The sequence below is a fragment of the Pseudomonas sp. Eqa60 genome, assembly GCF_018326405.1.
Classification (GTDB): Bacteria; Pseudomonadota; Gammaproteobacteria; order Pseudomonadales; family Pseudomonadaceae; genus Aquipseudomonas; species Aquipseudomonas protegens.
In genome coordinates this window covers 5,907,501-5,963,246 of the sequence record NZ_AP024342.1, presented here as the reverse complement: position 1 = coordinate 5,963,246, position 55,746 = coordinate 5,907,501, and the positions used below count along the sequence as shown (strand labels likewise).

General features: G+C 61.8%; 50 protein-coding genes, 4 tRNA genes and 2 pseudogenes (2 of these 56 running past the window's edge). 27 read left to right on the top strand and 29 right to left on the bottom strand.

Annotated features, from left to right (window positions below; translation table 11 throughout):
- The 6 genes from pgeF to KI242_RS26975 form a co-directional block, all read left to right on the top strand.
- On the top strand, positions 1–342 hold the final stretch of the coding sequence (gene pgeF / locus KI242_RS27000; RefSeq protein WP_015637079.1) for a peptidoglycan editing factor PgeF. 384 nt of this gene lie to the left of the window's left edge; only the last 342 of its 726 coding nucleotides appear in the window; its start codon lies off the left edge, out of view; the stop codon is at positions 340–342.
- 130 nt (positions 343–472) lie between these two features.
- Positions 473–3,037, top strand: a complete 2,565-nt coding sequence (clpB, locus tag KI242_RS26995) for an ATP-dependent chaperone ClpB (RefSeq protein WP_011063533.1) — start codon at positions 473–475, stop codon at positions 3,035–3,037.
- 296 nt (positions 3,038–3,333) lie between these two features.
- A tRNA-Asn gene (locus tag KI242_RS26990) sits at positions 3,334–3,409 on the top strand.
- A 9-nt stretch (positions 3,410–3,418) separates the two neighbouring features.
- A tRNA-Pro gene (locus KI242_RS26985) sits at positions 3,419–3,495 on the top strand.
- A 5-nt stretch (positions 3,496–3,500) separates the two neighbouring features.
- A tRNA-Lys gene (locus KI242_RS26980) sits at positions 3,501–3,576 on the top strand.
- A 95-nt stretch (positions 3,577–3,671) separates the two neighbouring features.
- Positions 3,672–3,748: transfer RNA gene (locus KI242_RS26975), tRNA-Pro, on the top strand.
- A gap of 223 nt (positions 3,749–3,971) precedes the next feature.
- Here the strand turns inward: KI242_RS26975 and KI242_RS26970 are convergent.
- Positions 3,972–5,183 carry an aminopeptidase P family protein gene (locus KI242_RS26970; protein ID WP_019093217.1) on the bottom strand — a complete coding sequence of 404 codons (1,212 nt, stop codon included), beginning with the start codon at positions 5,181–5,183 and terminating at the stop codon, positions 3,972–3,974.
- Positions 5,184–5,467: 284 nt separating this feature from the next.
- Between KI242_RS26970 and KI242_RS26965 the strand changes: the two genes are divergently transcribed.
- A complete protein-coding gene (locus KI242_RS26965; protein WP_011063531.1) occupies positions 5,468–6,226 on the top strand; it encodes a LuxR family transcriptional regulator in 759 nt (252 codons plus the stop codon).
- Between the two features lie 95 nt (positions 6,227–6,321).
- Positions 6,322–7,212 carry a proline iminopeptidase-family hydrolase gene (locus tag KI242_RS26960; protein WP_212805696.1) on the top strand — a complete coding sequence of 297 codons (891 nt, stop codon included), beginning with the start codon at positions 6,322–6,324 and terminating at the stop codon, positions 7,210–7,212.
- A gap of 57 nt (positions 7,213–7,269) precedes the next feature.
- Here the strand turns inward: KI242_RS26960 and KI242_RS26955 are convergent, their stop codons facing one another.
- The 3 genes from KI242_RS26955 to KI242_RS26945 all read right to left on the bottom strand — a co-directional run bounded on the left by KI242_RS26955 (position 7,270) and on the right by KI242_RS26945 (position 9,621).
- On the bottom strand, positions 7,270–8,568 hold the full coding sequence (locus KI242_RS26955; RefSeq protein ID WP_011063529.1) for an NAD(P)/FAD-dependent oxidoreductase: 1,299 nt from the start codon (positions 8,566–8,568) through the stop codon (positions 7,270–7,272).
- Between the two features lie 60 nt (positions 8,569–8,628).
- Complete coding sequence (locus tag KI242_RS26950) at positions 8,629–8,802, bottom strand: DUF3094 family protein (protein ID WP_015637073.1); 174 nt, start codon at positions 8,800–8,802, stop codon at positions 8,629–8,631.
- A gap of 189 nt (positions 8,803–8,991) precedes the next feature.
- The gene (locus tag KI242_RS26945; RefSeq protein ID WP_011063528.1) at positions 8,992–9,621 is read right to left on the bottom strand and encodes a DUF1780 domain-containing protein; all 630 of its coding nucleotides are present in this window, start codon (positions 9,619–9,621) and stop codon (positions 8,992–8,994) included.
- Between the two features lie 142 nt (positions 9,622–9,763).
- Here KI242_RS26945 and KI242_RS26940 point away from each other — a divergent pair, with 142 nt between their 5' ends.
- From KI242_RS26940 to KI242_RS26930, 3 genes are all read left to right on the top strand, one after another.
- On the top strand, positions 9,764–10,231 hold the full coding sequence (locus KI242_RS26940; RefSeq protein WP_026019989.1) for a hypothetical protein: 468 nt from the start codon (positions 9,764–9,766) through the stop codon (positions 10,229–10,231).
- Positions 10,228–10,917: an energy-coupling factor ABC transporter permease gene (locus KI242_RS26935; protein ID WP_015637070.1), complete on the top strand. Its 690-nt coding sequence runs from the start codon at positions 10,228–10,230 to the stop codon at positions 10,915–10,917. The genes KI242_RS26940 and KI242_RS26935 overlap by 4 nt, the downstream gene beginning before the upstream one ends.
- Before the next feature lie 63 nt (positions 10,918–10,980).
- Positions 10,981–11,196 carry a hypothetical protein gene (locus tag KI242_RS26930; protein WP_011063525.1) on the top strand — a complete coding sequence of 72 codons (216 nt, stop codon included), beginning with the start codon at positions 10,981–10,983 and terminating at the stop codon, positions 11,194–11,196.
- A gap of 19 nt (positions 11,197–11,215) precedes the next feature.
- Here KI242_RS26930 and yacG read toward each other — a convergent pair whose 3' ends face one another.
- The 4 genes from yacG to KI242_RS26910 are packed head-to-tail and all read right to left on the bottom strand — an operon-like array spanning position 11,216 to position 14,128.
- Positions 11,216–11,419: a DNA gyrase inhibitor YacG gene (yacG, locus tag KI242_RS26925; protein ID WP_015637069.1), complete on the bottom strand. Its 204-nt coding sequence runs from the start codon at positions 11,417–11,419 to the stop codon at positions 11,216–11,218.
- A complete protein-coding gene (gene coaE, locus KI242_RS26920) occupies positions 11,416–12,039 on the bottom strand; it encodes a dephospho-CoA kinase (protein ID WP_011063523.1) in 624 nt (207 codons plus the stop codon). Before coaE ends, yacG begins: the two co-directional genes overlap by 4 nt.
- Complete coding sequence (locus KI242_RS26915; protein WP_015637068.1) at positions 12,036–12,908, bottom strand: A24 family peptidase; 873 nt, start codon at positions 12,906–12,908, stop codon at positions 12,036–12,038. The genes coaE and KI242_RS26915 overlap by 4 nt, the downstream gene beginning before the upstream one ends.
- A 2-nt stretch (positions 12,909–12,910) precedes the next feature.
- The gene (locus KI242_RS26910; protein WP_015637067.1) at positions 12,911–14,128 is read right to left on the bottom strand and encodes a type II secretion system F family protein; all 1,218 of its coding nucleotides are present in this window, start codon (positions 14,126–14,128) and stop codon (positions 12,911–12,913) included.
- A 329-nt stretch (positions 14,129–14,457) separates the two neighbouring features.
- Between KI242_RS26910 and KI242_RS26905 the strand changes: the two genes are divergently transcribed.
- Together KI242_RS26905 and KI242_RS26900 are read left to right on the top strand one after the other, a co-directional pair.
- A complete protein-coding gene (locus KI242_RS26905) occupies positions 14,458–14,874 on the top strand; it encodes a pilin (RefSeq protein WP_011063520.1) in 417 nt (138 codons plus the stop codon).
- Between the two features lie 228 nt (positions 14,875–15,102).
- Positions 15,103–15,459: a BON domain-containing protein gene (locus KI242_RS26900; protein WP_011063519.1), complete on the top strand. Its 357-nt coding sequence runs from the start codon at positions 15,103–15,105 to the stop codon at positions 15,457–15,459.
- 210 nt (positions 15,460–15,669) lie between these two features.
- Here the strand turns inward: KI242_RS26900 and KI242_RS26895 are convergent, their stop codons facing one another.
- From KI242_RS26895 to dksA, 16 genes and pseudogenes are all read right to left on the bottom strand, one after another.
- Entirely contained in the window at positions 15,670–18,588 is a 2,919-nt protein-coding gene (locus tag KI242_RS26895) for a DUF748 domain-containing protein (RefSeq protein ID WP_041752592.1), read from the bottom strand.
- 105 nt (positions 18,589–18,693) lie between these two features.
- On the bottom strand, positions 18,694–19,710 hold the full coding sequence (locus KI242_RS26890) for a class I SAM-dependent methyltransferase (RefSeq protein ID WP_041752589.1): 1,017 nt from the start codon (positions 19,708–19,710) through the stop codon (positions 18,694–18,696).
- A 240-nt stretch (positions 19,711–19,950) separates the two neighbouring features.
- Entirely contained in the window at positions 19,951–21,129 is a 1,179-nt protein-coding gene (locus KI242_RS26885; RefSeq protein ID WP_015637063.1) for an acetyl-CoA C-acetyltransferase, read from the bottom strand.
- Between the two features lie 159 nt (positions 21,130–21,288).
- Positions 21,289–22,155: an oxygenase MpaB family protein gene (locus KI242_RS26880; RefSeq protein ID WP_011063515.1), complete on the bottom strand. Its 867-nt coding sequence runs from the start codon at positions 22,153–22,155 to the stop codon at positions 21,289–21,291.
- Positions 22,156–22,208: 53 nt separating this feature from the next.
- Positions 22,209–24,146 carry an acetate--CoA ligase gene (acs, locus tag KI242_RS26875; RefSeq protein WP_212805695.1) on the bottom strand — a complete coding sequence of 646 codons (1,938 nt, stop codon included), beginning with the start codon at positions 24,144–24,146 and terminating at the stop codon, positions 22,209–22,211.
- Between the two features lie 128 nt (positions 24,147–24,274).
- A complete protein-coding gene (gene pgi, locus KI242_RS26870; protein ID WP_011063513.1) occupies positions 24,275–25,939 on the bottom strand; it encodes a glucose-6-phosphate isomerase in 1,665 nt (554 codons plus the stop codon).
- 246 nt (positions 25,940–26,185) lie between these two features.
- Positions 26,186–26,335: pseudogene (locus tag KI242_RS26865) on the bottom strand (aspartate 1-decarboxylase); the annotation flags it as partial.
- A gap of 123 nt (positions 26,336–26,458) precedes the next feature.
- Complete coding sequence (panC, locus tag KI242_RS26860; protein WP_041119923.1) at positions 26,459–27,319, bottom strand: pantoate--beta-alanine ligase; 861 nt, start codon at positions 27,317–27,319, stop codon at positions 26,459–26,461.
- A complete protein-coding gene (panB, locus tag KI242_RS26855; RefSeq protein WP_011063511.1) occupies positions 27,316–28,116 on the bottom strand; it encodes a 3-methyl-2-oxobutanoate hydroxymethyltransferase in 801 nt (266 codons plus the stop codon). The genes panC and panB overlap by 4 nt, the downstream gene beginning before the upstream one ends.
- Positions 28,117–28,510: 394 nt before the next feature.
- Complete coding sequence (folK, locus tag KI242_RS26850; RefSeq protein ID WP_015637060.1) at positions 28,511–28,990, bottom strand: 2-amino-4-hydroxy-6-hydroxymethyldihydropteridine diphosphokinase; 480 nt, start codon at positions 28,988–28,990, stop codon at positions 28,511–28,513.
- 3 nt (positions 28,991–28,993) lie between these two features.
- Positions 28,994–30,385: a polynucleotide adenylyltransferase PcnB gene (locus KI242_RS26845; RefSeq protein ID WP_011063509.1), complete on the bottom strand. Its 1,392-nt coding sequence runs from the start codon at positions 30,383–30,385 to the stop codon at positions 28,994–28,996.
- Positions 30,386–31,130: 745 nt separating this feature from the next.
- Positions 31,131–32,558, bottom strand: coding sequence for a sigma-54 dependent transcriptional regulator (locus tag KI242_RS26840; RefSeq protein ID WP_011063508.1), 1,428 nt, complete (start codon positions 32,556–32,558; stop codon positions 31,131–31,133).
- Positions 32,559–32,580: 22 nt separating this feature from the next.
- Complete coding sequence (locus tag KI242_RS26835; protein WP_011063507.1) at positions 32,581–35,535, bottom strand: sensor histidine kinase; 2,955 nt, start codon at positions 35,533–35,535, stop codon at positions 32,581–32,583.
- Entirely contained in the window at positions 35,519–35,695 is a 177-nt protein-coding gene (locus KI242_RS26830; protein ID WP_003176118.1) for a hypothetical protein, read from the bottom strand. The genes KI242_RS26835 and KI242_RS26830 overlap by 17 nt, the downstream gene beginning before the upstream one ends.
- A 77-nt stretch (positions 35,696–35,772) precedes the next feature.
- Positions 35,773–36,669: a tRNA glutamyl-Q(34) synthetase GluQRS gene (gluQRS, locus tag KI242_RS26825; RefSeq protein WP_011063505.1), complete on the bottom strand. Its 897-nt coding sequence runs from the start codon at positions 36,667–36,669 to the stop codon at positions 35,773–35,775.
- A gap of 138 nt (positions 36,670–36,807) precedes the next feature.
- Positions 36,808–37,248: an RNA polymerase-binding protein DksA gene (gene dksA, locus KI242_RS26820; RefSeq protein ID WP_011063504.1), complete on the bottom strand. Its 441-nt coding sequence runs from the start codon at positions 37,246–37,248 to the stop codon at positions 36,808–36,810.
- A 341-nt stretch (positions 37,249–37,589) separates the two neighbouring features.
- Between dksA and KI242_RS26815 the strand changes: the two genes are divergently transcribed.
- Positions 37,590–38,762, top strand: coding sequence for a pyridoxal phosphate-dependent aminotransferase (locus KI242_RS26815; RefSeq protein ID WP_011063503.1), 1,173 nt, complete (start codon positions 37,590–37,592; stop codon positions 38,760–38,762).
- Entirely contained in the window at positions 38,762–39,475 is a 714-nt protein-coding gene (sfsA, locus tag KI242_RS26810) for a DNA/RNA nuclease SfsA (RefSeq protein ID WP_015637057.1), read from the top strand. The genes KI242_RS26815 and sfsA overlap by 1 nt, the downstream gene beginning before the upstream one ends.
- Here the strand turns inward: sfsA and KI242_RS26805 are convergent.
- Entirely contained in the window at positions 39,472–39,789 is a 318-nt protein-coding gene (locus tag KI242_RS26805; RefSeq protein WP_041119915.1) for a Rieske 2Fe-2S domain-containing protein, read from the bottom strand. The genes sfsA and KI242_RS26805 overlap by 4 nt on opposite strands.
- Before the next feature lie 219 nt (positions 39,790–40,008).
- Between KI242_RS26805 and KI242_RS26800 the strand changes: the two genes are divergently transcribed.
- From KI242_RS26800 to KI242_RS26785, 4 genes and pseudogenes are all read left to right on the top strand, one after another.
- Positions 40,009–40,884, top strand: coding sequence for an ABC transporter substrate-binding protein (locus tag KI242_RS26800; protein ID WP_041119913.1), 876 nt, complete (start codon positions 40,009–40,011; stop codon positions 40,882–40,884).
- Positions 40,881–41,918, top strand: coding sequence for an iron ABC transporter permease (locus tag KI242_RS26795; protein WP_019092860.1), 1,038 nt, complete (start codon positions 40,881–40,883; stop codon positions 41,916–41,918). Before KI242_RS26800 ends, KI242_RS26795 begins: the two co-directional genes overlap by 4 nt.
- A complete protein-coding gene (locus KI242_RS26790) occupies positions 41,918–42,685 on the top strand; it encodes a heme ABC transporter ATP-binding protein (protein WP_011063498.1) in 768 nt (255 codons plus the stop codon). Before KI242_RS26795 ends, KI242_RS26790 begins: the two co-directional genes overlap by 1 nt.
- Positions 42,686–42,706: 21 nt before the next feature.
- Positions 42,707–43,569 (top strand): annotated as a pseudogene (locus KI242_RS26785) (ChaN family lipoprotein).
- Positions 43,570–43,802: 233 nt separating this feature from the next.
- On the opposite strand, the gene KI242_RS26780 reads toward KI242_RS26785, so the two are convergent.
- From KI242_RS26780 to KI242_RS26765, 4 genes are all read right to left on the bottom strand, one after another.
- A complete protein-coding gene (locus tag KI242_RS26780) occupies positions 43,803–44,603 on the bottom strand; it encodes a cyclic nucleotide-binding domain-containing protein (protein ID WP_011063496.1) in 801 nt (266 codons plus the stop codon).
- A 13-nt stretch (positions 44,604–44,616) separates the two neighbouring features.
- Entirely contained in the window at positions 44,617–44,889 is a 273-nt protein-coding gene (locus KI242_RS26775) for a TfoX/Sxy family protein (protein WP_011063495.1), read from the bottom strand.
- A 226-nt stretch (positions 44,890–45,115) separates the two neighbouring features.
- Positions 45,116–45,460: a pentapeptide repeat-containing protein gene (locus KI242_RS26770; RefSeq protein WP_011063494.1), complete on the bottom strand. Its 345-nt coding sequence runs from the start codon at positions 45,458–45,460 to the stop codon at positions 45,116–45,118.
- Positions 45,461–45,553: 93 nt separating this feature from the next.
- A complete protein-coding gene (locus tag KI242_RS26765) occupies positions 45,554–47,110 on the bottom strand; it encodes an AAA family ATPase (protein ID WP_183000602.1) in 1,557 nt (518 codons plus the stop codon).
- Between the two features lie 115 nt (positions 47,111–47,225).
- Here KI242_RS26765 and mrcB point away from each other — a divergent pair, with 115 nt between their 5' ends.
- From mrcB to msrP, 8 genes are all read left to right on the top strand, one after another.
- Positions 47,226–49,550, top strand: a complete 2,325-nt coding sequence (mrcB, locus tag KI242_RS26760) for a penicillin-binding protein 1B (RefSeq protein ID WP_212805694.1) — start codon at positions 47,226–47,228, stop codon at positions 49,548–49,550.
- Between the two features lie 16 nt (positions 49,551–49,566).
- The gene (locus tag KI242_RS26755) at positions 49,567–50,313 is read left to right on the top strand and encodes a tetratricopeptide repeat protein (RefSeq protein ID WP_011063491.1); all 747 of its coding nucleotides are present in this window, start codon (positions 49,567–49,569) and stop codon (positions 50,311–50,313) included.
- Positions 50,313–50,648: a YqcC family protein gene (locus KI242_RS26750; RefSeq protein WP_011063490.1), complete on the top strand. Its 336-nt coding sequence runs from the start codon at positions 50,313–50,315 to the stop codon at positions 50,646–50,648. The genes KI242_RS26755 and KI242_RS26750 overlap by 1 nt, the downstream gene beginning before the upstream one ends.
- A gap of 582 nt (positions 50,649–51,230) precedes the next feature.
- Positions 51,231–52,955, top strand: a complete 1,725-nt coding sequence (locus KI242_RS26745; RefSeq protein WP_026019946.1) for an acetolactate synthase 3 large subunit — start codon at positions 51,231–51,233, stop codon at positions 52,953–52,955.
- Between the two features lie 2 nt (positions 52,956–52,957).
- A complete protein-coding gene (ilvN, locus tag KI242_RS26740; RefSeq protein ID WP_011063488.1) occupies positions 52,958–53,449 on the top strand; it encodes an acetolactate synthase small subunit in 492 nt (163 codons plus the stop codon).
- Between the two features lie 45 nt (positions 53,450–53,494).
- The gene (ilvC, locus tag KI242_RS26735) at positions 53,495–54,511 is read left to right on the top strand and encodes a ketol-acid reductoisomerase (protein ID WP_007959661.1); all 1,017 of its coding nucleotides are present in this window, start codon (positions 53,495–53,497) and stop codon (positions 54,509–54,511) included.
- Positions 54,512–54,657: 146 nt separating this feature from the next.
- Positions 54,658–55,515 (top strand): CDP-diacylglycerol--serine O-phosphatidyltransferase, encoded by an 858-nt coding sequence (pssA, locus tag KI242_RS26730; protein WP_053153883.1) that lies wholly within the window; start codon positions 54,658–54,660, stop codon positions 55,513–55,515.
- Between the two features lie 63 nt (positions 55,516–55,578).
- A protein-coding gene (gene msrP, locus KI242_RS26725) for a protein-methionine-sulfoxide reductase catalytic subunit MsrP (protein ID WP_015637047.1) crosses the window boundary here: on the top strand, positions 55,579–55,746 show its 5' portion. Its footprint extends 846 nt past the window's final position; only the first 168 of its 1,014 coding nucleotides appear in the window; the start codon lies at positions 55,579–55,581; the stop codon falls past the right edge of the window.

Genomic DNA, 55,746 nt, shown 5'->3' with positions numbered 1-55,746 from the left:
GGAGTGCTGGAAGCCACCCTCGACAGCCTGCATACGCCCTGCGCCGAGGTGCTGGTGTGGCTGGGGCCGGCCATTGGCCCGCAGCGCTTTGAAGTGGGGCCCGAGGTGCGTGAAGCCTTCGTCGCCCAGTTGCCGGCAGCCGAGCAGGCCTTTGTGCCGAGCGCCAATGCCGGGCGCTTCATGGCCGATATCTATCAGCTGGCGCGCCTGCGACTGGCTGCCTGTGGTGTGACTGCCGTGTACGGTGGCGGCTATTGCACCGTCAGCGATCCCCGCTTCTTTTCCTACCGGCGCAGCCCGCGCACCGGGCGTTTTGCCTCCCTTATCTGGCTTGAGCGCTAGACTAATCTGACTTGTGTCAAGCTGCTGACGCTTGAATCTCCCAGAATCGACCGCATCTAGTGAAACATCTGGCAGGTTTCTCTATTTAGGTGTGTCCATCGCTCCGGCCTGCTCAAAAGGAAGGTGACTAATGCGTATAGACCGATTAACCAGCAAATTGCAGCTGGCCTTATCCGATTCTCAATCTCTGGCGGTTGGCCTCGATCATCCGGCCATTGAACCGGCGCACCTGATGCAGGCGCTGCTGGAACAGCAGGGCGGCTCGATCAAGCCTCTGCTGATGCAGGTGGGCTTCGACGTCAACAGCCTGCGCAAGGAACTGAGCAAAGAGCTCGACCAGCTGCCGAAAATCCAGAACCCCACTGGCGACGTCAACATGTCCCAGGATCTGGCGCGCCTGCTCAACCAGGCCGACCGCCTGGCGCAGCAGAAAGGCGACCAGTTCATCTCCAGCGAGCTGGTGCTGCTGGCCGCCATGGATGAGAACAGCAAACTCGGCAAATTGTTGCTGGGCCAGGGCGTGAGCAAGAAAGCCCTGGAGAACGCCATCAACAACCTGCGTGGCGGTGAGGCGGTGAATGACGCCAACGTCGAAGAGTCGCGCCAGGCCCTGGACAAGTACACCGTCGACCTGACCAAGCGCGCCGAAGACGGCAAGCTTGATCCGGTAATCGGCCGTGACGACGAAATTCGCCGGACCATCCAGGTGCTGCAACGCCGGACCAAGAACAACCCGGTGTTGATTGGTGAACCAGGCGTGGGTAAGACCGCCATCGCCGAAGGCCTGGCCCAGCGGATCATCAACGGCGAAGTGCCCGATGGCCTCAAAGGCAAGCGCTTGCTGTCCCTGGACATGGGCGCCTTGATCGCCGGTGCCAAATACCGTGGCGAGTTCGAAGAACGCCTGAAGTCTTTGCTTAATGAACTGTCGAAGCAGGAAGGGCAGATCATCCTGTTCATCGATGAGCTGCACACCATGGTCGGCGCTGGTAAAGGCGAAGGCTCGATGGATGCGGGCAATATGCTCAAGCCGGCCCTGGCCCGTGGCGAGCTGCACTGCGTGGGCGCCACCACGCTCAACGAATACCGCCAATATATAGAGAAGGACGCAGCCCTCGAGCGGCGCTTCCAGAAAGTGTTGGTGGATGAGCCGAGCGAGGAAGACACCATTGCTATCCTGCGCGGCCTGAAAGAGCGCTATGAGGTGCACCACAAGGTGGCGATCACCGACGGCGCGATCATTGCCGCGGCCAAGCTCAGCCATCGTTACATCACTGACCGGCAACTGCCGGACAAGGCCATCGACCTGATCGACGAGGCCGCCAGCCGCATCCGCATGGAGATCGACTCCAAGCCGGAAGTGCTGGACCGTCTGGAGCGGCGCCTGATTCAGCTCAAGGTTGAATCCCAGGCCCTGAAGAAAGAAGACGACGAGGCCGCGATCAAGCGCCTGGAAAAACTCCAGGAAGAGATTGTCCGCCTGGAGCGTGAATACGCTGACCTGGAAGAAGTCTGGACCTCGGAGAAAGCCGAAGTACAGGGTTCTGCGCAGATCCAGCAGAAGATCGAGCAGTCGCGCCAGGAACTGGAAGCGGCGCGTCGTAAAGGCGATCTCAATCGCATGGCCGAGCTGCAGTACGGGGTGATTCCGGACCTGGAGCGCAGCCTGCAGATGGTCGATCAGCACGGCCACAGCGAGAACCAGTTGCTGCGCAGCAAGGTTACCGAGGAAGAGATTGCCGAAGTGGTGTCCAAGTGGACCGGCATTCCAGTGTCGAAAATGCTTGAAGGCGAGCGCGACAAGCTGCTGAAGATGGAAAGCCTGCTGCACGAGCGGGTGATTGGCCAGAACGAAGCCGTGGTGGCGGTGGCCAACGCTGTGCGCCGTTCCCGAGCCGGGTTGTCCGACCCGAACCGGCCCAGCGGTTCGTTCATGTTCCTCGGCCCGACCGGCGTGGGTAAGACCGAACTGTGCAAGGCCCTGGCGGAATTCCTCTTCGATACCGAAGAGGCCATGGTGCGGATCGACATGTCCGAGTTCATGGAGAAACATTCCGTGGCTCGCCTGATCGGTGCGCCACCAGGCTATGTCGGTTATGAAGAGGGCGGTTACCTGACCGAAGCCGTGCGTCGCAAGCCGTACTCGGTGATTCTTCTGGACGAAGTCGAGAAGGCGCACCCGGATGTGTTCAACATCCTGCTGCAGGTCCTGGAAGATGGCCGTCTGACGGACAGCCACGGGCGTACCGTGGATTTTCGCAATACGGTGATCGTCATGACCTCCAACCTGGGGTCGGCGCAGATCCAGGAGCTGGTAGGGGATCGCGAGGCACAACGTGCGGCGGTGATGGACGCGGTGTCCACCCACTTCCGGCCGGAGTTCATCAACCGGGTCGACGAAGTGGTGATCTTCGAGCCTCTGGCACGGGATCAGATCGCCGGCATCACGCAGATCCAGTTGGGTCGCCTGCGCAGTCGCCTGGCGGAGCGCGAGCTGAGCCTGGAACTGAGCGACGAGGCCTTGGACAAGCTGATCGCTGTGGGTTACGACCCGGTGTATGGCGCACGGCCGCTGAAACGGGCCATCCAGCGCTGGATCGAGAACCCGTTGGCGCAGTTGATCCTCTCCGGCGGTTTCCTGCCGGGAGCTACGGTTACCGCCTCGGTGCAGGACGACGAAATCGTCTTCGCCTGATCGCTGATCGGTGGGTTTATAGAGGAGGCCTCGCATTGCGAGGCCTTTTTTTTCACTAGGGCGTTGAACTGTAAGGAAAAGGCTTGTAAAGTGCGCCCCGCAGTCAGTCACCCCCGAGGTTTTTTCTGTTCAAGAAGAAACCGGCAATGAAGTCGCAAATCATTGTCTTAAAAGCAATTTAAGGGGTTGACAGGGGTTTTTAAGATTGTAAAATAGCGCGCCTCAGAGACATGAACGTAGCGATACGAACAAGTCGAAGAGGATGAAGTAAAAAGTTGTAACTTGAAATATGTAGTTCCGTGATAGCTCAGTCGGTAGAGCAAATGACTGTTAATCATTGGGTCCCAGGTTCGAGTCCTGGTCACGGAGCCAATTTCAAACCGGGGTATAGCGCAGTCCGGTAGCGCGCCTGCTTTGGGAGCAGGATGTCAGGAGTTCGAATCCCCTTACCCCGACCATTTTTGGGTCGTTAGCTCAGTTGGTAGAGCAGTTGGCTTTTAACCAATTGGTCGTAGGTTCGAATCCCACACGACCCACCATTTTTGAAACCAGTTAGCGCTGGAATCGAATCTTAAGAACAGAGGCCAAAAGCGCTGTTCGAAGAAGGCGCCTCTAGAAGGTGCCTTTTTTTTACCGGGGTATAGCGCAGTCCGGTAGCGCGCCTGCTTTGGGAGCAGGATGTCAGGAGTTCGAATCCCCTTACCCCGACCATATTCACGAAAAAGGGCACCTCATTGAGGTGCCCTTTTTCGTATGTCCGTGGAAAAGTTCGCAGCCCCGCTGGCGTCGAGCCTGGGTAGGGTACCTACGGCCCTTGATGCCTCGATTGTGCTTGTGCTGAATGTTCTCCGTCACTGTATTTGGCTGATGACTCGAGTCATGGCTGAAGCGGCGAGCCTTTTCTGTGGGGGAGGGCGTTTTCCAGGCAGTTGAGTCAACTGCCAATGATGTTGTACCGCGGCCCGTACGGCAGCCCGGTGATATTGCACGCGCCGTGCTCGTCGACGATCAGGATGTCGTGTTCCCGATAACCGCCGGCACCGGGCAGGCCTTCGGGCAGCCTGATCATCGGTTCGATGGACACCACCATGCCGGGCTCAAGAATGGTCTCCACATCCTCACGAAACTCCAGCCCGGTCTCGCGCCCATAGTAGTGGTTGAGGATGCCGAACGAATGGCCATAGCCGAAGGTACGGTATTGCAGCAGGTCGTGTTCCAGGTAGAGGGCGTTCAGTTGTCGAGCGATATCGCTGCAGCGTGCGCCGGGCTTGACCAGTTGCAGCCCGGCTTCATGCACCTGGACGTTGATCTCCCACAATCGTAGGCAGGCGTCGGGGCAATGGCCGAGGAACAGCGTGCGCTCCAGGGCGGTGTAGTAGCCGGCGATCATCGGGAAGCAGTTGAGGCTCAGCACTTCTCCTGGGCTGACCCGTCTCGAGGTCAGTGGATTGTGGGCGCCATCGGTATTGAGCCCGGACTGAAACCAGGTCCAGGTATCCATCAGTTCGGCCCCCGGAAACGCCTCGGCAATCGCCCGCACCATGGCCTGGGTGGCGTGTCCGGCCACTTCGTATTCCGGTACCTGGTCGTGCAGGGCTTCGATGGCGGCGGCCCCGCCGATGTCTGCAATCCGCGCACCCTGGCGGATCAGCGCTTGCTCTTCGGCGGACTTGAGCATGCGCAGGTTCATGCAGGGCGCGGCGATGTCCAGTAACTGTGCCTGGGGATAGAGCTCGGCAAAGGCCCGGTGATTGGGCAGGGTCAGATGATCGAACTCCAGCCCCAGGCGCGAAGCGCGGGGCAGGGCCTGCTTGACCGCGACGAAGAAATTGCCCCGCTGCCAGTCGGTGTAGATCACCTGGGCATCGCAGGTCGCCCGCCGCCCCGGTTGGCCGCCGTCGATATTGGCGCTGATCAGCACGCTGTGGTCCTGGGTCACCACGAGGGCGTACTGGCGGCCGAAGGAGCAATACAGGAAGCCGGCGTAGTAGTTGATGTTGTGGTACGAGGTGAACAGCGCGGCGTCAATGTCCTGTTGCGCCATGTAGGCCCGCAGGGCGCCCAGGCGTCGAGCGTATTCTTTGGGGGAGAAGGTGGCAGGGGCTTTGTCACCGTTGTGCAACTCAAGCGTCTGGGGCATCTGCATGGCCTGGGTCCTTGTCTGCTATGAGCGATGCATGGCGCCACACGGGGTGGGCCGTGACACTGCATTGCAGCAGATAGGGCGGGGGCAGGCATGTGCGGTACCGACCTTGAGCTGGTTGTCAGCGCTGTTTTGCGGGTCATGGCCATGGGCGCCGATGACGCTGGGGCAAGCGCTGGTTGTGCCGCAAACCTGGTATTTCTTATAGGTTTTGCCTGGCCCGTTGCTGCCGGGCGTGGCATTCTGGCCCTTCGCTGTTAAGGATCAACAGTAAGGAAGCGGCAAGGATGCAGAGCAGGCTCGCGGAATTTGATACCCATCTTTTGTCCGGAAACTCGCTGCATGAGCGAATGACGGGAACCATGACACTGGCCTCGGAACTGGGTTTCGATGCCCTGGTTTATGACTACAGCCCGGTGCCTTTCGATCAGGCAGGCGAGCTGATCATCCCCAGTGCCATGGTCTGCAATACCCCCAGAGACTGGCTGGAGCTCTGGTGCGATCAGGGTTACTACCATATCGACCCGGTCCAGCAGGTTGCTCTGGACAGCTCCTCGCCCTTTATCTGGTCCTACAAGCCCGAGGCGGAAACCGTCCTGCGTCAGGCCCTCGGGCAGCAGCACGCTCCGGTATCCAGTTACCTGCACCATCATCAAATGGCCCACGGCATGACCGTGCCCATCCATTTACCCAGGGGCGGTTTCGCCAGCCTCACCGGTTTGCGCTCCGGCAATGCCACGGTGGCATTACAGGACTTGCAACAGGTTCAGGGCCACTTCACCCTGCTTGCTCATGCGTTGCAGGAGCATCTCTATCCACAGCTCAGCAAATGCGTTCGCAGTTATCCGGTTGATCTGACCCGGCGTGAACGCGAGTGCCTGAAATGGGCTGCAGAGGGCATGACTTCCGGCGAGATTGCCGAGCGCCTGCAGCGTTCGCAGGCCACGATCAACCTGCACCTGACCTCGGCGATGCACAAGCTGGGCGCCAGGAATCGGGTTCAGGCGGTGGTTCGCGCGGTTCACTATCGCCTGCTGGGTAACTGAGGCGAGTAGCACAGGCTCTGCCGCACTGGAGGCGTCGGAGCGCGGAACGGAAGATTGAACGACACAGGCTGATTGTCATCAGGGAGCGATGCGCAATGAATGCAAGCAAACCACCACTGGAAGGCTATGCCTCCTTTGGCGTCCATCAGACGTGGTATCGGGTCACCGGGGATCTGCACAGCGGACTTACGCCCCTGGTGATTCTGCACGGCGGTCCGGGCTGCACCCATGACACCCTGGACGCCTTCAGGGATGTGGCCGCCAGTGGTCGGGCGATCGTTCAATTCGATCACCTGGGAAGTGGCCTCTCCACTCGTCTGGATGGCAAGCCGCCGTCGTTCTGGAGCCTTGAATTCTACCTGGAGCAGCTGGACAACCTCCTGGACCACCTGCGCATCAGCCAGGACTACGCCCTGCTGGGTCACTCCTGGGGAGCTGCGCTGGCCAGCGAGCACGGGGTGCGCGCGCCGGCCGGCTTGCGTGCGCTGATCCTGGCCAATGCGCCAGCCGACATGCGCACCTGGGAAGCCGAGACCCTGAAACTGCGCGCAGCCCTGCCTGAGGAAGCGTTGCAGGTGCTGGCCTGGCATGAGCAGCCGGGCTCCCCTCGTGGCGCCGAATATGTGCAGGCCTGGCAGTTGTACTTTGAACGGCATGTATGTCGGCTGCGCCCGTGGCCTGAAGAGGTGGCGCGGATGTTTGCCCAGGGCCGTGGTACCGATGGCGCGGAGCGGGGGGGAGGTTTTCCGCTGATGGACAACCTGCGGGACTGGAGCATCGTCGAGCGCCTGGAACGCATCGAGGTGCCGACGCTTTTGATCTGTGGCCGCTACGATGAAGCCACGCCAGTTGTGGTCAGACCCTACCTGGAGAAGATTCCCGGCATTCGCCTGGCGTTGTTCGAACACTCCAGCCACATGCCCCACGTCGAGGAGCGGGTCGCCTGCATGGGCACCGTCGTGAATTTTCTCGATGAATGCCTGTAACCGCACGCCAGCAGCCCCCGCTACGTTACGTAGCGGGGGGCGTGGTTTTTCAGGGGCCTAGTGCAGCTTCAGGCGTGGATCGGTACCGCGGCCGATTCGGCTGCCAAGCATCAGCATCGCGGTGCGGAAGACTCCGTACAGCGCCATCTGGTGCATGCGATACAGCGAGATGTAGAACATCCGCGCCAGCCAGCCTTCGAGCATCACGCTGCCAGTGAGGTTGCCCATCAAGTTGCCCACCGCCGAGAAGCGCGACAGCGAGATCAGTGAGCCGTAGTCGGTGTACTTGTAGGTCGGCAGGTCCTTGCCTTCGATGCGCAGCTTCAGCGACTTGGCCAGCAACGAGGCTTGCTGGTGCGCGGCCTGGGCCCGTGGCGGCACATTGCGGTCGCTGCCTGGTTGCGGGCAGGCGGCGCAGTCGCCGAAGGCAAAGATGTTCTCGTCGCGAGTGGTCTGCAGGGTCGGTAGTACCTGCAGTTGGTTGATGCGGTTGGTCTCCAGGCCGTCGATGTCCTTGAGGAAGCCTGGCGCGCGAATGCCCGCGGCCCAGACCTTGAGGCTGGCGGGAATGGTCTGGCCGTCGGCGGTGATCAGGCTGTCGGCGGTCACTTCGCTGACCGAGGCGTTGGTCAGCACCTTGACCCCGAGTTTCTCCAGGGTTTTGTGCACCGGGCCGCTGATGCGTTCGGGCAGGGCAGGCAGCACCCGTGGCCCGGCCTCGATCAGGGTGATGTGCATGTTTTCCGGGAGAATCCGGTCCAGCCCGTAGGCCGCCAGTTCATGGGCCGCGTTGTGCAGTTCTGCCGCCAGTTCCACGCCAGTGGCGCCGGCGCCGACGATGGCCACGCTGATCTGCTCCACGGCATCGGTCTGCCCGGCATGGGCTCGCAAGTAGTGGTTGAGCAGTTGCTGGTGGAAACGCTCGGCCTGCTTGCGGGTGTCGAGGAACAGGCAATGCTGGGCCGCGCCCTGGGTGCCAAAGTCGTTGGTGGTACTGCCCACGGCGATCACCAGGGTGTCGTAGCCCAGCTCCCGGGCCGGCAACAGCTCCACGCCTTCTTCGTCGTAGGTGGCGGCCAGTTGGATCTTCTTGCGCTGCCGATCGAGCCCGCTCATGCGGCCCAGCTGGAACTCGAAGTGGTTCCATTTTGCTTGGGCGACGTAGTTGAGTTCGTCTTCGGAAGAGTTCAGCGAACCGGCAGCCACTTCGTGGAGCAGCGGTTTCCAGATGTGGGTCAGGTTGGCGTCCACCAGCATCACACTGGCGGTGCCGCGCTTGCCCAGAGTCTTACCCAGGCGGGTCGCCAACTCCAGGCCGCCGGCGCCGCCGCCAACGATGACAATACGATGAGTCATGGGGATATCTCGCAAGGCTAAAAGAAATCGGTGCAGTCAACCGAGCGAGCGCGAAGCAGCTCATAGCGTCAGGTAACTGATGAAACGGCTCAACAGGCCCAGGGCGACAGTCACCGCAATCACCACCACGAGGAGCATCCACGGCCGGAAGGGCCGGCGCTCGACTCGATGCTGGGGCAGTTGCAGGTATTCTTCGACATGGCGTTGGTCGTCGGGGTTCAGGCGGCTGCTCATAAAAGACCTCGTCAGATAGACGTCGCAACGTTGAGGAATGTTACAGCGCGGTGTTATCCGGCATGAACGGAGCATAGCCGCTGCCGCGTGAGGGCTCGCTGGCACGGGCCCGGCGTTGGCAGGCAAGTGTGCTTTTTTACCATTGCCGGGCGGATTGCGCCATGGCTACACAGGCCGCATTGACCGGCGTTACAAACTGATGCCGACGTCGAAGAGGATGCTGCGGCCCAGGTTGCTGCGCAGGAACTCCGGCGCATCCGGGTGGGCGAACAGCACGCGGGCGAACGTCGGCCCCACCAGGGACAGCGAGCGCCAGCCCTGGCGCAGGTATTCGGTGGGGGGCGGGAAGTGGCTGTTGAGGTCCAGGACTTCGCGTTTCAGGGCGGCGAAGGCAATGATGTCCAGCTCGCCGAGGTTCATTCCGCGCTCCTGATAGTTGTGGGCCTTCTTGCGCAAGGTCGGTGCCAGGCGCAGCAACAGTTCGCTAGCCGGGATGCGCTTGGGCTTGGCTTCGCGGCGCACCAGCTGGCTCAGGGAGAACGCGCTGCGCCGGCGCTGCAATTCGTCGCGCCATTCATCGTTGAGCCTGCGGCCTTCGTCGAGGACGAAGAACACTTCGAAGCTGGCCTCGCGAAACAGCACATCGGGGGGCTCTTGCCCGGCGGCGGTGAACTCGTCGTTGCGGTAGGGAATGTTCAGGCCTTGCAGCAGGCGCTGGCAGACCCAACGCTCACGCTCCCATTTGCGGGCATTGGACAGGAACGCGTTGGCTTGTTCGGCCTGGATGGTAAGCAGGCGCAAAAAATCTGAGTCATCCATACCCCAAGCTTAGCGCTCAAATATGACCTTAAAAACCACGGCCGTGCAAAAACCTCCGCAGGCGTTGCCGGCAACCTCGCTGGAGCCTGCCCAAGGGCGGTGTAGACTGTTTGCCGTCCAACCATTCGATAAGGAGTGCGCAGTGAAGCGCTGGTCAATGCTGTTGCTGGCCCTGTTGCCGTTGTGGGCCCAGGCCCTGGAAATAGGAGAGCGCCTGGCGCCCTGGACCCTGCTGGATCAATTCGACCAGCCCTACAGCCTCGATTCCCAGGCGCGGATCCTGTTGGTGGCACGCAGCATGGACGCCGCCAAAGTGGTGAACGCGGCGCTCAAGGACAAACCCAAGGGCTACCTGCAGGAGCGCCACGGGGTGTTTGTCGCCGATATCCAGCGCATGCCGACAGTGATCGCCAAACTGTTTGCGGTGCCGGCCATGAAGGATTACCCCTACCGAGTGATGCTCGATCGCGATGGGCGCGTGGCACCACGCTATCCCGCCGCCGAGGATCAGGTGCTGTGGCTGCAGCTGCAGGATGGGCAACTGGTCGCCCGGCAGGCGTTCGCCACGGCCGCGCAATTGGCTGCGGCGCTGGAGCGGGCCCAGCCATGATCAGCGCGGCGCTGCTGTCGCCGCAAAGCCTGATTGGCGGCTGGCTGCTGTATGTGCCAGTACTGATCTGGGCGGTACTGCGGGCGCCCTGGGTCGAGCTGTTTACCGACAGCCGGCGCCAGCACTTGCTGTTTGGCACGGTGTTCGCCTTGTTTCTGCTGTGGCTGGTGCGCCGGGATTTCGACACCGGGGTCTCCTACCACTTCATCGGCATGACCGCAGTAACCCTGCTGCTGGACTGGCCGCTGGCGATAGTTGGCGGCTTGATCGCACAGTTGGGCCTGCTGGCCCTGGGCCGGCAGGACCTGGCGGCGCTGGGGGTCAATGGAGCCTTGCTGATCCTGCTGCCGGTGGCGGTCACCGAGGCCTGCGCCTGGCTGGTGGAACGGGCCCAACCGCGCAGTCCCTTCGTCTATATCTTCTGCTCGGGGTTCTTTGCCGCGGCACTCTCGGCATTGTTATGCCTGCTCTGCGGCCTGGGCCTGCTGTGGTTCGACGAACGCTTTGCCATGCCCGAATGGCTGGAAGATTTTGTCGGCTACCTGTGGCTGATCATCTTCCCGGAAGCCTTTATCAACGGCATGGTGATCAGCGCCCTGGTGGTGTTCTGCCCGGAATGGCTGGAAACCTTCAACCGCACCCGCTACCTGTCGGCGCCCTGGAAAGACGAGGATCCGCGCCCTTGATCCATATCAATCCACGGTGTTTTGCCGGGCTGCATGCTCGGTAAAAATCTCAGGAGTGCGGTCATGAGTGTCTACCAGTGGGCCCGGCAGGAAGTGCGCGACAGTCTGCACAATGCTCAGCAGGAAGGTTTTGAACCGGGGTTGAGCCTGCGCGCCCTGCTCAGTGCGGTGGTGCAGCAAAGCAAGAGTGTGCGCAGCATCGAGGACCTGGCAGACGAGCTGCAGTTTCTAGCGGAGAACCTCGACGACGATCAGGACTACAGCTTCATGCGGCCCTGACCGGCGCCGGGGTGAGCACTCAGTGAGCGCGAGGGGGCAGCTCTTCGGAGAACAGCTCGTCCTCGGCATCCGGGCTCACCGGAATCTTGTGCTCCTCGGCAGCCCAGGCGCCCAGGTCGATCAGCTTGCAGCGATCGGAACAGAAGGGCCGGTTGATGTTGGTCGCGGTCCATTCCACAGGGGCGCCACAGGTTGGGCATTCGACGGTCAGGGGTTGGCTCATGACTGGCCTCCACGCAAAGTTAGGTAAAAGTGATGCAGGCGCTCGACCTCGCTGCGCAACCAGGCGTGGTCGCGGTCGTTGACCAGCACGTCATCGGCATGGCGCAGGCGTTCCTCACGGCTGGCCTGGGCCTGGAGAATCGCCTGGACCTGCTGTTCGCTGATCTGGTCGCGCTGCAGGGTACGCTCGATCTGCAGTTGCTGGGGCACGTCGATCACCAGAATCCGCTGGGTCATCCGCGACTGGCCGGATTCGATCAGCAGCGGCGACACCAGGATTGCGTAGGGCGATTCGGCGCGGGCCAGGTGGCTGACAATTTCCTCGGCGATCAGCGGGTGCAGCAGGGCCTCCAGCCAGCGACGCTGTTCGGGTACCTCGAAGATCAGCTTGCGCAGAGCCGCGCGATCCAGTTGGCCGTCGGCCTGCAGCACGCCTTGGCCAAAGTGCCGGGCAATCTGTTCCAGGGCCGGGCGGCCGGGCTCCACTACCCAGCGGGCGGCATGATCGGCATCGATCACATGTACCCCCAGGTCGATGAAGTGCTGGGCGGCGGCACTTTTGCCGCTGCCGATGCCGCCGGTCAGGCCGAGGGTCCAGGGTGTGTTAACGGAGCGAGTCATTGGAAACCGACAAACTGCAGATAGAAGTCGGTTATTTGACCACCCCAGAGCAAGGCAATCCAGCCGGCAATGGCCAGAAAGGGTCCAAAGGGGATTGGCGTCGAGGTCTTTTCCCGGCGCAGGCGCAGCAGGATCGTGCCGAGAATCGCCCCCAACAGGGATGACAGCAGCAGGGTCAGCGGCAGGATCTGCCAGCCGCCCCAGGCCCCGAACAGGGCCAGCAGCTTGAAATCACCGTGGCCCATGCCCTCCTTGCCGGTCAGCAGCTTGAACAGCCAGAACACCGACCACAGGAACAGGTAGCCGATCACCGTCCCCCACAGCGCATCCTCCAGGCTGATCAGCAGGCCGAAACTGTTGGCGATCAGCCCCAGCCACAACAGTGGCAGCACCAGCACATCCGGCAGCAACTGGTGATCGGCGTCGATCAGGCTCATTGCCAGCAGCCCCCAACTGAGGATCAGCATCAGCCCGGCCGCCCAGCCGAAGCCGAAGTGCCAGGCGATAAAACCCGAGATCAGCCCGCAAGCCAGTTCGGTCAACGGGTAGCGCGGGCTGATGGAGCTATTGCAGTGGGCGCAGCGGCCACGCAGCCACAGGTAACTGAGCAGCGGAATGTTTTCCCAGGGGCGGATTGCCTGCGCACAGTGCGGGCACTGGGAGCGCGGCAGCATCAGGTTATAGGGCGCAGTCACTGGTTCCGGCTCCAGCCCCAGCACGTCGCGGGCCTGGGCTCGCCAGTCGCGTTCGAGCATTTTCGGCAGGCGCCACACCAGCACGTTGAGAAAGCTGCCGACGATCAGGCCCAATACCAGGGCCGCAGCCACGAATGCCATGGGGTAGAGAGTGAGGGCGTCAGTCAGGGGCATGTTCAGATCGCTGTACCGAGTTGGAAGATAGGCAGGTACATGGCAACCACCAGGGCGCCGACGATACCCCCCAGGACCACCATGATCAACGGCTCCATGAGGCTGGTCAGGCTGTCCACCAGGTTGTCCACCTCGACCTCGTAATGGATCGCGACTTTTTCCAGCAGATGATCCAGGGTTCCGGACTCTTCGCCGATGGCGGTCATCTGGATCGCCATGGTCGGGAAGACGCCGCTGGCGCGCATGGCAAAGTTCAATTGCATGCCGGCGGCGACCTGCTGGCGGATCCGTTGCACCGCTTGCCTGAAGACAGGGTTGCCGCTGGCTCCGGCCACTGAATCCAGGGCCTGTACCAGGGGAACGCCGGCGGCGAAGGTGGTGGCCAGGGTCCGTGCGTAGCGGGCCACCGCGGATTTATGCAGCAGTGGCCCGGCCAGGGGCATGTGCAAAAGGCCGACATCCAGGCGGTCACGCAAGCTCGGGGAGCGCTGATAGGCCAGGCGCGCTGCGAGCCCGCCCAGCACACCGGCAGCCAGCAGCAGCGCCCCCTGCTGCTGGATGAAATGTGACAGAGCGATGACCCACTGGGTGAGCAGTGGCAGCTCGGCATTGAAACCGGCGAACAAGCTCTGGAACTGGGGGACCACCTTGAGCAGCAGGATGCTGCTGACCACGACCGCCACGCCGATCACCGCCAAGGGATAGACCATGGCTTTCTTCAGCCGCGCCTTCAGGTTCTCGCTCTTTTCCTTATAGGTGGCGACTCTTTCCAGCAGGGTATCCAGGGCGCCGGCCTGCTCGCCGGCGTCCACCAGGTTGCAGTACAGCGGGTCGAAGTGGCGCGGCTGTCTGCGCAATGCCGTGGCCAGGCTGGAGCCGGCCTCGATGTCGCGCTTGAGGCTGGCCAGCAGTTGACGCATCTGCGGATGCTCGAAACTTTCGGCAATGATGTCGAAGGATTGCAGCAGCGGCACCCCGGCCTGCATCAGCGTGGCCAACTGCCGGGTGAGCAGGGCAATGTCCCGTGCCCCTACTCGCTGATGCAGGCGCAGCCAGCCCTTGGGTTTGCGTCGGACTCGGGTTGGGGTGATGCCCTGTCTGCGCAATTGCGCCCTGATCAGGGCCGGGGTCGCGGCGCTGAGTTCTCCGGTGAGGGGGCGGCCCTGGCTGTCGGTGCCGTGCCAGAGATAGACACTGGTCGCGGGTGCTTTTACCGCCATGGTTCGATCCTTGGTGCAAGGGTGGATAGGGAGGCGCAAGCGCCCTGCTGTGTTCGAACGGGTGATAGATCACCCTGACCCCCGGACGTTCCTTGGTGGGGGCGCGAGCCGACTGTCGGGTCGCCATGCACCTGTCCAAGCCTAGCTGGCGAGGCGCTGCCCGAGAGGGGCAGGGGCTGACGAAATTTGTCAGTTTGTGCGACTCCTTGCGCTCAAGGCCATGGGCTATCGCGCCTGCAGGCCACGTAATCCGTGGGTTATCCCCTGGCACAGGCTGTGCTTCACGCCTTTGTGCTCATGCAACATTCGTCCATGCCAGGAGGCAACCCATGAAACATCAATCCGGTTTTACCCTGATCGAATTGCTGGTGGTGGTAGCCATCATCGGCATCCTCGCCACCGTGGCGATGCCGATGTATGCCAAGTACCAGGCGCGGGCCAAGGTGATTGCCGCCCTGGCCGAGGCGTCGGCCCTGAAGGTCAACGTCGAGGATCTGCTGAACCAGGGGACCGATCCGACCCTGGCCCTGGCCGGGGGCACGGCCCAGACCGCCAACTGCCGGATGAGTGCCGGCGGGACGGCGGCCACCGGTGAAGGAAGCATTGGCTGCACCCTGCTCAATGCGCCGGGGCCGGTGCTGAACAAGACCCTGACCCTGACCCGTTCGGCGACTTCAGGATGGACATGCACCACCACTGTGGAGGCCGACTATGCGCCCAAAGGCTGTGGTGCGGAGGGGGCTTGAGGAGGCTTTTCACGATTGGCCAGGCCGCGCTGAAAAAGCCGCAACTTGCATGCAGATTGGCGGGCAGTCATGCATTTTGCATGATGCCGAATTATTTTGGATTTTATAACTTATTGATTTTTATGAATATTTATAGGCTCCCAGACTTGGCACAGCACCTGCAATATCCCTCATAACCCTGTTGCCAGGACACGGCGCAGGCTTTCTTAAAGAACAGGAGTTACTCGTATGAAGAAGTTCGCTATCGCTGCCGCAACTGCTACCGCTCTGACCCTGACCATGGCTAACGCAGCATTTGCGCAGACCACTCAAAACACCCAGTCGCCCATGGTGGTGGCTGCCGGTGAAGTGACCAAGGCCAAAGAGGCCACCTCCGATACCTGGATCACCACCAAAGTGAAAAGCGATCTGGTAACCGAGAAAGGCATTCCTGGCACCGACATCAAGGTTGAAACCAACAAGGGCGTTGTTTCGCTGTCGTCCACTGTTGCGGTAACCGAGGCTCAGAAAGCTACCGCCGTGGCCATCACCAAGAAAATCAAAGGCGTCAAGGCAGTTTCTGCTGACGGCCTGAAAGCCGAGTAACACTCACGCTTCTCGCCTGGACAGGGAGAGGGTGCGGTAGACGAGCCGAGTGATACGTCTGCCGCTTCTCAAAAGGGTTCATGCGGAAGATCACAGGGAAGTGATCATTACAGGCCCCGGCACTGAGTGTCGGGGCCTGTTCTATTGTGGGCGCCAGGCAGGCGCTGCAGGAGATACCGGCCGGGCTGGGTGGAGCCCGGCGCGAGAGGTTTATTCGCTGTCCAGGTGCAGCGGGGTGACGACCCGGCCATCGCTTTCGGCCTGGCCCAGGTTGGCATCGATGAAGTAGACCCGGTCGTCGGCCAGTTGGCCCTTGTCCACCAGGAAGTCCTTGATGCTGCTGGCGCGCTCCTGACCCAGTTGTCGCAACAGCACGTCGCTGCTGCTCCAGAACTTGATCAAACCTTCACGCAGCTTGGCGCTGCGTTCGTCGCGGCTGAGCTGGGTCCATTCCGCCGGCGGCTGCTGTTTCAGGCGGGTGCGGTAGATGCCTTCCAGCAGAGGGGCTTTTTCGCCCTCGGGAACCTGCAGCAGGGACGCCTGGGCGGGGACCTTGTCACCGCGGCGCTGGAGGATCTTGTAGTAGTTGTACTGGTATTCGCGCTCCAGCCGCTGCTCGGCGATCAGCGGGCCGTCACTGCTCTGGGCGCTGGTACCTTCGATTTCCAGGCGCAGGGTCGGACGCTCCTTGAGCGCCTTGGCCAGGGTGGTCAGGGCCGACTCGGATTCCTTGCTCAGGTCGCTGGAGCCTGGAGCGAAGGACACGTTGCTCAGGTCTTCCGAGCCACCACCGCTGACCAGCCCGCCAATGAACTTGAAGGGTGCCTGGGCGGCGCGCAGCACCAGATTGCGCAGGGTCTGCCAGACAATCGGCATCACGCTGAACTGCGGGTTGTTCAAATCACCGGAGATAGGCAGCTCGATGGAGATCTTGCCGTCCGTATCTTTCAGCAAGGCCACTGCCAGGCGGATCGGCAGATCCACGGCGTCCGGGCTGTCGACCTTTTCCCCCAGTTGCAACTGCTCGACCACCAGTTTGTTCTCGGCCTTGAGCTGGCCCTTGGTGATCATGTAGTGCAGGTCGAGGTTGAGCCGGCCCTTGCGGATGCGGAAACCGGCGAATTTCCCGGAGTAGGGGGTCAGGGTGGTCAGTTCAACTCGTTTGAAGCTGGTGGCGATATCCAGGGCGGCCATCGGATCGAACGGGTTGACGCTGCCCTTGATGGTCACCGGCGCATAGCGGTCGACCTTGCCCTTGACGTCCACGTCTGCCGGCTTGGCCTGGCGGCTGTCGATGGTGCCGACATGGCCGTTGAGCTGCTGGATGGCGGTAGCGAAGTTAGGCGTCAGGCTCAGGTCGGCGAAGTTCGCCGAACCGTCGTTGATGGCGATTTCACCGATGTGGATGCCCAGGGGCTTGCTTGAGCTGGGCTCGGACTTCGTCGAGGATTTGCCACCACTGCTGGGTGGTTGTGGAATCAGCAGGTCGTCGATATTGGTGGTGCGGTCATCGTTGATGATGAAGCGTGCATAGGGCTGCATCAGGTTGACCCGGCTGATGGTCAGGCTGTCACCGTGCTGATAGTTCAGGCCTTCGACCACCACTTGTTTCCATTTCACGAAGTCGCGGGTCTTGAGGGTGTCCAGGGTGTGCAACTGGTCCACATTGGCCCGGCCGGTGACGCTGAAAGTCAGGGGTTCGACTTTCTTCAGGTCCACTGCCAGGTCACTGCCGAGCATGCCGCTGCGCAGTTCCAGGCGGATGAACGGGCTGATATAGGACTGGGCGACGCGCAGGTCGATGTCCCGGGTCTGCACCTTGAGTTTGGCGCTGACGGGGTTGAGGTTGACCTCGCCAGTGGCGTTGACCTTGCCTTGTTTGCCCAGGCCAGTATCGAGCTTGAGGGTGAAGGGCGACTGGTTGAGGCTGTCGAAGTTCTGCAGGTCCAGGTTCAGCGGCCCCAGCTCCAGGGCTACGGCGGGCTTGGCCTTGCGATCGGCCAGGTGCACCTGGTAGTTGCGCAGTTGCACGTCCTTGAGCAGCACCTGCCAGGGTTTGCTCGGTACTGCCGGTTCCTTGGGGGCGTCGGCGGCGGCCGGCTCGGGTTTTGGCGCCGGTTTGGCCGGCTGACTGGCGAAGAGCTTTTGCCAGTCCAACTGGCCGTCGGCTTCAAGGGCGGCCCAGGTTTCGAGCTTTTGGCTGCGGACCTTGCCGACAATCACGTGCTGCTTGGCCAGGTCGACTGTGGTTTCGCTGACGTCCAGGCGCTCCAGACGCGCCAGTGGGCGACCGTCCGGGGCCTTGATGGCAAAGGGCGCGACGCTGATGGAGGTGTTGTCCAGCAGCAGCTCGGTTTCCTTGGTCAGGCTGAATTTGTAGTGGGTACTGAGGTTGACCACGCCGTCTTCCAGCACCAGCGGCACCGCATCGCGCACATAGGGCCACCAGGCTTTCATCTTGCCGTCGGTGACTTTCAAGGTGCCTTCGGAGGTCAGCGGCGTCACGCTGAAGTTGCCGCTCCAGTCGATCTGCCCGCCCTCGGGGCCGGTGGCCACCAGCGTCATGTCGGCGCTGTCGTCCGGCAGGGTACTGAGGTTCTTCAGCTCAAAATCGAGCTTGTTGTAGAGGAATTCGATGGGTTCGCTGGGGCGCAGGTCCTGGAAATGCAGGTAGCCGCCGGCCAGATTGATGCGTTCGATGCGTACCGGGAAGGGTTTGGCGTTGGGGTCGCTTGGGGTCGGTTCGCTGGCCGGCAGCTTGAACAGGGCCAGGAGGTTGAGCTTGCCTTCCTTGTCGAAGAGGATTTCGGTCTTGGGCTGGTCCAGCTCGACATCCGCCAGGTGCAGCGCACGTTTCCACAGGCTGTCCAATTGCAGATTGGCGTAGAGGCGATCGAAGGCGATCTGCTCCTTGCCAGGTTCACCGATGCTCAGGCCCCAGAGGGTCAGCTCCAGGCTGAAGGGATTGAGCTCGATGCGCTGGATATGGGCTGGGGTGGTGGCGTAGTTGGCCAATTGCTGGTTGGCCACCCGCAAGGCAATGCCCGGCAGAATCAGAAAGCCCAGCAGACTGTAAAGGGCGAGAGCGGTCAACAAGGCGCAAAGAGCGCGAATCAATCCTTTGGTCATGCGAGGCTTCATCTATCTGAATCGGAAGTGCCTTGGAGTATGGCACGCGTTTACGGTTCCGAAACCACTCCAGTCTTCAGGATTGTTCAGATTTCCTGCTCTTGGTCAAAGTTGCAGGATCAAGGTTTTCAGTGGGGGTTGCCCGTCTTGGGAAGGGAAGTCCACGGCGGGTACCAAGACCTGGCAGTCGCGCACCGGACGCCCGGCCTTCTCGGCGCAGCGCAATACTTGTTCACGCCAGTCCGGCATCGAGACCTTGGCCAGGTTGTTGCAGCAGATCAGCACGCCGTCTTCGGCGGTGGCCAGCAGTGCCGGCTTGAGTAGGCTCTGGTAATCACGCAGCAGGTCGACCGTACCGAAGGCGCTCTTGGCCCAGGCTGGCGGGTCCAGCAGTACCAGGTCGTACTGGCGCTGTTCAAGGCGCGGATAGCTGGGCAGTTTCTGCCCGCGGCGCTGGCTGATGGGCAGGCCCGCCAGTTGGCGGATGGCCGGGAAATAGTCCGACTGCACGAACTGCATCTGTGGCAATTGCGGGTTGAGCTGGCCGTTCTCCCGTCCGACGGCCAGGTTGCCCTCGGCGAAGTCCAGGTTGCACACCTCGCGCGCGCCGCCAGCTGCGGCGCTGAGGCCTACGCCACAGGTGTAGGCGAAGAGGTTGAGCACGCTTTTACCCGCGCTGTGTTGCTTGACCCAGCCACGGGCGTTGCGCAGGTCGAGAAACAATAGTGGGTCCTGCCCGGCGTGGCGTCCACGCACGCGGTAATTCAGGCCCCATTCGTGGCCAACCAGGTCCTCGAGGGCAGCCTCTTCGGCGCGGTACACCGAGTCTTCGCGGTCGATCCGCGAGTTGCCCCGGGAGCGGTCGTTGTAGACCAGCAGGGTCGACAGGTTCAGATGCTGATTGATGCTGTCGTGCAGTTGCAGCAGGGCGTCGCGTTCCAGCGTCTGGTGAAAGCTCTGTACCAGCAATTGCGGGCCATAGCGGTCGATGGTCAGGCCGCCGGCACCCTCCTGGCTGCCGTGGAACAGGCGATAGCAGTCGGTGCCTTGCTGATGCAGCTCGGCGAGCAGGTCCTGGCGGTGATCGAGAGCGGCGCGCAGCGCCTGATTCAAGGAGGACATGCGGAGCGCCTTGGAGCTGAGGAGTGAGGCGCGGCAGTTTACCAGCGTCCCGTCCGTTGTAGGAGCCAGCTTGCCGGCAAAGACGATCATGCGCACGCCTTGCCCGTAGGAGCCAGCTTGCTGGCGAAGGCGATCGTGCACGCGCCTTGCCTGTAGGAGCCAGCTTGCTGGCGAAAGCGCTCTCACGGGCACCTTCGCTGGCAAGCCAGCTCCTACAAGGAGGGCGGTTTTGCGCGGAGGTTAGCGCTCGATCGCCAGGGCCACGCCCTGGCCGCCGCCGATGCACAGGGTCGCCAGGCCCTTTTTGGCATCACGCTTGATCATTTCATGCAGCAGGGTCACCAGCACCCGGCAGCCCGATGCACCAATCGGGTGGCCGATGGCGATCGCACCGCCGTTGACGTTGACCTTGCTGGCGTCCCATTCCAGTTCCTGGGCCACCGACAGCGACTGCGCGGCGAAGGCTTCGTTGGCTTCGATCAGGTCCAGCTGGTCCAGGGTCCAGCCGGCCTTGTCCAGGCAGCGGCGGGTGGCCGAGACCGGGCCGATGCCCATGATCGCCGGGTCGACGCCGGCGTTGGCGTAGGCGGCAATTTTTGCCAGCACCGGCAGGCCCAGGGCCCGGGCCTTGCTGGCGCTCATCAGCATCACCGCGGCAGCGCCGTCGTTCAGCGCCGAGGCGTTGCCGGCGGTGACGCTGCCGTCTTTCTTGAACGCCGGCTTGAGCTTGGCCAGGGCCTCGGCGGTGGTGCCGGGGCGCGGCTGTTCGTCGGTGGCGAAGGTCAGCGGCTCGCCCTTGCGCTGGGGAATCTGGATCGGGGTGATCTCGTCGACAAAGCGCCCGGCCTCGATGGCCGCCGCGGCTTTCTGTTGGGAAGCGGCGGCGAAGGCGTCCTGGGCTTCACGGCTGATGCCGTATTTCTCCACCAGGTTCTCGGCGGTGATGCCCATGTGGTAGTCGTTGAAGGCATCCCACAGGCCGTCGCTGATCATGGAGTCGACCATCTGGCTGTGGCCCATGCGCAGGCCGGTGCGGGCGCCGGGCAGCACGTAGTTGGACAGGCTCATGTTTTCCTGGCCGCCGGCGATGATCACCTCGGCATCGCCGCAGCGGATGGCCTGGGCGCCCAGGTGCAGGGCCTTGAGGCCGGAGCCGCAGACCTTGTTCAGGGTCATGGCGGGTACCGCGTGGGGCAGGCCGGCCTTGATCGCGGCCTGGCGGGCGGGGTTCTGCCCGGCGCCGGCGGTGAGCACCTGGCCCATGAGCACTTCGTCGACCTGGGCCGGGTCGATGCCGGTCTGGGCCAGCAATTGGCGGATGACCGCGGCGCCCAGGTCAACGGCGGGAATGTTCGCCAGGGAGCCCTGGAAACTGCCCACGGCGGTGCGGGTGGCGGCAACGATTACGACGTCTTGCATGATCGGGTCCTTGTGTTCGGTGGCGGGGACCTGTGGCGTGGTGCGGGTGTTGGCCGGGCGGCACAGGCACTGGAAATTGGCGAAATCATGGTTGCACACAACCCCGGGAGCCGGCCAATCGCGAACCGGCCGGTCGGGTTGTGCTTGAACGGTCGGTTTTTACAGGCCCATGCGTCGTTTCGCCCGGTGCACGGAACTGTCCCGTACCGCCCAGCGCAGCATCGGCGTGCTGCGCTTGACGCTGGCACGAATCAGTTGGCGTTGCAGCGGGTTCTGATTGACCTCGAGCATGGCGCTGGCCCAGTCCGGCAGCAGGTCGATGCCGGCCTGCATCATCAACGAACCGAAGGGTTTGGCCAGGCGGCTGGGGGCTGGGGCAGCCAGCAGCAGGCGCAGGACCTCCCGGCTGCGCTGGTCGCAGAGCAGTTGGGGGCGCATGGCCTGCAGGTAGTCGGCCACGGCGCGTCGCGAGCGCGGCACGTCCCGGGCTCCCAGGCGTTCGGCGATCAGGGCGATCTCGTCGTAGTAGCGATCCTGGTCAGCCCCGGAGAGATGAGGGTTGAGGTAACGCAAGTGCGCGGCAAGAAAGCTGCTGACCTCAGCCACGTGAACCCAGGTCAGCAGATCGGGGTCGCTGGCGGCATAGGGGCGGCCATCGGGGGCGGTGCCGACTATGTGCAAGTGAATGCTGCGTACCTTGTCGATCAGCCATTCGGCGTCCTGGCGGGAGCCGAAGGTGGTGCCGGAGATGAACTGCCCGGTGCGGCGCAGCCGGCCGATCATGTCCTGGCGAAAGTTCGAGTGATCCCAGACGCCGGCCAAGGCCAGAGGATGCAGGGCCTGCATCAACAGGGCGCTGATGCCGCCGATCAGCATGCTGCTGAAGTCGGCGTGCACCTGCCAACTGACGGACCCCGGCCCGAACAGGCCGGGGTCACCTTTGGGATGTTCCAGGTCGAGTTGGCCCAGAGACAGGCCGGACAGGCTCATGACCTGGCTTTCGATGCGGCTGCGAATGAATTCCATGACAGCTCGGTGTGGCTATTTAAAAAAGAAGCGCGGCGGATGCCGCGCCGGTTTCAAACGTTCAGGCGTTTGTCGATCAGGCCGTCCACCACGCTGGGGTCCGCCAGGGTCGAAGTGTCACCCAGGGTATCCAGTTCGTTGCAGGCGATCTTGCGCAGGATACGCCGCATGATCTTGCCCGAGCGAGTTTTCGGCAGGGCCGGAGCCCACTGGATCAGCTCCGGCTTGGCGAAACTGCCGATCTCGCGGCTGACCAGGGCCAGCAGTTCCTTCTTCAGTGCCTCGTCGGGCTCGACGCCCTGCATCGGTGTGACGAAGGCATAGATTCCCTGGCCCTTGAGATCATGGGGGTAACCGACCACCGCCGCTTCGGCGATGCTGTCGTGCAGCACCAGGGCGCTTTCCACTTCGGCGGTGCCGATGCGGTGCCCGGAAACGTTGATCACGTCGTCGATGCGCCCGGTGATCCAGTAGCTGCCATCCTCGTCGCGCCGGGCACCATCACCGGTGAAGTAATAGCCGGGGTAGGGAGCGAAATAGGTTTCGACCATGCGCTTGGGATCGCCATAGACGCTACGGATCTGCGCCGGCCAACTGGCCTTGATTGCCAGGATGCCGCTGCCTGCCCCATGGATTTCCTTGCCCTGGTCGTCCAGCAGCACCGGTTGTACGCCGAACATCGGGGTCGAGGCGCATCCGGGCTTGATCTGCCGGGCGCTGACCAGGGGGCTGAGCATGATGCCGCCGGTTTCGGTCTGCCACCAGGTATCGACAATCGGGCAGCGTTGTTCGCCGACCACGTTGAAATACCACTCCCAGGCTTCCGGGTTGATCGGCTCGCCGACGCTGCCGAGCAAGCGCAGGCTGGCGCGGGAGGTGTTCTGTAGCGGGGCGCTGCCTTCGCGCATCAGGGCACGCAGAGCGGTGGGCGCGGTGTAGAAGATGTTCACCTGATGCTTGTCCACCACCTCCCAGAAACGCGAGGTGCTGGGGTAGTTGGGCACGCCTTCGAAGATCAGCGTGGTCGCGCCGTTGGCCAGGGGGCCGTAGAGGATGTAGCTGTGGCCGGTGACCCAGCCGACGTCGGCGGTGCACCAGAAGACCTCACCGTCGCGGTAGTCCAGCACGTACTTGAAGGTCATGGCGGCCTGTAGCAGGTAGCCGCCGGTGGTGTGCAGCACGCCCTTGGGTTTGCCGGTGCTGCCGGAGGTGTAGAGGATGAACAGCGGGTCTTCGGCGTCCATCGGCTCGGGGGCGCATTGGTTGCTGGCGCCAGCCACGGCCTGTTCATAGGAAATGTCGCGATCTGGCACCCAGTTCACCGGGTTGCGGGTGCGCTCGACCACCAGCACGCTGCTGACATCCGGGCAACTGAGCAGGGCCTTGTCGACGTTGCTCTTCAGCGGAATCAGTTTGCCGCCGCGCACGCCTTCATCGGCGGTGATCACGGTGCGGCAGTCGGCATTGAGAATGCGGTCGCGCAGGGCCTCCGGCGAAAAACCGCCGAACACCACCGAATGCACCGCGCCGATCCGGGTGCAGGCGAGCATGGCGTAGGCCACTTCGGGAATCATCGGCATGTAGATGCACACCCGGTCGCCCTTCTTCACGCCACGGCTTTTCAGCACGTTGGCCAGGCGGCAGACCCGGTCGTGGAGTTCCTGGTAGGTGATGCGCTGGGAGTCTGCCGGGTTGTCACCTTCCCAGATGATCGCCGCCTGATGGCCGCGTTTTTCCAGATGACGGTCGATGCAGTTGTAGCTGACGTTGAGTTGGCCACCGCGAAACCAGTTGGCCTCGCCAGTGCGCATGTCGTGGCTGTGGACGCTGTCCCAGGGGCTGCTCCAGTGCAGGAAGCGCCTGGCCTGCTCGGCCCAGAACTGGTCCGGCTGCTCAATGGACTGGCGGTAGAGGTGGTGGTAGTCGTCCTGACTCATTTGTGCCGCCCGGCGGACGGCATCGGCTTTCGGAAAAGTGCTGATATCGAACATGACGGTTCCTTATTCTTGTTTTGCGACAAGTCATAAGGGTGCGCACAAGTGCCGGGAAGGTTCAAGTGGGGAAGGGCCGGGGCCCGGACAGGAGCCGGTGTGGCCGGCTCCTGGGGTGACAGGGTCGATCAGCCGCGGTGACGGCCGCGGAAGTAGTTGATCAGGCCTTGGGTCGATGCGTCGTCGGCCAGGGTTTCGTCGCTGCCGACCAGACGGTTGTAGACGCCTTTGCCCAGCTCCTTGCCCAGCTCCACGCCCCACTGGTCGAAGGCGTTGATGCCCCAGACCACGCTTTGCACGAACACCTTGTGTTCATACAGCGCCACCAGTGCGCCAAGGCGCCGCGGGCTGATGCGCTCCACCACCAGAGTGTTGCTCGGACGGTTGCCGGGAATCACCTTGTGCGGTGCCAGTTTCGCGATTTCGGCTTCGCTCAGGCCTTTCTCGCGCAGTTCGCTCTCGGCTTCGGCGCGGGTCTTGCCCAGCATCAGTGCCTGGCTCTGGGATAGGCAGTTGGCGTACAGCCACTGATGGTGGTCGGCCACCGGGTTGAAGCTGACGATCGGCACGATGAAGTCGGCCGGAATCAATTGGGTGCCCTGGTGCAGCAACTGGTGGTAGGCATGCTGGCCGTTGCAGCCCACGCCGCCCCAGATCACCGGGCCGGTATCGGTGGCCACCGGAGTGCCGTCCTGGCGCACGCTCTTGCCGTTGGATTCCATGTCCAATTGTTGCAAGTGCTTGGTGATGTTGCGCAGGTAGTGGTCGTACGGCAGGATCGCGTGGCTCTGCGCGCCCCAGAAATTGCCGTACCACACGCCCAGCAGCGCCAGCAGCACCGGCATGTTCTGTTCGAATGGGGCGCTCTGGAAATGCTGGTCCATGGTGTAGGCACCGGACAGCAGCTCCTTGAAGTTGGACATGCCGATGGCCAGGGCGATCGGCAGGCCGATGGCGGACCACAGCGAGTAGCGCCCGCCGACCCAGTCCCACATCGGGAAGATGTTCTCTTCGCGAATGCCGAAGGCCACTGCCGCCGCATTGTTGCTCGACACGGCGATGAAGTGGCGGTGCAGTTCGGCCTCCGAGCCGCCCTGGGCCAGGTACCAGGCCCGTGCTGCCTGGGCGTTCTTCAGGGTTTCGAGGGTATTGAAAGACTTGGAGGAAACGATGAATAGCGTAGTTTCTGCACGGATTTTCGCAGAAAGCTCATGGAATTCGCTGCCATCGATGTTCGCCAGGTAATGGCAGCGCACGCCTTTCTGGGCGTAGGACAACAGCGCTTCGGAGACCAGTTCCGGGCCGAGAAAGGAGCCGCCGATGCCGATGTTCACCACGTCGGTGATGGGCTTCTCGGTGTAGCCGCGCCACAGGCCGTCGTGGATGCGGCCCACCAGCTCGGTGATCTGGTTCAGTACCTTGTGCACTTCTGGCATCACGTTGACACCGTTCACCGACAGCTTGTCGCCCACCGGGCGGCGCAGTGCGGTGTGCAAGGCCGGGCGGCCTTCGGAAGCGTTGACCAGTTCGCCGGTGATCATGGACTTGATGGCGTCTGAGAGGCCGACTTCCTTGGCCAGGTTCACCAGCAGGTCGCGGGTTTCGCTGGTGATCAGGTTTTTCGAATAGTCGAGAAACAGCCCGCAGCTGCTCAGGGTGAATTGGCTGAAGCGCTGCGGATCGGCATTGAACGCCTCGCGCATGCTGAAATCCTGCATGGCTTGGCGGTGGTCTTTCAACGCTTGCCAGGCGGGCAGAGCGGTAACGTCATGAGGAGTGCGGTAGTACGCCATCGCTGCGGTTTTCCTTTTGCTTGAACTGCCTTTTGGACACTGAAAAGCCCGGAACGTCCTGCGCGGTCTCAAGGACCCGTTGGGCCGGCCTTGTGCTGATACGTTTAATCACTCGGGGGGATAACAGTAACCCCGGCGTGCTGTTCTGTCTTGGCTTTGTCCGACTGGTGGCCAGTACTATTTTGTACTCAGCGGGCCTGCCTGGTCTGGATTCGGGTTTTCAATGGGTAGAAATAGGGGGAAGCGTCAGGCGACCTGATCCGCAATCGCAGGGCTGGTAAGGCTCTGCTCATTGCCAGGGGCCATGTGCAGCATGCGCGGCCTGGAACCGAGCGGTTCGGCTTCACTGCAGGGAGCATAGGTACAGAGGGTCGCTCGATCACCGACCTTGGCCTTGAACATGATGGTGTACATGGGGTGTTCCCTGGGGCGGATCCTTGAACGGGGCCCGCAGTCATGGGCTGCAGGCCCCAGCCGGCGGCAGTTTGCCCGAAGGTTGGAGTTCGGGCAATCGGGCGTTCATGCCGGTGTGTCGAGGTCCAGGTGCAGGTTGTCGATCAACCGTGTCGCGCCCAGATAGGCTGCTACAAGAATCACCAGTTCACGGTCTTGCGCGGTGGCTGGACGCAGGTTCTGTGCCTGGCGGATTTCCAGGTAGTCACGGCGCAGACCGGCGGCTTCAAGCTGCTGCTGTTGTTCGGCCACAAGCTTGGGATAGTCGCGTTCGCCGTTCCTGATGGCCTGGGCAATCTGGCTCAGGCTGCGGTACAGCACCGGGGCGATAGCGCGCTGCTCTTCGCTCAGGTAGCCGTTGCGCGACGACAGGGCGAGGCCGTCGGCGGCACGTACCGTTGGCTCACCGATGATCTGGATCGGCATGTTCAGGTCGTGCACCAGGGCCCGAATCACTGCCAACTGCTGGTAGTCCTTCTGGCCAAACACCGCGAGATCGGGCTGGACCATGTTGAACAGCTTGCTGACCACTGTAGCCACGCCTTCGAAATGCCCGGGACGGCTGGCGCCGCACAGGCCTTCGGACAGCTGGGGAACGCTGACCCGGGTCTGCCCGGCCATGCCGTCGGGGTACATTTCTTCGACGCTGGGGGCAAACAGGAGGTGGCAACCGGCTTCCAGCAATTTTTCCTGGTCGGCGGCGAGGGTGCGTGGGTACTTGTCCAGGTCTTCGCCGGCACCGAACTGCAGTGGGTTGACGAAGATGCTGGCGACCACGAAGTCCACCCGCTGGGCGGCTTTGGCCACCAGGGCGGCGTGGCCACTGTGCAGGTTGCCCATGGTGGGCACGAAGCCGATCCGCTTGCCCTCACTGCGCGCGCGCGCGACCGCGGCGCGCAATTCGCGCACGGTTTTGACTGTATTCATGCAGAGAACCCGTGTTCGGCGCCAGGGAAGGTGACGGCTTTGACTTCTTCGACATAGGCGCTCAAGGCGGCCTGGATACTGTCCTTGCCTGCCATGAAGTTCTTCACGAACTTCGGCGAGCGACCACTGAGGGACAGCCCCAGCATGTCGTGGAGCACCAGGACCTGGCCGTCGGTAGCATTGCCGGCACCGATACCTATTACCGGGATCTTCACCGCCTGGGTGATTTCCGCCGCCAGTTCACTGGGCACGCACTCCAGCAGCAGCATTGCCGCGCCGGCCTGCTCCAGGGCGATGGCATCGGCACGCATCTGCCGTGCCTGGCTTTCATTGCGGCCCTGGACCTTGTAGCCGCCCAGAACGTTCACGGTCTGTGGCGTCAGCCCCATGTGCACGCAGACCGGCACTCCACGCTCGTTCAGCAGGCGCACCGGCTCGGCCAGCCAGGCTGCGCCTTCGATCTTGAGCATATGGGCGCCGGCCTGCATCAGCTGGGCCGAACTGCTCAGGGCCTGTTCAGTGGTGGCGTAGGACATGAATGGCAGGTCGGCCAGGATCAGTGCCCCGTTGTTGCCGCGCTTGACCGCCGCGACGTGATAGGCCATGTCAGCGGTGCTGACGGGCAGGGTGCTGTCGTGTCCTTGCAGCACCATGCCCAGGGAGTCGCCTACCAGCAGGACTTCGACGCCTGCCTCGCAGCAGGTGTGGGCGAAGGTGGCGTCGTAGCAGGTCAGCATGGTGATTTTCTCACCTTTCTGCTTGAGGCTTTGCAGGGTGGTCAGAGTGATATCTGGCATGAAAGGGGTCCTCATTTCAGGCGCTTTGGAAACTACTGCGAGTAACGCGCGTGATTCTTCGTTATTCAGGCGCACGGTCTTTTGTCGTGCTTATACAGCCTGGTTCCAAGCGATTTGAACGGGCTTGCGGGAGTCGCGCCTGTGGCGTCGGGCCCATCATTCTGTGCCCAGAAGAGGTGCCATGCCAGCGGGTGCCACCGCCGTTGCACAACTGCCCCTGCCTGGCGTTTCCCGGGCTCGCCGCGAACCGGCCTCACTTGAATTGCGCCCTTTAGCGCCGTGATGGCGGCAACGGGACGCCTATAGTCGTGAGGAGAACTCGGGAAGTCAATTAGATGTGTTACCGCATTGTTACGCTGCCAGTGTTACCGCCGTTACTGATGCGTTTCAGCGGTCAGGCCAGGCGTTCCAGGCCGACAAATGGGCAGGCAGCGAGCAGTTCGTGCAGGGTGCGGCCGTCAGCCAGTTGCAGGTCGGCAGGGGCCAGTTCCGCCAACGGGTAGAGCACGAAGGGGCGCGCCTGCATGTGGTAATGGGGGACTTTGAGGCGGGGTTCGTCGATCAGTCGATCGCCGAACAACAGGATGTCCAGATCCAGGGTACGTGGGCCCCAGCGCTCATTTCGCTCGCGGCCTTGCTGGTTTTCGATGGCCTGCAAGGCGTCCAGCAGGGCTAGCGGCGCCAGCGCGCTGTCCAGCGCCGCGACGGCGTTGGTATAGCGTGGCTGGCCTGGGAGCAATGAGTCGCTCTGGTAGAAGGCCGATACGCCGTGCAGGCGGCTTTCGGGCAACTGCGCGAGGGCCTCGGTGGCACTGCGCAGTTGTGCTTCAGGGGCTGCCAGATTGCTGCCCATGCCGATGTAGATGCGTTCCATCTATTACTCGCCCGATGCGCCGCTGCTGCGCTTGCGCTTGGCACCGCTGCTGCGCCGGCGCTTGCGTGGCGCGCCACTGGCGTCTTCCTTGCCGCTGAGGTCGCGGATCATGTCGCGGCGTTCGGCGTCATTGGCGTCCTGATAGTCGGTCCACCATTCTCCCAGGCCATCGGTCTGCTCGCCGGCGCTTTCGCGCAGCAGCAGGAAGTCGTAGCCGGCGCGGAAGCGCGGATTGTCCAGCAACTGGTCGGCGCGCTTGCCGCTGCGCCGTGGCAGGCGTTCCTGCATATCCCAGATTTCGCGGATCGGCATGGTGAAACGCTTGGGAATAGCGATGCGCTGGCACTGTTCGGCGATCAGCTCGTGGGCGGCTTCCTGCATGGCCGGAATCGGCGGCATGCCACGCTCCTGCAGGCGCAGCACCCGGGCCGGCAGGGCTGGCCAGAGCAGGGCGGCGAACAGGAAGGCTGGGGTCACCGGCTTGTTCTGCTTGATCCGCAGGTCGGTGTTGACCAAGGCTTCGCTGATCAGCGTATGGGTGTAGGTCGGGTTGTACTCCAGGGCTTCGGCGCTGGCCGGGAACAACGGGTCGAACAGTTGCAGGTCCACCAGCATTTCGAAGGTGTCCGCCGCGTAGCCGGAGAGGAACAGCTTGAGCACTTCTTCGAACAGGCGCGCCGAGGGGATTTCCCGCAGCATCGGTGCCAGTTCGCGAATGGGCGCGGCGGTGTGTTTCTCGATGCCGAAGTTCAGTTTCGCTGCAAAGCGTACTGCTCGAAGCATACGTACCGGGTCTTCCTGATAACGCTGGCGAGGATCGCCGATCAGGCGGATCAGGTTGTTGCGAATGTCGTGTACGCCATTGGCGTAATCGAGAATGCGTTCGCTGACCGGATCGTAGTACAGGGCATTGATGGTGAAGTCGCGACGTTGCGCGTCCTCTTCCAGGGTGCCATAGACGTTGTCCCGCAGGATCCGCCCGCTTTCGTTGCGCGATGACTGGTTACTGTCCTCGTCGTCTTCGTTTTGCGGGTGATTGGCGCGGAAAGTCGCAACTTCGATGATTTCGCGACCGAAGTGGATGTGCACCAGCTTGAAACGCCGACCAATGATGCGCGCGTTACGGAACTCGGCCTTGACCTGTTCCGGCGTGGCGCTGGTGGCGACGTCGAAGTCCTTGGGGGTGATATTGAGCAGCATGTCGCGCACGCAGCCACCCACCAGGTAGGCCTGGTAGCCGGCGTTCTGCAGGCGTTCGACGATATTCACCGCATACCGGCTGAACTGGGCACGTTGCAGCGAATGCTGGCTGCTATTGAGCACTTCAGGCGTGCTGCGTTTATGTTGCGTACGACGCAAGGGAGAACGGAATGACTGGAACAGCTTCTTCAGCATGGGATGCACTGTTTGAAGGAATATTCGGCCAAAACGAAGAGTGGCCGCATGATGGGCGGGGATTCTAGCATTTAGTCGAAGGATGGTGTAGGAAGCTGCCGCGACTTGTACAGGCTGGCGCTGAGCTGCGGTTTGGCGAGGTTGGATGGGGGGCGGGGGAGTGAAAACACGAATTCCGGAAACCACAAGGGGAGCCGAAGCTCCCCCAGAATAGTTGCGTGCTCTATTTTTATTATTGGTTTCGGGCTTCTTATTTTTGTTAAACGCCCTTGTCATCTGGTTTACCCAGGATGACCCTCCCAATCGGGAGCCAAGAGCAAACGGATTGCTTTGATCGCTGAGTTGCAATGACCTTTCGATCCAACCAGTTCAGGCTCTGCCTTAGGGCAGTTTTTGTTGTTCTCGGCCTGGTTGTGGGGCAAGCCCCAAATACAACGCCTCTCCAAAAGAATCAGTTAGCTGCGCCTCCGCCGTGTTGTTTTTATTATGCGTGAGTCGATTCGTCTTATTTTTATTGTCTTGTGCATTGCTTGTTATTGTTCTTGTACCAAACATATAGCAGGTGCCGTGCCAACTTTTGCGATCCCCAGTAAAACAAGGGGTTAGGCGTGCCGTTGGGTGTTTTTCAGGGCAAAAAAAACCGGGGCTTCGTTACCTTTAGCCCCGGTTCCTGTTACGTGCGATGGAGCAGGTAACAGTTTTTTTCACAAAAGCGAGTGTTACCCGCGATTTCGTCAGCCGTAGTTCAGCTTTCGCTGGCGACTCCACTCTTGCGCCGTGGGATGCCCAGGCGCTGACGACGTTCCCACAGGCACTTGCGGCTGACGCCCAGTTTGCGTGCCAGCTCGGTCTCGGTCATGTGGTCCTGGTGTTCGAGGACGAAGTGCTGGAAGTAGTCCTCCAGAGACAGGTCTTCGGTCGGTTCGTGGCTGGTGTTACCCGCTTGTGGGGGCAGGCCGACGAAGTCGTCGTCTTCCAGGTCGCTCAGTTCGATGTCGATGCCCAGCAGGTCGGCCGAGATTTCCGGGCTTTCGCACAGAATGACCGCACGCTCGACAGCGTTCTCCAGTTCGCGCACGTTCCCCGGCCAGGAGTAATGGCGGATGGCCTGTTCTGCATCGGCGGCGAACTTAAGGTCCGTGCGGCCGACGCGTGCGCTCTGGCGGGCCAGAAAGGCATTGGCAATTTCATTGACGTCTGCACCGCGCTCACGCAGGGCCGGCAGTTTCAGGGCAATCACGTGCAGGCGGTAGTACAGGTCTTCACGGAACTGGCCTATTTTCGACAGGCTTTTCAGGTCGCGGTGAGTGGCTGCAATCAGGCGCACATCGACTTTCTGTGACTGTACCGAGCCGACACGGCGGATCTCGCCTTCCTGCAGTACTCGCAGCAATCGCGCCTGCGCCTCCAGCGGTAGCTCGCCAATCTCGTCGAGGAACAGGGTGCCGCCGTCCGCAGCTTCTACCAGGCCGGCACGGCCGGCGCTGGCCCCGGTGAACGCGCCTTTCTCGTGGCCGAACAGTTCGGACTCGATCAGGGTTTCCGGAATGGCTGCGCAGTTCACCGAAATCATCGGTGCCTTGGCACGCTTGGACAGGTTGTGCAGGGCCCGGGCTACCAGTTCCTTGCCGGTACCGGATTCACCCTGAATCAGTACATTGGAGTCAGTGGGCGCCACTTTGCGGATCTTGCTGTACAGATCCTGCATGGGAGCGCAGGAACCGATGATGCCGATTTCGCCATTGTTGTTGCCCGCACCGGCCCGCTCCGCAGTGGCGCCAGCCTTGGCGGCCGGACGGTCTGGCGGGGCATTTTCGGCGCTTTGCCGATCCCGCAGGATCCGCGCCACGGCCTGGAGCATTTCATCGTGATCGAACGGCTTGGCGATGTAGTCCACCGCGCCCATTTTCATCGAGTCCACGGCTGAGCGCAGGCTGGCGTAGCTGGTCATGATCAGCACCGGAGTGCCCTGGCCGAGCTTGATCAATTCGGTGCCCGGGGCGCCTGGCAGGCGCAAGTCACTGACGATCAGATCGAAAGTGGGAATGCTGAAGCGTTCCTGTGCCTCCTGCACTGAGCCGGCTTCGCTGACCTGGTACTGGTTGCGTTCCAGCAGGCGGCGCAGGGCGGAGCGGATAATGGTTTCGTCTTCGACGATCAGAATATGCGGCATTGATTCAATTCTCTCGACGGTCTCAGTTCACAGCGGACGTCGCTTCGACATGACGCGGTAAAGTCACCCGGATACGGGTGCCGCGTTGGCTTTGAGGATCGGCCGGGCTGTCGATGGTGATTTGTCCATAATGCTCTTCAACGATGGAATAGACCAGTGCAAGGCCCAGACCGGTGCCTTCCCCAGGGTCCTTGGTGGTGAAAAACGGTTCGAACAATCGGTCCATGATGTTCTTCGGAATGCCGCTGCCTTCGTCCTCCACGATCAGGTCGACCGTGTGCTCGAAAGCCTCGCTCTTGACGCGTACCGCGCTGCCAGGAGGGGAGGCGTCGCGGGCGTTGGAAAGGAGGTTGATCAGTACCTGGGCAAGGCGCTGGGGATCACCGTCGACCCAGTGGTCGGGATCGCACAGGTTGAAGAACTGCACCTCGAAATTGCGCCGGTTCAACGCCAGCAGGCCGATGGCGTCCTGGGCCACTTCGGCCAGGCACACCGCCTCGTCGTTGTGCTGATGGCTGCCGGCGTGGGCGAAGCTCATCAGCGACTGGACGATGCGCGAGATGCGTTTGGTCTGTTCGAGGATCTGCTCGCTGATTTCCGTCAGTTCGCCGTCCTCTTCCCGTTCTTCGCGCAGGTTCTGCGCCAGGCAGGCGATGCCGGTAATCGGGTTGCCGATCTCATGGGCCACCCCGGCCGCCAGGCGCCCGATGCTGGCCAGGCGTTCGGAGTGCACCAGCTTGTCTTCCAGGGTCTGGGTTTCGGTCAGGTCTTCCACCAGCAGTACCAGGCCGCTGTTGCCCGGGGCCAGAGGCTCATCGATGGCGGCCTTGTGCAGGTTCAGCCAGCGGGTCTGACCATCGAGGGCCAGGTGCTGTTTGTGCAAGTGTTCGTCCGGCAGGTTGATAAAGCCCTGCAGCAGGTCCTTCCACGGGTTGGTAATGGTGCTCAGGCGTGAGCCCACCACGTGCTGGGCTGGTATGCCTGTGAGCTCCTCCATGGCCTTGTTCCACATGAGGATCTCCTGGTCCTTGGCCAGGGAGCAGACTCCCATCGGCAGCTCTTGCAGGGTTTGCCGGTGATAGCGGCGCAGGGCATCGAGCTCGGCGGCCAGGCCGGTGAGGCGTGAGTGGTAGTCCTCCAGCCGGCTTTCGATGAAGTGGATGTCCTCGGTGACGTAGTTTTCTCCACCGGCCTTGTAGGGCAGGAAGGTTTCCACCATGTCCTGGGCGACGCTGGGGCCCATCAACCCGGACAGGTTGGCTTCGATGCGGTCGCGCAGGCGCCGCAGGGCGTAAGGTCGGCGTTCGTCAAAGGGCAGATACAGATCACGCAGGGCCTGCTCCACTTCCTTCTGGGCTGCCTTGGCCCCCAGCGGCTTGGCCAGCTGGGTGGCGAACTCCTGGGGCGAGGCGGCGTGCAGTTCCCGGCGCTGCGGACGGCGCACGTTGTCCACGGCACAGGCTTCGGCGGCGCTGGCCTCCTCGGTGCTGGCATTGGTGAACAGCGAGATCAGGGTGAACATCAGGACGTTGGCCGCCAGCGAGGCGATGGCCGCCATATGCCAACTGGTGTCGTCCAGGACGTAGATCATGTTCAGCAGCGGGATGTAGAAACCCTGCAGGTTGCCGATCAACGGCAGCAGCATGGTCACCAGCCACACCAGGATCCCCGCCAGCAGGCCGGCGATGAAGCCCCGGCGGTTGGCGGTCGGCCAGTACAGTACCGACAGCACGCCCGGAAGAAATTGCAGGGTGGCGACGAAGGCCACTATCCCCAGGTTGGCCAGGTCCTGCTCGGCGCCCAGCAGCAGGTAGAAGGCGTAGCCGGCCATGATAATGGCGACGATTAGGGCGCGGCGGGTCCACTTCAGCCAGCGGTAGATGTTGCCCTCCGCCGGCGGCTGGTAGAGCGGCAGCACCAGGTGGTTCAGGGCCATCCCCGAGAGCGCCAGGGTGGTGACGATGATCAGGCCGCTGGCGGCCGACAGCCCGCCGACATAGGCCAGCAGAGCCAGGGCCGGGCTGTTGGCGGCGATGCCGATGCCCAGGGTGAAGTATTCCGGGTTGGTGGTAGCGCCGAGCTTGAGGCCGGCCCAGAGAATCAGCGGCACTGCCAGGCTCATCAGCAGCAGGAACAGCGGCAGCCCCCAACTGGCGCTGACCAGGGCGCGAGGGTTGAGGTTCTCGGTAAAGGTCATGTGGTACATGTGCGGCATGACGATCGCCGAGGCGAAGAACACCAGTAGCAGGGTGCGCCACGGGCCTTCCTGAAGGGGTGTATGCAGTGCGGCAAGGGCGGTCTGGTTCTGCAGCAGCCAGAGTTCCAGTTGTTGCGGGCCGTCGAATACCCCGTACAGCGCGTACAAGCCGACACCGCCAATGGCGATCAGCTTGATCACCGATTCGAAGGCAATGGCGAACACCAGGCCTTCATGTTTTTCCCGGGTGGCGATATGCCGCGAGCCGAAGAAGATCGTGAACAAGGTGATCAGCGCGCAAAAGCTCAGCGCCACCCGATGTTGCACTGGCTCGTGGGTGAGAATGCCAATGGAGTCGGCCACGGCCTGGATCTGCAGCGCCAGTAATGGCAGCACGCCGATCAGCATGAAGATCGTGGTCAGCGCACCGGCCCAGGTACTGCGAAAACGGAAGGCGAACAGGTCGGCCAGGGATGACAGCTGGTAGGTGCGGGTGATTTTCAGGATCGGGTAGAGCAGTACCGGTGCCAGCAGGAAGGCCCCGGAAACCCCCAGGTAACTGGACAGGAAGCCATAGCCGTACTGGTAGGCCAGGCCAACCGTGCCGTAGAACGCCCAGGCACTGGCATAGACCCCGAGTGACAGGGTGTAGGTCAGCGGGTGGCGAATGATCGAGCGGGGGATCATCCCGCGCTCACTGATCCAGGCAACGCCGAACAGCACCGCCAGGTAGGCGGCGCTGATCAGGATCATCTGGGTCAGGCTAAAGCTCATCGGCATCTTTTTGGCTCTGCAGGATGAAGGTCACGACGATCAGAATCAGCCAGAGCAGATACGGGCGATACCAGGCGCCAGTAGCATCGATCCACCAATCCATGATGGCGGGGGAGAACAGATAGATCCCCACTACCAGGAGCAGGACCAAGCGATAGATGTACATCTCGGCCTCTCTTTATTGTGTGCGTGCCCGAAAACGTGCGGCGATGGTAACGGATGGGCGCCAAGCTGCAAGTGGCGTCAGCTTAATTGCGCTTCCGGCACGCTCAGTGTGCGTGGAATCAGGGCGGCATCCCAGTGGGCCATGCCCCAGGCCATTATCTGCGCGACGCTGGCGCCATCGAGGTCGGCCGGTGGCTTCTGGCCCAGTGCCCGCAGGGCGCGCAGCAGCAGGGGCGGGGCCTGATCCTCGGTCAGCGGGGGCGAGCGGTAGGACTTGCCCAGTTTGTGCCCGTCCGGCTGGGTGATCAGCGGTACATGCAAGTAGCGGGGCTGGGAAAGGCCCAGCAGTTCCTGCAGGTACAGCTGGCGCGGTGTGGAATCCAGCAGGTCGGCGCCGCGCACGATATCAGTGATGCCTTGCCAGGCATCGTCGAGCACCACGGCCAGTTGGTAAGCGTAGAGACCGTCGCGGCGGCGGATCACGAAGTCCCCCACTTCCCGGCCCAGGTGCTGGCGGTATTCGCCCTGGACCCGGTCGACGAAGCGATACTCCAGTTCGGGTACCCGCAGGCGGATCGCGGCGTCGTCCTGGGCGTGGCCGAGGTTGCGGCACAGTCCCGGGTAAATGCCATGGTAGGGCTCCAGCTGTTTGCGCGAACAGGTGCAGGCATAGGCCAGGCCCTGCTGGAACAGGCGATTGAGGACTTCGCCATAGGCGTCGTGGCGATCGCTCTGGCGGATCATCTGCCCGTCCCATTCGAAGCCGTAGCTTTCCAGAGCCTTGAGAATGGCCGCCTGGGCACCGGGCTCTTCCCGAGGCGGGTCAAGGTCCTCCATGCGCAGCAGCCAGCGGCCGCCGACGGCGCGGGCATCAAGATAGGAGGCAAGCGCGGCAACCAGAGAGCCGAAATGCAGATAGCCGCTGGGAGTGGGGGCGAAGCGCCCGATGTACGAGGAAGAGGTGGAGGCAGTCATGGAGCGGATGTTACTTCGTCTGGCCCCGGGGTGACGATGGTGCCGGGGGATCGCTTTGGCGAGCGGGCTTGCTCTTGCAGGGAAGGCAGAAACGAAAACGGAGCGTGGGTACGCTCCGTTTCAGGTTCCAGCCGGCGATTATTTGCCGACCTGTTTTTCCTTGATTTCCGCCAGTGTCTTGCAGTCGACGCACATGTCGGCGGTTGGGCGGGCTTCCAGCCGGCGGATACCGATCTCGACGCCGCAGGATTCGCACCAGCCGTATTCTTCGTCTTCGATCAGTTGCAGGGTCTTGTCGATCTTCTTGATCAACTTGCGCTCGCGATCGCGGGCCCGCAGTTCGAGGCTGAACTCTTCTTCCTGGCTGGCACGGTCAGCCGGGTCGGGGAAGTTGGCCGCTTCGTCTTTCATGTGATCAACAGTGCGGTCGACTTCCTGCATCAAGTCCTGTTTCCACTTGTTCAGGATCTTGGTGAAGTGCTCGCGCATGGGCTTGCCCATGTACTCTTCGCCCGCAGTTTCAACGTAAGGTTCAAAACCGCTGATCGATTGAATCTGTTGCTTTGCTTGGGTGGGCATGAATGGACCGCCTCTACTCTTGTAATCCATTGCGCAGGATTGCTCCATCTCCGACACTTGCCGGCCCTGCGGCTGCAAGCGGGCGAACTTACCAGATCAAACCAGAGCGCGCTACTCCCGGTTGTCGAGCCTATGTCCTGCTTCGTCCATGGATATGGGAAAAGCCTGACATGGCTTGCTGATCGGTTCGTTCAATCATTGATTTTAGTCAAGTCTGCGGGTTGTGTTGGCGCCAGTTGGCGCAAGCAACAGACCGCTCGGATCTGCCTGGGTTCTCCCGGGCTTGATCAGATGGGTAGAATCGGTCCTTTGCTCCCCCTCGAATCAATGAAGGAAGGCTAATGGCTCAGCCCTACAGTGCGCGTAGTCGCGCTATCGAACCTTTCCATGTCATGGCCTTGCTGGCCCGCGCCAATGAGCTGCAAGCCGCCGGGCATGATGTGATTCACCTGGAAATCGGCGAACCGGACTTCACCACCGCCGAGCCAATCATCAAGGCCGGGCAGGCCGCGCTGAGCGCCGGCAAGACGCGCTACACCGCAGCCCGCGGAATTCCCGAGCTGCGAGGGGCGATTTCCGGCTTTTATCAGCAGCGTTACGGCCTGGACATCGATCCCGAGCGGATCATGATCACCCCCGGAGGTTCCGGTGCCCTGCTGTTGACCAGCAGCCTGTTGGTGGACCCGGGCAAGCACTGGCTGCTGGCGGACCCGGGTTATCCGTGCAACCGGCATTTTCTGCGTCTAGTGGAAGGCGCTGCGCAGTTGGTCCCGGTGGGGCCGGATGTGCGTTACCAACTGACGCCGGACCTGGTGGAGCGCTATTGGGATCAGGACAGCGTGGGCGCCCTGGTGGCCTCGCCGGCGAACCCCACCGGCACGGTCCTGAGCCGGGACGAGTTGGCGGGGTTGTCCACCGCGATCAAGGCTCGCAACGGGCATCTGGTGGTGGACGAGATCTACCATGGCCTGACCTATGGCACCGATGCCGCCAGCGTTCTGGAAGTGGATGACAGCGCTTTCGTCCTGAATAGTTTCTCCAAATATTTCGGCATGACCGGCTGGCGCCTGGGCTGGCTGGTAGCTCCGCCGGCAGCCGTGGGTGAACTGGAAAAGCTGGCACAGAACCTCTATATCAGTGCGCCGAGCATGGCCCAGTATGCTGCGCTGGCTTGCTTCGAGCCGCAGACCTTGGAGATCCTCGAGGAGCGCCGTGCCGAGTTCGGGCGCCGCCGGGATTTCCTGCTGCCAGCCTTGCGTGAGTTGGGCTTCGGCATCGCTGTGGAGCCTGAAGGGGCGTTCTATTTGTACGCGGACATCAGCGCCTTCGGCGGTGATGCCTTCGCCTTTTGCCGGCACTTCCTGGAAACCGAGCACCTGGCCTTTACCCCTGGCCTGGACTTCGGCCGGCATCAGGCTGGCCATCATGTGCGCTTTGCCTATACCCAGAGCCTGGAACGCCTGCAGGAGGCGGTTGAGCGTATCGCCCGTGGCCTGCAGAGCTGGCACGCCTGATGCGCTTCGATCCTCCCCTGGAAGAGGGGCGTCTGCTGCGTCGTTACAAGCGCTTCCTGGCGGACATCGAAACCACCACCGGCGAGCTGTTGACCATCCATTGCCCCAATACCGGCTCGATGCTCAATTGCATGGTCGAGGGCGGGCAGGTGTGGTTCAGCCGCTCCAATGACCCCAAGCGCAAGTTGCCGGGCACCTGGGAAATCAGCGAAACCCCTCAAGGCCGCCTGGCCTGCGTCAACACCGGGCGGGCCAACGGGCTGGTGGAAGAAGCCTTGCGGGCGGGGCTTATCAGCGAGTTGAACGGCTTCACCGGGCTCAAGCGCGAGGTGCCTTACGGGCAAGAGAACAGCCGCATCGATTTTCGCCTGGATTACCCGGACGGTCCGGCGTACGTCGAGGTCAAAAGCGTCACCCTGGGCTTCGATGGCACGCCGGTGGCAGCGTTTCCCGATGCCGTGACCCAGCGCGGCGCCAAGCATCTGCGGGAACTGGCGAGCCTGGCCCGGGAGGGCGTGCGGGCGGTTCAGCTGTATTGCGTCAACCTTTCGGGCATCGACGCGGTGCGGCCGGCGCAGGAGATCGATCCGGGTTACGCCGCTGCCCTGCGCGAAGCCCGCGCGGCGGGGGTTGAGGTGCTGGCCTATGGTGTGTGCCTGACGGCCGAGCAAGTGTGCATCGACCGACGTCTTGAAGTGTTGCTCGGGGATTAGAGGTCCACCCAGATCCCCAGGCTGTCTTCATGGCAGTCGATGCTCTCCAGGAACTGGCCGGCGCAAGGTCCGGCCACGCACTCTCCGCTCTCGATCAGAAACAGGGCGCCATGGGTGGCGCACTGGATCAGGCTGGCGCTGGGGTCGAGGAACTGGTCAGCCTGCCACTCCAGCGCCACTCCCCGGTGCGGGCAGCGATTGGCATAGACATAGGCCCGCTGCTCGCGCCGCACGGCGAACAGCTTCAGCCCCGCGAGCTGGAAGCCCCGGCTGCCGGCTTCGGGCAGATCGTTGCCGGCGCAAAGAAATTTCATGGCTATCCTCTTGGTCCGAAGGCTCTGCGTCCAGGCTGTCACAGTTTCTTTCCGGCTGCAGGATGAAACATGTCGGCGCTTGACGGCTAAATGAAAACAATTATCAAATGGCCGCCCCGCCCGTTACGGGGCGCTTGTTCCTTTCGATGCCCGGCCTGTCCGGCATGTCACATGGACAGCAGCTGCGCGGGCCCCCACTTTAATGAAGGAAATGTTCTTATGCGCCTGAGTGCCTGCGCCATTGCGTTCTGTGCCGGATTGCTGGTGAGCCAGTGGGCCACCGCTGATGAGTTGCCGCAGCGTTGGGTCAGTGCCGGTGGGGCCTTGTCCGAGTGGATAACGGCTCTGGGGGCCGAGTCCAAGCTGGTGGGCGTCGATACCACCAGCCAGCACCCGGAGTCGCTCAAGGCGCTGCCGAGCATCGGCTATCAGCGTCAGTTGTCGGCCGAAGGCATTCTCAGCCTGCGGCCGCAGATTCTGGTGGGTACCGAGGAGATGGGGCCGCCGCCAGTGCTTTCGCAGATCCGCAGTGCCGGGGTCAAGGTCGAACTGTTTTCTGCCAAGGCCGACTTGCCGACCTTGCAAGCTACCCTGCAGCACCTGGGGCTATTGCTGGGCCGAGAAGAGCAGGCCGGGCAACTGTTCCAGGGCTATCAGCAACAACTTGGGCAGCAGCAGGCGTGGGTCGCCCAGGCTCAAGCGCAGCACGCGGCGCCCGGGGTGCTGTTGTTGCTCGGGCATGCCGGCGGCAAACCCCTGATCGCCGGCAAGGACACCGCCGCGAATTGGCTATTGCAACAGGCCGGTGGGCGCAACCTGGCGACTCATACCGGCTATAAGCCATTCTCGGTCGAATCCCTGGCGGGCTTGAATCCGGATGTACTGGTGTTCTCCGATCGCAGCCTGACCGGCGATGCCGCTCGTGCCGCACTGTTCAAGGAGAACCCGGTGCTGGCATCCACACCGGCGGCCAAGGCCGGGCGGGTGGTGGAACTGGACCCGACCTTGCTGGTGGGAGGCCTGGGCCCTCGCTTGCCTGATAGCCTGAAACGCCTCTCCAGCGCCTTTTATCCCCAGGCCAAGCCGGCCCAATGAATCGTCTGGTCAAGCCTCGAACACTGTTTATCGGGCTGGGCGTCCTGTGCCTTGTGGCGATCTGGCTGTCCCTGGCCCTGGGCCCTGTCAGCCTGCCCTTGTTTGATACCTTGCGTGCCGCCTTGCGCCTGCTTGGATTGCCGATCGACGGGCAGGGCCTGGAGCAGGCGGAACTGATCCTGGGACAGATTCGCTTGCCCCGGACTCTGCTCGGTCTTGCGGTGGGCGGAGTTCTGGCGCTGTCCGGGGTCGCCATGCAGGGGCTGTTTCGCAACCCCCTGGCAGACCCGGGGCTGGTGGGGGTTTCCAGTGGTGCAGCATTGGGTGCGGCCATCGCCATTGTTGGCGGCTCGATGTTCGGCGGCCTGCCAGAGGCTGTCGGCCCTTATTTGCTCTCCCTGTGTGCCTTCCTTGGCGGCCTGGGGGTGACGGCGCTGGTGTATCGCCTGGGGCGGCGCAACGGGCAGACCCATGTGGCAACCATGCTGCTGGCGGGGATTGCCCTGACGGCGCTGGCCAGTTCGGCGGTGGGGTTGTTCACCTATCTGGCGGACGACGCCACGTTGCGCACTCTGACTTTCTGGAACCTGGGCAGCCTGAATGGTGCCAGTTACCAGCGCTTGTGGCCCTTGCTGCTGGTGACCGCCGCGGTTGCGCTGTGGCTGCCGCGCCGAGCCAAGGCGTTGAATGCACTGCTGTTGGGCGAGTCCGAGGCCAAGCACCTTGGCATCGATGTCGAAGGTCTCAAGCGCGAGCTGGTGTTCTGCACCGCGCTGGGTGTGGGCGCTGCCGTGGCGGCGGCGGGAATGATCGGTTTTGTCGGCCTGGTGGTGCCGCATCTGGTGCGACTGTTGTCCGGTCCGGATCACCGAACCTTGCTCCCGGCCTCGATCCTGGCCGGAGCCAGCCTGCTGCTGTTGGCTGACCTGGTGGCGCGCCTGGCGCTGGCGCCTGCCGAGTTGCCCATCGGTATCGTCACGGCCTTTATCGGTGCGCCATTCTTTCTGTACCTGTTGTTGCGAGGGCGTGCCTGATGCTGCGAGTCGAGAACCTGCATGTGCGGCGCGGCGGCAAAGACGTCCTGGCTGGCATCGACCTGCAGTTGCTGCCGGGCGAGGTGCTGGGAGTCCTCGGCCCTAATGGTGCAGGTAAAAGCAGCCTCTTGGGGGGCTTGAGTGGTGAACTGGCGGCTCATCAGGGACAGGTGCTGCTGGATGATCAGGAACTGGCTCATTGGTCGGGCGCCGAGCGTGCGCAGCGCCTGGCAGTGCTGCCCCAGGCTTCGAGCCTGGATTTCGCCTTTCGTGTGGAGGAGGTGGTGGCGCTGGGGCGTTTGCCCCATCAGACCGGGCGCGTGCGTGACGAGGAAATCGTCAACGCTGCTTTGAATGCTGCCGATGTGGCGCACCTGTCGGGGCGCAGCTATCTCGCGCTGTCCGGCGGCGAGCGCCAGCGGGTGCATCTGGCGCGGGTCCTGGCGCAACTGTGGCCGGGCCAGCCAGGGCACAACCTGCTGCTGGATGAGCCGACTTCTGCACTCGACCCCTTGCACCAGCACGTCACCTTGCAGGCCATTCGAGCCTTCGCCGACCGCGGCGCGGCGGTGCTGGTCATCCTGCATGACCTGAATCTGGCTGCGCGTTATTGTGACCGGGTCTTGTTGCTTGAAGGCGGCCGCCCGCATTCATTGGGAACACCGACCGCGGTACTGCGGCCTGAGCCCCTGAAGGCGGTGTTCGGCCTGGAAGTTCTGGTGCAGGAGCATCCCGAACGCGGGCACCCGTTGATCATCGCCCGCTGAGGCGAAGCCCGGAGAGACCTGATGCGCGTATTGCCATTGTTGCTGGCCATGCTGCTGGCCGCCTGTCACAGCATGCCGGGGATCCTGCCGCCGCCGGTGGCTTCGGCGCCCGGCAGTATCATTGAGCTGCGCAGTGCCAAGGCGCTGACCCCTGTCGAACTGGTAGGGCGCCTGGCACGGGCCCCCGAGTGATCATTGGCGAGCAGCATGACAATCCCGATCATCATGCCCTGCAACTCTGGCTCTTGCGCTCCATGGCCCGGGAGCGGCCACAGGGCAGTCTGTTGCTGGAAATGCTCAACCCGGATCAGCAGCCAGAAGTCGATGGGGTAAAACGCTCCATTGATGGGGGGCGTTTGCCTGATGACCTACCCGGCAGGTTGGCCTGGCAATCAGGCTGGGATTGGAGCCTCTACGGCCCGCTGGTGGGTTTTGCCCTGCGTCAGCCCTATCCCTTGCTCGCTGCCAATCTGGATCGCCAGGAGGTGCGTGCCATTTATGCACGGGCGCCCGTCCTGACCGGCACACGGAGCAACGCACCGTCGGTGATCGAGGCATTGGCCGGGCAAATCCGCGAATCGCACTGTGGCTTGCTGCCGGAGAGCCAGGTGCCGGCAATGCGGGCGGTGCAGCAGCAACGGGACCGACGCATGGCTGAACAGCTGCTGGCGGCTCCGGCTCCGGCCCTGTTGCTGGCCGGGGCGTTTCACGGTCGCAAGGATCTTGGCGTGCCCCTGCATCTTGCCGATCTGGACCGAAGCCAGGAGGTGGTGGTGTTGATTCTGGCGGAGCAGGGGCAACAGGTTGCCGCGGCATCGGCCGACTACGTCTGGTATACGCCGCCCCAGCCCGCCAAGGACTATTGCGCGCAACTGAGGCCCTGATCGGAGGGCATTTCTGCGGGCAAAAAAAGACCCGGCAAGAGCCGGGTCAAATAACCGTGATTAGCCTGATGAGGAGATAATCTGAGAGTCCGAACCACTGGTCTTCCAGGTTATCGACTGATCTCGCGACCAGTTGTGATAATCATAACGATTCTCATTTCGAAGTCAACAAGGCTTTTCAGATTTCTGCATATTTTGCCAAACGTCCGTTTGGATCTGCCTGGAATCCGGGGTCAGTTCGGGTTGTTCAAGGTCATGAGCCGGGTCACTTCCTTGTTCAACAGGTCGATGCGGCGCGCCATGCTTTCGATCAGGCTGTGGGCAATGCGCGGATTGCTCTGGGTCAGGCTGAGAAACTGGTCCTTGGGAATCAGCATGATTGTGCTGGGTTCGCTGGCGATCACGCTGGCGCTGCGTTTTTCTCCGGTGAACACTGCCATGGCGCCGAAAATCTCGTCCTTGGGGACGTCGCCGACCTTGTGCCCGTCGACGAAGGCCTGTGCATGGCCTTCGAGTATTACAAACACATGATCTGCCTCATCCCCCTGGGTAATCAGCCTTTCGCCCGCCTCCACGCGCTTGAAGCCGTTGCTGCTGCGCAACTCTGGCGGCTTGAGACGGGCAATGGCATCGGACAGCAGGGCGGTCTGGCCGATCAGGTACTGTACGAGCAGTTCCGAGCGTTGTACGTCGGCCTGGATGTGCCGAAACACTTCAGTCCTCAGATAGGGAATCAGTTGCAGCGGCGTATCGCAGTGCAGTTGCCACTGCGGGAGTTCGATGCCGCGCCGCAGCCCCACCAGGTCGCCTTCATGCAGGTAGAACAGTGGCCGCTCTTCGACACTGGCCTGGATCACGCCACTTGCCAGCAGGAACAACTGGTCGCCGGGCAATACGCTGGACAGCTCAGCGATGGGGCCAAGCTCCAACGTCGGGCCGCTGGGCGCAAGCCCGTCCAGCAATTGCGGCGGAATGCTCTGCAGTCTGTTGATCAAGGCGTCGGCGTAAGCCGGCTGCTCCCCCATTAGATACATTTGGCTCTGCCAGTCAGTTTTTGTGACGAGAGGAAATGGCGTCCAGTTGCTTGTTCAACGCCTCTTTGCGTTCGGCGGGAAGGTCGTTCCAGTGCATGTCCATCAGGGCGCCCTCGATGGCATAGAGCAAGACTTTCGACGCACGAAAACCACGGGTCCGCACGGCCCGGTAGGCGTCCACCGCACCCAGGCGGCGCAAGTCGGAAGCGCTATGGATGCCCACTGCATGCAGCCATTGTGCCGATGTCTTGCCAAGGTTCTTCAGGTGTTGCAGTTCATCATTCATTAAGCCTCCTGGCGATGGCCGAATGGTGAGTGGGCAGCCTCAGAGGAGTGTAGCGCTCAGTAGAAAACGCGCTGTTCTTTGGTCGGGTTTGGCGCAAATGCTTCTAAGGGCGCAGCGGTGAAGCTCGAAGGGAGGGGGGCAGGCCATGCGAAGGGCGGGGTGCAGGCGAGAAAGCGGACCAGGTCCGGCGCTGAACAGAACGCCGGACAAAGACGGGCGGCGGGGGTCAGCGAGTGCGGTAACGCAGGCGGGTGCCGAAATTGACCGACATGAGAATCTCGTCGGCACTCAGTTCCACCGGAAAGTAGGCGCCGGAAATCTGTGCATGGGCGAGGCTGGCGCCTTCCATGGACGAGTTTCTCAAGTCCAGCCCCCGCAGATCCGCGGAGCGAAAGTAGGCGTCAGTGAAATCGATGCCTTGTGCGTTCAGTTCCCGCAGGTCGAGGCCGCGGAAATCCCCGCCGCGCATGTCGATGGGTTGATCTTTCGGGCGTTCGCGGTTGAAGCCGACGATGTCGTCTTTATGCAGCAGGGCGTAAAGCGGAGTGTCGAGAAGTTTCGGTTGGCTCATGGCGACGTCACCAGTGTTGGATTTATGACGCCAGTATAGTGCCACTATTTTTCAGCCGTGAAGTCTTTGCCACTTCACGGCTGAAATGACCGTTTACAGGCCTGGGAGGCGTTGGCGAATATTGGCAACCAGGGCGTCCAGGCTGCCGCTTTCGTTGGTTTCTATGCGCTTGCTGCGCAGCAGCTCTTCGTCGGTCAGCGCTTCGCGAGTGGCTTGCTGGTTGGCAATCACTTCCAAAGTGGCGTCGGATGGATCGTTCTGATCGGCCTGGCGCTGGGCCAGCCAGCTGGCAACCACTGCCTCAGGAGCGTTGCAGTCGATGATCAGGCAGGGCGTACCAGTGGCCTCGGCCACTTTGGCCGCGGCATCGCGCTGGGCACGTTTGAGGTAGGTCGCGTCGATCACTACCGGGAAGCCGGCACGCAGGATGGTTTCGGCGATTTCATGCAGGCGCGCGTAGGTGGCGCTGCTGGCTTCGCTGCTATAGATGCCAGCGTGTGGGTCGTTGGGCACCTGTTGCTCGCCGAACAGGCGCTTGCGCTCTACGTCGGAGCGCAGGCGAATGGCGCCCAGTGCCTCTACCAGGCGCATGGCCACGCGGCTCTTGCCGACCGCCGAAATGCCTGAGGTGATGGCCAGGAAACGCGATGGAATGGTGCTGTAGCTCTCCGCCAGATTGGCGTAGTTGCGGTACTGGCGCAGGGTGGTAGCGCGCTGCACCGGCGTGGCATCGGCAGGCATGCTGAACAGACTGACCTTGGCGCGTACCAGGGCACGGTAGGCCTTGTAGAAATTGAGCAGCTCTAGGCCCTGGTAGTCGCCGGTCAGCTCCAGGTACTGGCTGATGAAGCGTCGCGCCAGGCTCTTCAGGCCGCGGTCTTCCAGGTCCATGGCAAGGAAGCCGGTATCGGCGTAGACGTCGGTGAAACGAAACGGTTCGTTGAATTCGATGCAGTCGAAAATCACCACCTTGCCGTCGATCAGAGTGGCGTTGCCCAGGTGAATATCGCCATGGCATTCACGGATGAAACCTTCGCTCTTGCGTTGGGCCAGCAGAGGCTTGAGGCGTTCGAAGCTGGTTTCGGCCCAGGCTTGCAGGGCTTCAAGTTGTTGCAGATCGGCCTTCTCGCTGAGGAATGGGCGGATTTGTTCGAAGTTCTGACGCACCGGAGCCATCACGCTCTCCGGGGTGCCGGCTTCATGCTTAGCTGGAACCTTGGGCGCGCTGAGGTGGAAGTGGGCGATCTGCCTGGCCATCTCATCGATGTGCGCAGTGGTCAGCTCGCTGTTGGCCTGCAGGGTGCTGAGCAACTGGCTTTGCGGGAACTGACGCATTTTCAGTACGTATTCGATAGCCGGACCATCGCCGCCCAGTACCGGGGCTTCGGCGCTACCGGTGATCGGCAGGACTTCCAGGTACAGGTCCTCGGTCAGGCGCTGGTTCAGGCGCAGCTCTTCGCCGCAGAAGTGTTCGCGGGCGTCCAGGCTGGTGAAGTCGAGGAAGCCGAAATTGACCGGCTTCTTCACTTTATAGGCAAAGGGGCCGGTGAGCAGAACCCAGGAGATGTGGGTTTCGATGACCTGAAACCCTTCTACGGGATGAGGAAACAAGGCGGGGTTTTGCAGGGCAGCGATCAGTGACTGGCTCACAGGCGATCCTTCAGAGTCGGGAAAATCGAGGGCGTCATTATGGCCGCTGAACGCACTAAGGCAAACCTCGGGTGGCGCATGTTGACGATGAATAAAGTGCGTATAATCCGCCGCCATGACTCGTACCCGATCCCCTCGTTCTGCTAAAAAAACGCCGTCTGGTGGCCTGCGCCCCTGGCTGGGCTGGGCCCTCAAGCTCAGTCTGGTCGGTTTGGTGGTGCTCGCCGGCTTTGCGGTTTACCTCGATGCCGTGGTCCAGGAAAAATTCTCCGGCAAGCGCTGGACCATTCCGGCCAAGGTCTACGCCCGCCCGCTTGAGCTGTTCGTCGGACAAAAGCTCAGCAAGGACGATTTCCTTACGGAACTCGACGCTCTGGGCTATCGCCGCGAAAGTGTCGCCAACGGCCCGGGCGCAGCCTCGGTCAATGGCAATACCGTGGACCTGAACACCCGCGGCTTCCAGTTCTATGAAGGGCTGGAGCAGGCTCAGCCGGTGCGCGTGCGCTTCTCCGGCGATTACGTGGCGGAACTGTCCGGCAGCAAGGGGGCCAAGCTCGCGGTGGTGCGCCTGGAGCCATTGCTGATCGGCGGCCTGTACCCGAAGAACCTCGAAGACCGGATCCTGATCAAGATCGATCAGGTTCCGCCGTATCTGCTGGAAACTCTGGTGGCGGTGGAAGACCGCGACTTCTATTCACACCACGGGGTGTCGCCCAAGTCGATTGCCCGTGCGATCTGGGTCAACACCTCGTCCGGCCAGATGCGCCAGGGCGGCAGTACCCTGACCCAGCAGTTGGTGAAAAACTTCTTTCTGACCAACGAGCGCAGCCTGTCGCGCAAGCTCAATGAAGCGATGATGGCGTTGTTGCTGGAGCTGCATTACGACAAGCGCGAGATTCTCGAGGCCTACCTCAACGAGGTCTTCGTCGGCCAGGACGGTCAGCGTGCGGTGCACGGTTTCGGTCTGGCCAGCCAGTTCTTCTTCAGCCAGCCCCTGTCCGAACTCAAGTTGCACCAGGTGGCGCTGTTGGTCGGGATGGTCAAAGGGCCTTCCTATTACAACCCGCGGCGCTACCCGGAACGTGCTCTGGAGCGGCGTAACCTGGTGCTCGATCTGCTGGCACAGCAGGGCGTGGCTACCCCGGAACAGGTGGAGGCGGCGAAGAAGATGCCGCTGGGCGTAACCAAGCGCGGCAGCCTGGCGGACAGTTCCTTCCCCGGTTTCCTCGACCTGGTCAAACGTCAGTTGCGCGAAGACTACCGTGATGAAGACTTGACTGAAGAAGGCCTGCGGATCTTCACCAGTTTCGATCCGATCCTGCAGATGAAGGCCGAAGCCTCGGTCAACGACACCTTCAAGCGCCTGGCCGGGCGCAAGGGCTCGGAAGACGTCGAGGCGGCGATGGTGGTGACCAACCCGGAAACCGGTGAGGTCCAGGCCATGATTGGCAGTCGTCAGGCCAGCTTTGCCGGTTTCAACCGGGCCTTGGATGCGGTGCGTCCGATCGGCTCGCTGATCAAGCCTGCCGTCTACCTGACCGCCCTGGAAAAGCCCAGCCAGTACACCCTGACCAGTTGGCTGTCGGATGAGGCGTTCTCGGTAAAAGGTGCAGACGGCCAGGTGTGGAAGCCGCAGAACTATGACCGGCGCTCCCACGGTACGGTGTTCCTGTACCAGGGCCTGGCTCACTCCTACAACCTGTCTACCGCACGGCTCGGCCTGGAAGTGGGTGTGCCCAATGTCCTGAAGACCCTTGGGCGCCTGGGGGTGACCCGCGAGTTCCCGGCCTTCCCATCGATGCTGCTGGGGGCAGGGGGCATGAGCCCGATGGAAGTGGCGACCATGTACCAGACGCTGGCCAATGGCGGCTTCAATACGCCGATGCGCGGGATTCGCAGCGTGTTGACAGCGGAAGGCGAGCCGCTCAAGCGCTATCCCTTCCAGATTCAGCAGCGTTTTGATGCCGGCTCGATCTATCTGATTCAAAGCGCGATGCAACGGGTGATGCGCGAGGGCACGGGCAGCTCGGTGTACAACGTGTTGCCCAAGACTCTAGCGTTGGCGGGCAAGACCGGTACCAGTAACGACTCCCGTGACAGCTGGTTCGCCGGTTTCAGCCAGGACCTGCTAGCCGTGGTCTGGCTGGGTCGCGACGATAACGGCAAGACGCCGTTTACCGGTGCTACCGGCGCCTTGCAGGTGTGGACCAGTTTCATGCGCAAGGCCGACCCGCTGCCGCTGGATATGCCGCAGCCGGACAACGTGGTTCAGGCCTGGGTCGATTCGCGTACCGGGCAGGGCTCCGATACCAACTGTCCGGGGGCTGTGCAGATGCCGTATATTCGCGGCAGCGAACCGCCTCCCGGTGCTTCCTGTGGGGGAGAAAACCCGGCAGGCGGCGATTCGGTGATGGATTGGGTCAAGGGCTGGATGAACTAAGCGATGAGGGTTTGACGTGAACAAGTGGTGGATTCCAGCTATTACAGCTCTGGCGTTGCTCAACGGTTGCGCCAGTGTGCAGCGCGGCTCTATTCCCGTCGTGGATTCCGGCACTGCCGTGTCCAACAGCGAGCGGATTTCCGCCTCCGGAGGCTTTCGCCAGACGACCATCAAGCGCCCGGCGCAGGCTCAGGCACAGGCGATTCCGGAAGATTCCGGCGTAGTGGTAATGGTTCCGGGCGGCGGCGCTACGGCCTCGGCGCCGATCAGCAGTTCGCCTATTACTCCGGGGCCGGTCACTTCAGGGCCTATTACCCCGGGGCCGGTGGACGGCTCCGGTTATCAGTCGGCACCGATCAGTCAGGGCACTTACAACATGCCCTCTACGCCCAGTGGCATCCCTTCGGCCCGGGCCGGTGGTCTGTCGGCCGATGAGCAACTGGATGGCCCGGTGCTGGCGTTGCTGACCACTGCGCAACAGCAGCAGTCCAGTGGTGACTTGAACGGTGCTTCTTCCAGCCTCGAGCGAGCGCAGCGTGTTGCACCACGCGAGCCGCAGGTGCTGTATCGCCTGGCTCAGGTACGCATGGCCCAGGGGGATGCGCCCCAGGCCGAGCAGTTCGCTCGCCGTGGCCTGAGCTTTGCCAACGGCCGCCCTGATCTCCAGGCAAGCCTGTGGGAGCTGATTGCCCAGGCGCGTGAGAAACAGGGTGATGCCGCAGGTGCAGCGCAGGCGCGCCAGAAAGCTCGGGTTTCGCTGTGATGGATGGGCGCTTTCCCAGGATCGCCGAGCAGTTGCTGCTGATCGAGCGTGAGTTGCGTGTGCAGGGCCTGTGGGACGACGCTGTGCCCAGCGCCGAGGCACTGGCCAGCACTCAGCCCTTTGCCGTGGATACTCTGGAGTTCGAGCAATGGCTGCAGTGGATCTTTCTGCCCCGCATGAAGATGATTCTGGAGCAGGATTTGCCGCTGCCCAATGCGTCAGGTATTCAGGAAATGGCCGAGATGGTGTTCTCCACTCGTCCGATGCAGGGGCGCGACCAGCAGTTGCGAGTTCTGCTCAAAGAGTTTGATCAGCTCATCGTTGCTACTCGCTGAAACACGACTGCCAGGTATGCCTGGCAGTCGCCTCCCTCCATACTGCCCACTTCAGTCTCGCTCTCTCGAGGTGACAACTTCGGAGGGTTCATGTCTGTCCGTGCATTGCTGTTGTTGTAGTGCATGACGTTCCTCTCGGCTCTCTGGCAATGGGGTTTCGCCCAAAGTCCGGGTTCGCATTTCTGAGTTGCTTGCCGAAGATTGCGCAATTGAAGCGCAGACAGCAGTCGTTTTTGGGTTTTTTCTTGCGTTCTCATGCGCTTAGTTCGAATTAACCACATAGACGACTTGACTTGAAGAGGACGAAACAGAAGAATCCAAAGTCCGCTGTAGAGGGACTGCCAGAAGCAGACCCACTCAGCAGATCATGAGGCGCACATCCGCGCCGAAGTGCTACACCCGCAACGCGTTACCTCGCGCTGGGTGGGAAAACCCCGCAACACTTTGGGGCGCTCCCAATACTTGCTCAGTCAGTGCTGACGTAGTCGGCGACCACCGTCGCTCATGCTCTGCTGAGAAGTAAACCTATTAAGACCCGCTCCCTTTTGAGGGCGGTATTCTGGCGTTTTAGAGGTGAACAACGTGGAGCTTTTATCTGGCGGTGAGATGCTCGTCCGCTTTTTGCGTGACGAAGGCGTCAAATATATCTACGGGTACCCGGGTGGTGCTCTCCTTCATGTTTACGATGCCCTGTTCAAAGAACCGGAAGTGACCCACATCCTGGTTCGTCACGAACAAGCGGCGACCCATATGGCTGACGGCTATGCCCGTGCCACCGGTAAAGCCGGCGTGGTACTGGTGACCTCCGGCCCGGGCGCGACCAATGCCATTACCGGTATTGCCACCGCCTATATGGACTCGATTCCCATGGTGATCATTTCCGGCCAGGTGCCCAGCACCATGGTGGGCACCGACGCGTTCCAGGAAACCGACATGATCGGTATCTCCCGGCCGATCGTGAAGCACAGCTTCATGATCAAGCACGCTTCGGAAATCCCGGAAGTCATGAAGAAAGCCTTCTACCTGGCGCAATCCGGTCGTCCTGGTCCGGTGGTGGTCGATATCCCCAAGGACATGACCAACCCGGCTGAAAAGTTCGAATACGTTTTCCCCAAGAAAGCCAAGCTGCGCTCCTACAGCCCAGCTGTTCGCGGTCACTCCGGGCAAATCCGCAAGGCGGCAGAAATGCTCCTGGCGGCCAAGCGCCCTGTGCTTTATGCCGGCGGCGGCGTGATTCTCGGCGGCGGTTCCGCACCGCTGACCGAACTGGCCAAGATGCTCAATCTGCCAGTGACCAATACCTTGATGGGCCTGGGCGCCTATCCGGGCACCGACCGGCAGTTCGTGGGCATGCTCGGCATGCACGGCAGCTACACCGCCAACCTGACCATGCACCATGCCGACGTGATCCTGGCCGTGGGCGCGCGCTTCGATGACCGGGTGATCAACGGCGCACCGAAGTTCTGCCCGAATGCCAAGATCATCCATGTCGATATCGACCCGGCTTCCATCTCCAAGACCATCAAGGCCGATGTGCCTATCGTCGGTCCAGTGGAGAGCGTCCTGACCGAAATGGTCGCGGCACTCAAGGAAATCGGCGATACCCCGAACAAGGAGACGGTCGCCAGTTGGTGGAAGCAGATCGAGGAATGGCGTGGCGATCGCGGCCTGTTCCCTTACGACAAGGGCGACGGCAGCATCATCAAGCCACAGACCGTGATCGAAACCCTGTGCGAAGTCACCAAGGGCGATGCCTATGTGACCTCCGACGTGGGGCAGCACCAGATGTTCGCGGCGCAGTACTACCGGTTCAACAAGCCCAACCGCTGGATCAACTCCGGTGGCCTGGGCACCATGGGCTTCGGTTTCCCGGCGGCCATGGGCGTGAAATTGAGCTTTCCGGATAATGATGTCGCCTGCGTCACCGGTGAAGGCAGTATCCAGATGAACATCCAGGAGCTGTCGACCTGCCTGCAGTACGATCTGCCGGTCAAGATCATCAATCTGAACAATGGTGTGCTTGGGATGGTGCGCCAGTGGCAGGACATGAGCTACGGCAGCCGTCATTCGCACTCCTACATGGAATCGCTGCCTGACTTCGTCAAGCTGGTCGAAGCCTATGGTCACGTGGGCATGCGTATCACGGATCTGAAGGATCTGAAGCCGAAGATGGAAGAAGCGTTCGCCATGAAGGATCGCCTGGTGTTCCTCGATATCCAGGTCGACACCAGCGAGCACGTCTATCCGATGCAGATCAAAGACGGCTCCATGCGCGATATGTGGCTGAGCAAGACGGAGCGTACTTAATCATGCGGCACATTATTTCCTTGCTTCTGGAAAACGAACCGGGTGCTCTGTCTCGTGTTGTAGGTCTGTTCTCGCAACGCAACTACAACATCGAAAGCCTGACGGTGGCGCCGACTGAAGACCCGACACTGTCGCGTCTGACCCTGACCACCGTTGGCCATGACGAGATCATCGAGCAGATCACCAAGAACCTGAACAAGCTGGTTGAGGTGGTGAAGCTGGTAGACCTGTCGGAAAGCGCGCACATCGAGCGTGAACTGATGCTGGTCAAGATCAAGGCCACTGGCGCCCAGCGCGCCGAGGTCAAGCGCACTACCGATATTTACCGTGGGCAGATCGTTGATGTCAGCGCCAGCGTGTATACCGTTCAACTGACCGGTACCAGCGACAAGCTCGACAGCTTCATTCAATCGATCGGCACCGCATCGATTCTGGAAACCGTACGCAGTGGTGTCACCGGGATTGCCCGTGGCGACAAAGTACTGAGCATCTAACTCAAATTAGCGAATGGCCGGAACGGCCTGATATAGGGGAAATTCATGAAAGTTTTCTACGATAAAGACTGCGACCTGTCGATCATCCAAGGTAAGAAAGTTGCCATCATCGGCTACGGTTCCCAGGGCCACGCTCAAGCATGCAACCTGAAGGATTCCGGCGTAGACGTGACTGTCGGCCTGCGTAAAGGCTCGGCTACCGTTGCCAAGGCTGAAGCCCACGGCCTGAAAGTGACCGACGTTGCTGCAGCCGTTGCCGGTGCCGACCTGGTCATGATCCTGACCCCGGACGAGTTCCAGTCCCAGCTGTACAAGAACGAAATCGAGCCGAACATCAAGAAGGGCGCCACTCTGGCCTTCTCCCACGGCTTCGCGATCCACTACAACCAGGTTGTGCCTCGTGCCGACCTCGACGTGATCATGATCGCGCCGAAGGCTCCAGGCCACACCGTACGTTCCGAGTTCGTCAAGGGCGGTGGTATTCCTGACCTGATCGCGATCTACCAGGACGCTTCCGGCAACGCCAAGAACGTTGCCCTGTCCTACGCCGCAGGCGTGGGCGGCGGCCGTACCGGCATCATCGAAACCACCTTCAAGGACGAGACTGAAACCGACCTGTTCGGTGAGCAGGCTGTTCTGTGTGGCGGTACCGTCGAGCTGGTCAAAGCCGGTTTCGAAACCCTGGTTGAAGCTGGCTACGCTCCAGAAATGGCCTACTTCGAATGCTTGCACGAACTGAAGTTGATCGTTGACCTCATGTACGAAGGCGGTATCGCCAACATGAACTACTCGATCTCCAACAACGCCGAATACGGCGAGTACGTGACTGGTCCAGAAGTCATCAACGCCGAATCCCGCCAGGCCATGCGCAATGCTCTGAAGCGCATCCAGGACGGCGAATACGCGAAGATGTTCATCAGCGAAGGCGCTACCGGCTACCCATCGATGACCGCCAAGCGTCGTAACAACGCTGCTCACGGTATCGAAATCATCGGCGAGCAACTGCGCTCGATGATGCCTTGGATCGGTGCCAATAAAATCGTCGACAAAGCCAAGAACTAAGTTCGAGTCTTGTCAGGGAAAACGCGGCCTAGGCCGCGTTTTTTCGTTTGCATGGATAGGTTCTGGTATAAAGCTGGATCCTTTGTGGCCGAATCGCGGCCCTGGGTATCTGTCGAAACTTTTCACACCGTTGCAAGGTAATGTCCATGAGCGAACGTCCCGAAGAGCCAAACCAGGCCTCTGACGCCGAAAGCCTGCTACCGATCGATGAGCATGTCGAAGAAGGGCATGACGCTGAAGGCCGTAAAGTCCGGCATCGTGGTATCTATCTTCTGCCGAATCTGTTCACCACTGCGAACCTGTTCGCGGGGTTCTATTCCATCATTAGCTCCATGAGCGCCCAGAGTGCAATGAGCGCCGGAGATTCGGCCGGGGCGAGCAAGTACTTTGCCTTTGCCGCGATCGCCATTTTCGTGGCCATGGTGCTCGATGGCCTGGATGGGCGTGTTGCCCGCATGACCAACACCCAGAGTGCTTTCGGCGCTGAATACGACTCGCTGTCCGATATGGTTGCATTCGGCGTAGCGCCGGCGTTGTTGGCCTTTGGCTGGGCTCTGGGTGACATGGGCAAGGTCGGCTGGATGGTCGCCTTCATCTATGTGGCAGGCGCGGCCTTGCGTCTGGCGCGTTTCAATACTCAAGTCGGTACTGCCGACAAGCGTTATTTCATCGGCCTTGCCAGCCCGGCAGCGGCGGGTGTGGTGGCTGGTATCGTCTGGGCATTCAGCGACTACGGGATCCAGGGGTCGAAGATGTCGTTCCTGGTGGCGTTGATGGTGGCCGCCGCAGGCATGCTGATGGTCAGTAACATCAAGTACAACAGCTTCAAGGACCTGGACCTGAAAGGGCGCGTACCTTTTGTGGCGATCCTGGCGGTGGTGCTGGTGTTTGCGGTGGTGTTCAGTGATCCGCCGCGCATTCTGCTTTTGGTGTTCCTCGCCTATGCGGCGTCGGGCCCTATCCAGTACCTGTTGCACCTGCGTCGTCGCAAAAGCGTCGAGTGATGTAATTTCCCCCATACTCCGCAGTCTATTGGTACATCTGTCCTCCAATACTGCGGAGTTGCCATGTTATTCAAATTCCCCAAGTCGTCCGACTGCAATGAGTCTGAGGTTACGCCCGAATCTCTTTACCTCTCTCGACGCAGCCTGCTGAGTGGTGCGGTTGCGGGCATGGCGTTTGCCAGCTTGCCGCGATGGGCAGCAGCACAGGACGCGTCGCGTTATGCCGATGTT

Bases quoted from the DNA above. Each gene is read 5' to 3' on its own strand.
- clpB (WP_011063533.1), top strand. From the start codon at position 473: ATGCGTATAGACCGATTAACCAGCAAATTGCAGCTGGCCTTATCCGAT.
- KI242_RS26970 (WP_019093217.1), bottom strand. From the start codon at position 5,183: ATGCAGATGCCCCAGACGCTTGAGTTGCACAACGGTGACAAAGCCCCT.
- KI242_RS26965 (WP_011063531.1), top strand. From the start codon at position 5,468: ATGCAGAGCAGGCTCGCGGAATTTGATACCCATCTTTTGTCCGGAAAC.
- KI242_RS26960 (WP_212805696.1), top strand. From the start codon at position 6,322: ATGAATGCAAGCAAACCACCACTGGAAGGCTATGCCTCCTTTGGCGTC.
- KI242_RS26955 (WP_011063529.1), bottom strand. From the start codon at position 8,568: ATGACTCATCGTATTGTCATCGTTGGCGGCGGCGCCGGCGGCCTGGAG.
- KI242_RS26950 (WP_015637073.1), bottom strand. From the start codon at position 8,802: ATGAGCAGCCGCCTGAACCCCGACGACCAACGCCATGTCGAAGAATAC.
- KI242_RS26945 (WP_011063528.1), bottom strand. From the start codon at position 9,621: ATGGATGACTCAGATTTTTTGCGCCTGCTTACCATCCAGGCCGAACAA.
- KI242_RS26935 (WP_015637070.1), top strand. From the start codon at position 10,228: ATGATCAGCGCGGCGCTGCTGTCGCCGCAAAGCCTGATTGGCGGCTGG.
- KI242_RS26930 (WP_011063525.1), top strand. From the start codon at position 10,981: ATGAGTGTCTACCAGTGGGCCCGGCAGGAAGTGCGCGACAGTCTGCAC.
- yacG (WP_015637069.1), bottom strand. From the start codon at position 11,419: ATGAGCCAACCCCTGACCGTCGAATGCCCAACCTGTGGCGCCCCTGTG.
- coaE (WP_011063523.1), bottom strand. From the start codon at position 12,039: ATGACTCGCTCCGTTAACACACCCTGGACCCTCGGCCTGACCGGCGGC.
- KI242_RS26915 (WP_015637068.1), bottom strand. From the start codon at position 12,908: ATGCCCCTGACTGACGCCCTCACTCTCTACCCCATGGCATTCGTGGCT.
- KI242_RS26910 (WP_015637067.1), bottom strand. From the start codon at position 14,128: ATGGCGGTAAAAGCACCCGCGACCAGTGTCTATCTCTGGCACGGCACC.
- KI242_RS26905 (WP_011063520.1), top strand. From the start codon at position 14,458: ATGAAACATCAATCCGGTTTTACCCTGATCGAATTGCTGGTGGTGGTA.
- KI242_RS26900 (WP_011063519.1), top strand. From the start codon at position 15,103: ATGAAGAAGTTCGCTATCGCTGCCGCAACTGCTACCGCTCTGACCCTG.
- KI242_RS26895 (WP_041752592.1), bottom strand. From the start codon at position 18,588: ATGACCAAAGGATTGATTCGCGCTCTTTGCGCCTTGTTGACCGCTCTC.
- KI242_RS26890 (WP_041752589.1), bottom strand. From the start codon at position 19,710: ATGTCCTCCTTGAATCAGGCGCTGCGCGCCGCTCTCGATCACCGCCAG.
- KI242_RS26885 (WP_015637063.1), bottom strand. From the start codon at position 21,129: ATGCAAGACGTCGTAATCGTTGCCGCCACCCGCACCGCCGTGGGCAGT.
- KI242_RS26880 (WP_011063515.1), bottom strand. From the start codon at position 22,155: ATGGAATTCATTCGCAGCCGCATCGAAAGCCAGGTCATGAGCCTGTCC.
- acs (WP_212805695.1), bottom strand. From the start codon at position 24,146: ATGTTCGATATCAGCACTTTTCCGAAAGCCGATGCCGTCCGCCGGGCG.
- pgi (WP_011063513.1), bottom strand. From the start codon at position 25,939: ATGGCGTACTACCGCACTCCTCATGACGTTACCGCTCTGCCCGCCTGG.
- panC (WP_041119923.1), bottom strand. From the start codon at position 27,319: ATGAATACAGTCAAAACCGTGCGCGAATTGCGCGCCGCGGTCGCGCGC.
- panB (WP_011063511.1), bottom strand. From the start codon at position 28,116: ATGCCAGATATCACTCTGACCACCCTGCAAAGCCTCAAGCAGAAAGGT.
- folK (WP_015637060.1), bottom strand. From the start codon at position 28,990: ATGGAACGCATCTACATCGGCATGGGCAGCAATCTGGCAGCCCCTGAA.
- KI242_RS26845 (WP_011063509.1), bottom strand. From the start codon at position 30,385: ATGCTGAAGAAGCTGTTCCAGTCATTCCGTTCTCCCTTGCGTCGTACG.
- KI242_RS26840 (WP_011063508.1), bottom strand. From the start codon at position 32,558: ATGCCGCATATTCTGATCGTCGAAGACGAAACCATTATCCGCTCCGCC.
- KI242_RS26835 (WP_011063507.1), bottom strand. From the start codon at position 35,535: ATGCCGATGAGCTTTAGCCTGACCCAGATGATCCTGATCAGCGCCGCC.
- KI242_RS26830 (WP_003176118.1), bottom strand. From the start codon at position 35,695: ATGTACATCTATCGCTTGGTCCTGCTCCTGGTAGTGGGGATCTATCTG.
- gluQRS (WP_011063505.1), bottom strand. From the start codon at position 36,669: ATGACTGCCTCCACCTCTTCCTCGTACATCGGGCGCTTCGCCCCCACT.
- dksA (WP_011063504.1), bottom strand. From the start codon at position 37,248: ATGCCCACCCAAGCAAAGCAACAGATTCAATCGATCAGCGGTTTTGAA.
- KI242_RS26815 (WP_011063503.1), top strand. From the start codon at position 37,590: ATGGCTCAGCCCTACAGTGCGCGTAGTCGCGCTATCGAACCTTTCCAT.
- sfsA (WP_015637057.1), top strand. From the start codon at position 38,762: ATGCGCTTCGATCCTCCCCTGGAAGAGGGGCGTCTGCTGCGTCGTTAC.
- KI242_RS26805 (WP_041119915.1), bottom strand. From the start codon at position 39,789: ATGAAATTTCTTTGCGCCGGCAACGATCTGCCCGAAGCCGGCAGCCGG.
- KI242_RS26800 (WP_041119913.1), top strand. From the start codon at position 40,009: ATGCGCCTGAGTGCCTGCGCCATTGCGTTCTGTGCCGGATTGCTGGTG.
- KI242_RS26795 (WP_019092860.1), top strand. From the start codon at position 40,881: ATGAATCGTCTGGTCAAGCCTCGAACACTGTTTATCGGGCTGGGCGTC.
- KI242_RS26790 (WP_011063498.1), top strand. From the start codon at position 41,918: ATGCTGCGAGTCGAGAACCTGCATGTGCGGCGCGGCGGCAAAGACGTC.
- KI242_RS26780 (WP_011063496.1), bottom strand. From the start codon at position 44,603: ATGTATCTAATGGGGGAGCAGCCGGCTTACGCCGACGCCTTGATCAAC.
- KI242_RS26775 (WP_011063495.1), bottom strand. From the start codon at position 44,889: ATGAATGATGAACTGCAACACCTGAAGAACCTTGGCAAGACATCGGCA.
- KI242_RS26770 (WP_011063494.1), bottom strand. From the start codon at position 45,460: ATGAGCCAACCGAAACTTCTCGACACTCCGCTTTACGCCCTGCTGCAT.
- mrcB (WP_212805694.1), top strand. From the start codon at position 47,226: ATGACTCGTACCCGATCCCCTCGTTCTGCTAAAAAAACGCCGTCTGGT.
- KI242_RS26750 (WP_011063490.1), top strand. From the start codon at position 50,313: ATGGATGGGCGCTTTCCCAGGATCGCCGAGCAGTTGCTGCTGATCGAG.
- ilvN (WP_011063488.1), top strand. From the start codon at position 52,958: ATGCGGCACATTATTTCCTTGCTTCTGGAAAACGAACCGGGTGCTCTG.
- ilvC (WP_007959661.1), top strand. From the start codon at position 53,495: ATGAAAGTTTTCTACGATAAAGACTGCGACCTGTCGATCATCCAAGGT.
- pssA (WP_053153883.1), top strand. From the start codon at position 54,658: ATGAGCGAACGTCCCGAAGAGCCAAACCAGGCCTCTGACGCCGAAAGC.